Origin of the sequence: Trichocoleus sp. DQ-A3 (assembly GCF_039961975.1) — a bacterium.
Classification (GTDB): Bacteria; Cyanobacteriota; Cyanobacteriia; order Cyanobacteriales; family FACHB-T130; genus FACHB-T130.
In genome coordinates, this window is record NZ_JAMPKC010000030.1 from 1 (window position 1) to 53343 (window position 53343).

At 43.7% G+C, this 53343-nt stretch carries 36 protein-coding genes and 1 tRNA gene; 21 read left to right on the plus strand and 16 right to left on the minus strand.

Features of this window, described 5'->3' with window-relative positions:
* Positions 1 to 826: 826 nt before the first annotated feature.
* From NDI44_RS25000 to NDI44_RS25025, 6 genes are all read left to right on the plus strand, one after another.
* Positions 827 to 1603 carry an EcsC family protein gene (locus tag NDI44_RS25000; protein WP_190413874.1) on the plus strand — a complete coding sequence of 259 codons (777 nt, stop codon included), beginning with the start codon at positions 827 to 829 and terminating at the stop codon, positions 1601 to 1603.
* Positions 1604 to 1608: 5 nt separating this feature from the next.
* Positions 1609 to 2535: a hypothetical protein gene (locus tag NDI44_RS25005; protein WP_190413875.1), complete on the plus strand. Its 927-nt coding sequence runs from the start codon at positions 1609 to 1611 to the stop codon at positions 2533 to 2535.
* 444 nt (positions 2536 to 2979) lie between these two features.
* Positions 2980 to 3354, plus strand: a complete 375-nt coding sequence (locus tag NDI44_RS25010; RefSeq protein ID WP_190413877.1) for a hypothetical protein — start codon at positions 2980 to 2982, stop codon at positions 3352 to 3354.
* 152 nt (positions 3355 to 3506) lie between these two features.
* Positions 3507 to 4085 carry a hypothetical protein gene (locus NDI44_RS25015; protein WP_190413879.1) on the plus strand — a complete coding sequence of 193 codons (579 nt, stop codon included), beginning with the start codon at positions 3507 to 3509 and terminating at the stop codon, positions 4083 to 4085.
* Between the two features lie 145 nt (positions 4086 to 4230).
* The gene (locus tag NDI44_RS25020; RefSeq protein ID WP_190413881.1) at positions 4231 to 6291 is read left to right on the plus strand and encodes an ATP-binding protein; all 2061 of its coding nucleotides are present in this window, start codon (positions 4231 to 4233) and stop codon (positions 6289 to 6291) included.
* A gap of 48 nt (positions 6292 to 6339) precedes the next feature.
* Positions 6340 to 7632 carry a hypothetical protein gene (locus NDI44_RS25025; protein WP_190413883.1) on the plus strand — a complete coding sequence of 431 codons (1293 nt, stop codon included), beginning with the start codon at positions 6340 to 6342 and terminating at the stop codon, positions 7630 to 7632.
* A 727-nt stretch (positions 7633 to 8359) separates the two neighbouring features.
* Here the strand turns inward: NDI44_RS25025 and NDI44_RS25030 are convergent.
* Positions 8360 to 8432, minus strand: a tRNA-Phe gene (locus NDI44_RS25030).
* Positions 8433 to 8654: 222 nt separating this feature from the next.
* Here NDI44_RS25030 and NDI44_RS25035 point away from each other — a divergent pair.
* Positions 8655 to 8819, plus strand: a complete 165-nt coding sequence (locus tag NDI44_RS25035) for a metallothionein (RefSeq protein ID WP_190413885.1) — start codon at positions 8655 to 8657, stop codon at positions 8817 to 8819.
* A 114-nt stretch (positions 8820 to 8933) separates the two neighbouring features.
* Here NDI44_RS25035 and NDI44_RS25040 read toward each other — a convergent pair whose 3' ends face one another.
* Positions 8934 to 9812, minus strand: coding sequence for a metal ABC transporter permease (locus NDI44_RS25040; protein ID WP_190413887.1), 879 nt, complete (start codon positions 9810 to 9812; stop codon positions 8934 to 8936).
* A 61-nt stretch (positions 9813 to 9873) separates the two neighbouring features.
* Here NDI44_RS25040 and NDI44_RS25045 point away from each other — a divergent pair, with 61 nt between their 5' ends.
* A complete protein-coding gene (locus tag NDI44_RS25045) occupies positions 9874 to 10284 on the plus strand; it encodes a metalloregulator ArsR/SmtB family transcription factor (RefSeq protein ID WP_190413889.1) in 411 nt (136 codons plus the stop codon).
* Positions 10285 to 10315: 31 nt separating this feature from the next.
* Here the strand turns inward: NDI44_RS25045 and NDI44_RS25050 are convergent, their stop codons facing one another.
* The gene (locus NDI44_RS25050; RefSeq protein ID WP_190413936.1) at positions 10316 to 11098 is read right to left on the minus strand and encodes an ATP-binding cassette domain-containing protein; all 783 of its coding nucleotides are present in this window, start codon (positions 11096 to 11098) and stop codon (positions 10316 to 10318) included.
* A 23-nt stretch (positions 11099 to 11121) separates the two neighbouring features.
* A complete protein-coding gene (locus NDI44_RS25055; RefSeq protein WP_190413891.1) occupies positions 11122 to 12153 on the minus strand; it encodes a zinc ABC transporter substrate-binding protein in 1032 nt (343 codons plus the stop codon).
* Between the two features lie 335 nt (positions 12154 to 12488).
* Here NDI44_RS25055 and NDI44_RS25060 point away from each other — a divergent pair, with 335 nt between their 5' ends.
* The gene (locus tag NDI44_RS25060; protein ID WP_190413893.1) at positions 12489 to 14513 is read left to right on the plus strand and encodes an iron uptake porin; all 2025 of its coding nucleotides are present in this window, start codon (positions 12489 to 12491) and stop codon (positions 14511 to 14513) included.
* A gap of 373 nt (positions 14514 to 14886) precedes the next feature.
* On the opposite strand, the gene NDI44_RS25065 is transcribed toward NDI44_RS25060, so the two are convergent.
* Together NDI44_RS25065 and NDI44_RS25070 are read right to left on the minus strand one after the other, a co-directional pair.
* On the minus strand, positions 14887 to 16707 hold the full coding sequence (locus NDI44_RS25065; protein ID WP_190413894.1) for an NFACT RNA binding domain-containing protein: 1821 nt from the start codon (positions 16705 to 16707) through the stop codon (positions 14887 to 14889).
* Between the two features lie 151 nt (positions 16708 to 16858).
* A complete protein-coding gene (locus tag NDI44_RS25070; RefSeq protein WP_190413896.1) occupies positions 16859 to 17671 on the minus strand; it encodes a PEP-CTERM sorting domain-containing protein in 813 nt (270 codons plus the stop codon).
* A gap of 724 nt (positions 17672 to 18395) precedes the next feature.
* Between NDI44_RS25070 and NDI44_RS25075 the strand changes: the two genes are divergently transcribed.
* The 3 genes from NDI44_RS25075 (at position 18396) to NDI44_RS25085 (ending at position 20208) form a co-directional block, all read left to right on the plus strand.
* A complete protein-coding gene (locus NDI44_RS25075) occupies positions 18396 to 18662 on the plus strand; it encodes a DUF370 domain-containing protein (RefSeq protein WP_190413898.1) in 267 nt (88 codons plus the stop codon).
* Positions 18663 to 18693: 31 nt separating this feature from the next.
* A complete protein-coding gene (gmk, locus tag NDI44_RS25080; protein ID WP_190413938.1) occupies positions 18694 to 19257 on the plus strand; it encodes a guanylate kinase in 564 nt (187 codons plus the stop codon).
* A 255-nt stretch (positions 19258 to 19512) separates the two neighbouring features.
* Positions 19513 to 20208 (plus strand): SH3 domain-containing protein, encoded by a 696-nt coding sequence (locus tag NDI44_RS25085; protein ID WP_190413900.1) that lies wholly within the window; start codon positions 19513 to 19515, stop codon positions 20206 to 20208.
* A gap of 99 nt (positions 20209 to 20307) precedes the next feature.
* On the opposite strand, the gene NDI44_RS25090 is transcribed toward NDI44_RS25085, so the two are convergent.
* Complete coding sequence (locus NDI44_RS25090; RefSeq protein ID WP_190413901.1) at positions 20308 to 20679, minus strand: hypothetical protein; 372 nt, start codon at positions 20677 to 20679, stop codon at positions 20308 to 20310.
* 243 nt (positions 20680 to 20922) lie between these two features.
* Positions 20923 to 22632 (minus strand): AarF/UbiB family protein, encoded by a 1710-nt coding sequence (locus NDI44_RS25095; RefSeq protein ID WP_190413903.1) that lies wholly within the window; start codon positions 22630 to 22632, stop codon positions 20923 to 20925.
* Between the two features lie 656 nt (positions 22633 to 23288).
* On the opposite strand from NDI44_RS25095, the gene NDI44_RS25100 reads away from it, so the two are divergent.
* On the plus strand, positions 23289 to 24545 hold the full coding sequence (locus NDI44_RS25100) for a Na/Pi symporter (RefSeq protein ID WP_190413905.1): 1257 nt from the start codon (positions 23289 to 23291) through the stop codon (positions 24543 to 24545).
* Positions 24546 to 24660: 115 nt separating this feature from the next.
* Here the strand turns inward: NDI44_RS25100 and NDI44_RS25105 are convergent, their stop codons facing one another.
* Positions 24661 to 27321 carry a M1 family metallopeptidase gene (locus tag NDI44_RS25105; RefSeq protein ID WP_190413907.1) on the minus strand — a complete coding sequence of 887 codons (2661 nt, stop codon included), beginning with the start codon at positions 27319 to 27321 and terminating at the stop codon, positions 24661 to 24663.
* Between the two features lie 477 nt (positions 27322 to 27798).
* On the opposite strand from NDI44_RS25105, the gene NDI44_RS25110 reads away from it, so the two are divergent.
* Both NDI44_RS25110 and NDI44_RS25115 read left to right on the plus strand, forming a co-directional pair.
* Positions 27799 to 29034, plus strand: coding sequence for a glycerophosphodiester phosphodiesterase (locus NDI44_RS25110; protein ID WP_190413940.1), 1236 nt, complete (start codon positions 27799 to 27801; stop codon positions 29032 to 29034).
* A gap of 484 nt (positions 29035 to 29518) precedes the next feature.
* Positions 29519 to 32386: a tetratricopeptide repeat protein gene (locus NDI44_RS25115; protein ID WP_348235331.1), complete on the plus strand. Its 2868-nt coding sequence runs from the start codon at positions 29519 to 29521 to the stop codon at positions 32384 to 32386.
* Positions 32387 to 32510: 124 nt separating this feature from the next.
* Here NDI44_RS25115 and NDI44_RS25120 read toward each other — a convergent pair whose 3' ends face one another.
* Together NDI44_RS25120 and NDI44_RS25125 are read right to left on the minus strand one after the other, a co-directional pair.
* Positions 32511 to 33434, minus strand: a complete 924-nt coding sequence (locus NDI44_RS25120; protein WP_190413911.1) for a class I SAM-dependent methyltransferase — start codon at positions 33432 to 33434, stop codon at positions 32511 to 32513.
* A gap of 188 nt (positions 33435 to 33622) precedes the next feature.
* A complete protein-coding gene (locus NDI44_RS25125; RefSeq protein ID WP_190413913.1) occupies positions 33623 to 35290 on the minus strand; it encodes a DUF3352 domain-containing protein in 1668 nt (555 codons plus the stop codon).
* A 528-nt stretch (positions 35291 to 35818) separates the two neighbouring features.
* Here NDI44_RS25125 and ligA point away from each other — a divergent pair.
* A complete protein-coding gene (ligA, locus tag NDI44_RS25130; protein ID WP_190413915.1) occupies positions 35819 to 37864 on the plus strand; it encodes an NAD-dependent DNA ligase LigA in 2046 nt (681 codons plus the stop codon).
* 89 nt (positions 37865 to 37953) lie between these two features.
* Entirely contained in the window at positions 37954 to 38877 is a 924-nt protein-coding gene (locus NDI44_RS25135; RefSeq protein ID WP_190413917.1) for a DMT family transporter, read from the plus strand.
* A 79-nt stretch (positions 38878 to 38956) separates the two neighbouring features.
* On the opposite strand, the gene NDI44_RS25140 is transcribed toward NDI44_RS25135, so the two are convergent.
* A complete protein-coding gene (locus NDI44_RS25140; protein ID WP_190413919.1) occupies positions 38957 to 39949 on the minus strand; it encodes a calcium-binding protein in 993 nt (330 codons plus the stop codon).
* 280 nt (positions 39950 to 40229) lie between these two features.
* Between NDI44_RS25140 and NDI44_RS25145 the strand changes: the two genes are divergently transcribed.
* Genes NDI44_RS25145 through NDI44_RS25160 form a run of 4 tightly spaced genes read left to right on the plus strand, consistent with a single transcriptional unit; the run spans position 40230 to position 45307 of the window.
* Positions 40230 to 41183, plus strand: coding sequence for a hypothetical protein (locus NDI44_RS25145; RefSeq protein ID WP_348235330.1), 954 nt, complete (start codon positions 40230 to 40232; stop codon positions 41181 to 41183).
* Between the two features lie 34 nt (positions 41184 to 41217).
* Positions 41218 to 42138 (plus strand): DUF1822 family protein, encoded by a 921-nt coding sequence (locus NDI44_RS25150; protein ID WP_190413924.1) that lies wholly within the window; start codon positions 41218 to 41220, stop codon positions 42136 to 42138.
* 51 nt (positions 42139 to 42189) lie between these two features.
* Entirely contained in the window at positions 42190 to 44568 is a 2379-nt protein-coding gene (locus NDI44_RS25155; protein WP_190413926.1) for a CHASE2 domain-containing protein, read from the plus strand.
* Positions 44569 to 44572: 4 nt separating this feature from the next.
* Positions 44573 to 45307 (plus strand): DUF928 domain-containing protein, encoded by a 735-nt coding sequence (locus NDI44_RS25160; RefSeq protein ID WP_190413927.1) that lies wholly within the window; start codon positions 44573 to 44575, stop codon positions 45305 to 45307.
* An 11-nt stretch (positions 45308 to 45318) separates the two neighbouring features.
* Here NDI44_RS25160 and NDI44_RS25165 read toward each other — a convergent pair whose 3' ends face one another.
* The 4 genes from NDI44_RS25165 to NDI44_RS25180 form a co-directional block, all read right to left on the minus strand.
* Positions 45319 to 45825, minus strand: coding sequence for a peptidylprolyl isomerase (locus tag NDI44_RS25165; RefSeq protein ID WP_242037111.1), 507 nt, complete (start codon positions 45823 to 45825; stop codon positions 45319 to 45321).
* Positions 45826 to 46296: 471 nt separating this feature from the next.
* Positions 46297 to 46650: a hypothetical protein gene (locus NDI44_RS25170; protein WP_190413929.1), complete on the minus strand. Its 354-nt coding sequence runs from the start codon at positions 46648 to 46650 to the stop codon at positions 46297 to 46299.
* A gap of 326 nt (positions 46651 to 46976) precedes the next feature.
* A complete protein-coding gene (locus tag NDI44_RS25175) occupies positions 46977 to 49760 on the minus strand; it encodes a CHAT domain-containing protein (protein ID WP_190413931.1) in 2784 nt (927 codons plus the stop codon).
* A gap of 40 nt (positions 49761 to 49800) precedes the next feature.
* Complete coding sequence (locus NDI44_RS25180; protein ID WP_190413934.1) at positions 49801 to 52836, minus strand: filamentous hemagglutinin N-terminal domain-containing protein; 3036 nt, start codon at positions 52834 to 52836, stop codon at positions 49801 to 49803.
* Positions 52837 to 53343: the final 507 nt, after the last annotated feature.

Genomic DNA, 53343 nt, shown 5'->3' on the forward strand with positions numbered 1-53343 from the left:
AGCTCCGTATACGGCATACCAACTCCCCAGTGTCTTGATGCTGATCTACTCCCTTATTGTGCAATCTCGATTATGAACTGGCACACTACTTGACCATTCATGCAGGAGGTCTAATGGAAACTTAAATAAATAAATAAATAAAGTTAGTAAAATATTAGTTACACCAGTTACAGTTACGTCAATGCTTGAAACTCTTACTGGGACTAGATTACTGCCGTTAATAGAGAAAATAATACTTAGTTTCACTTCAGTTACATCGGTTACATCAGTACTTAATAAAGTTTTCAGTTTTATAAACTCAAAACAGAAATTGATGTATTAATCATTCAAAAATTTTCAAATTAATTTTTAAGGATAAATACTTACAACTACTAAGCCTTAAGCATAAATACTCCTTATGTAGCTGGTTAGCTTTATTTGGGTATAGCAGTGATTCAAGTAAGGATGACTAACGAAAAATCAAGGTTTTTAGAGATCGCCCTGATAGGTAGAAAGGCTGAATATTTAATTTATTGAACAACTAAACGACTGAAAACCTCACATGACAATGGTTCCAGGCTATCCTAATAAAAAGCCATAAAACCACATTAAAAAGATTTTAGGTAGTAGATGACATAAAGCCAATTTCATGGCACTTGAAAGAGCTTATAGAAGCTAGGTATTTTTACTTAGGGTCAATGGTTATGCTTTTGAAAACCATGAAAACAGTAAAAATGCTTAAATGATAATTTAAAAGGAGAATATTCCTAGTGGTATAACTGAGTTATTTCTAAATTGTAAAAGTTATCCTTTAGCAACAGCTTAAAGTAATTATGTAAATCAAAACATGGATATTTCAGGTTTGCAAGAAGCGCTTGAATCACTAATTAACATGATGAGTAGTTCTGATCCAGAAGAAATAAATAAATACTTAAATAAAATCCGTTCGGAAAATCCTACTTTAAGTAAAAGGGAAATTGCCGAAAAAATAATTCATGACCAATCTATTAAGAGTGGTGTATTAGGTGCTGTTACTGGACTCGGAGGAATAGTTACTTTACCCGCAACTATTCCTATAGATATAGTTAAATCTTGGAGAATTCAAGCTTTTACAATTCGCTGTATTGCTTATTTGTACGAATATACTCCTGCAAACACTGATATTAAAACAGATATCTTTTTAGTTTTGTCTAATGGATCTATACAAGAGTTAAAGAAATTAGTAATTACAGAAGCATTGAAGTCAGCTCCTAAACACGCATTAAAAGCTTTAGAAAGTGTAAAACAATCAATTATTAAAGTAACTGTAAAGGAAAGTACAAAGTATGCTGCTAAAGTTATTACTAAACATGGTGGTAAAACCATAGTTAAATATACTATGAAAGGAATGCAAAAACATTTAGTAAAAGCTTTATGGAAAGTAGGAGGAAAGAAAGCAGTAGAAAAATCTGTTCAGAAAACACTTGGCAAAGCAGTTCCGGTAGTTGGTGCAATTATTGGCGGTAGTTTAGATTGGGTTTCGACACAAGCTATAGGAAAGTTAGCAATTGAGTATTATGAAAACTCAACTCCTGAATGGATAGATGAAGTTTTCAGCTTGTGTGCAGAAGAAAATAAAGGTTAAAATAGATGCTTGTATTTTTCATTCATGGAGTTGCTACAAGACATGATAAGTACGCTTTTGAATTAATAGAGAAAATCAGAGATGATTTTGATAAAAGAGAACAAGCTAAACCTTATTTTTGTTGCAGTCAATGGGGAGGAGTTTTAGAAAATACACCCCCACTTTGGAAATGGGTTCAGCAAGATTTAAATAATTTTTGCAATAATTCTAAGATCGATTTAGGAGATGTGTTTCAGTATAGTCAATATCGTGAATTCTTTATCGAGCAGTTCTTTGGGGATCTTTTCACTTACCTTAATACAGAGAATGGTCGGGAAATTAGAAACATTATTGCATTGCAATTACTTGAATTTTTAAAAAAACATCCTCAAGAAACAGAACTTCATCTAATAGCACATTCTTTAGGAGGAGTAATTTTATATGATATGTTATTTTCTGATAAATATGGAACAGACGATCCAGCATTTTATATAAGAAATATAATAAAAGGTTTAAGTGGTGCTAACGGTAAATCAAAAGTTTATCTTAGAAGTATTACTACAATGGGTTCGCCCATATTACTTTTTAATTTAATGTTAGGTATCCTGCCTGAAAATCTAAAAAGGTTTGCTAGTAGATATTTAAAATCACCTTTAAGATGGATTAATTTGATTCATGCTTCTGACGTTTTTGCATATCCTATTTCTGCAAGCTTAAATATTGATTCATCATGTAATCTCTTTTTTAGAGATAAGTTTATTGCATCTCATAATCTTATGAAAAAAATTTCACAGCCATTTTCTGGCTTAGCCGGATTATCTATGGCTAAAGGATTAACAAGTTCTCATACGTCTTATTGGAATAGAAGTAGGGTTGCTCGTTTAATCACAGCTAATATTTTAGGAGACTGTGAATTTATAGATTCTGTAAGTCCTTATAGAAAACATTTTTGATTTCTGCTTTCCGCTATAAATAGTTTTTTTGTATTTTTAAAATAATAATTTACTTATTTCAAAGTAAGCATTTTAAGAATATATAATTAATGTTTTACTGATTGTATATTTTTATATGCTTTTATGTGTCCAATTTGTTAATATCAACTTTGCTAAAAACATAGATTAATAGATTTTATGGATAGCTTAAGTAAGACTTTGAAGGGTACTTAAACACTAATTTTTATCTATGCCTGTTCGATTAAATTTAGCTTGAAAGTGTCTTTATATGTTTAACAAGCTCAAGATTCATCAATTTCTGTATAAATTAGGAATTAAAGGTAGTTTACACAAAGTAAATGATATCAATCATTAATATTTGTGATTAATATCACAAGGTTGAATAGTAACTGTAACTTCTAAATAGAGAATACTGTTACAAGAGGTACTACAGAGGTTAAATTAATGAATGCTTTCCAAATAGTTCAGCTTTATAAGGCAAGTAAGACTGCATACAAAGCAGGTAAGGAAGGTAAGAAAATTTATGAAAAACTGCTTCACGGAGGTAAAGATCGTGTAGGTGAAGTTCTAATTAGAGATAGGAGATATCATCTTTGGGAAGTGAAAGTACGCCAAACAGTTAAGCGAGGAAAATATCTCAAGATAACTTCAGAATTAAATGGAGACGAAATTCTCGCATCAGCAAATAACTACAAGATAGGGAAATATCTTGCTATTACATTAGAAGAATGGGAAGTATTCGCTCTATGTACAGAGCATGATGATGATGAGAAAATCAGTAAATGCGCTCAGGATATTCTCACCAGACTTGTGAAATAGAACAAGAAACTGCTAAAACATTAGAGTATTAGGTAGACAACTATACAGTTAATAAGCCTCTTATACACATGAATATACAGCATTCATGGGCTATCATACAGGACAAATAAACCATCTATCTGTCGAACAAATATTAAGATGTTGGAGTTCCTATGAGTGAATGTCCTGTATGTTTGAATGTATCTCAAGATGATGTTAACTTCTGTCCTGTATGTAATTGGGATTTAAGCATCTATCTTCTTTCTCCTGATGGACTTAAACAAGAACAAGAGAGTAGGCTCAACTGGGCTATAGAAGTTTGGCAAGAATTTAAAACTCTAAGAGAAGAAAGAGAGTTGATTTTTTCAGAATATGCCTTAAAAGAACAATGGATAGACACATTGTTCAAGGTGTTTAGAGATTTAGAAGTGGGATTAGAAGATGAAAATCAAAGCCTAAAACATGAAAACAAGAGACTAAATCATGAAGTAAAGGAATTGAAAACCAAGTTAAAATCAGCAGAGGATAAAGAAATTAGAGAATCTCAAATATCGGCTCAATGCAAAAGAATAACAGACAAGGTTTTTGAACGTGAATGGTCAGAGGGAAAATTAGTTTCTGTAGCTTTACCCGAAAGCGTGAAAGACGCTATTAAAAAACGTACTCGTGAGCGTAGCCGTGGTGAAGATGGTTTAGCTCATTGGCTTAGAGTTACTATAACTTACGGAGCAATTAAAGAACGATGGTTATAAGTTACTTCTAACTTTATTTTTACTAATGCATAGCAGTTTTAATTAGCTTTGTTGTGGAAAATCCAGCAATAATAAGCCGTGTTTATATATATTGTAATAAGCCTATCTGCTTAGATCATTTTAAACTTTGATAAAGAGGAGTGTTATGGTTAATCGTATAAAAATTGAACCCGATCAAATCGAAAAGGAACAACAAGATTACACTAATAAACCGAAAAAATTTAAAAACCAAATAGGATATCCTTACTCTAATTTGCCTGACGATCGGGATTTTGAACGTTTATTGTATTTAATATTTAAAGAAGATTTAAAAAGTCAAAATGATTTAATTTATGATGACGTAATATTAATGCAAGGTGTTGGAGAAAAAGGTCGCGATATTTGTTTAACATTGAAGTCCGAAAATATAGGATTAGTTCAATGTAAAAAATACAAAGATTCGTTAAATAGAAAACAGGTGGGAGAAGAAGTTATAAAGTTTGTTTTGTTTCATTTACAGGGTAATAATTTAATTTCAAACACTCAAGAAAAACTTTACTACTATCTCGCTGTAAGCTCTGATATAAATGAAAAAGGAAAAGAATTAATTTCAGAAATTAATGATAGTAGATTAGAAAAAAATGAAAATGAAATTCATGAATGCTTTGAAAGCATCAAGAAAAAATATGTATCATTTAAAAATTTAGATTTTGAAGTATGTAAAAATGATATTTTTGCAACTTTAGAAAAAATTACTATAAAACCACTAATAAATACTGACTTAGACTACAGACTTGATAGATACAGTGATATTGTGAATCTGTTTTTTAAAGTTGATTCAGTTATTAATACTGATGCCTTTAAGGACAGATTAGAACAAAGGGAAAAACAAGCTGTAGAATTAATGGGTTCACTAACTCCATTGGAAAAACATCTTCAAAATAAATCTCCCTATTTGTTTGATATTTTCAACAATACGAAAAGGAAAATACAAGAATTAATAAATCAATACAATATTCATTTTATAGACTACTCTGAACATAATAAATGTCATAACCAGGAGGTAATTAAGTATGTTTGTAGCCTTCTTACACAAGAAAATATGAGTCATCTTAATGAGCATGAGTTATATATATTAGCTAATTCATCTTATTTAACTGATATTGGCGTTTGTCAATCTAAAGAAGCCTTAGTAGAAAAATATCAGGATGAATTTTATGAGCATAAAAAAAATAACTTTTTTCATTCGTTTGAAAACTATATCCGATTGAATCATTACAAAATATCCCATGACTATATAGTTGAAAATGCAGAATTATTAGGAATTCATAAGGATTATGTAGAAGCAATTTCTTTAGTCACTCAAGCTCATTTTAGTATTCAAAAAACTATTGAAGATTCAACTTACTATCACTCTCAACATTCAGTTAATTCTTATTCTACTGAAACAGTATGTTTACCTTATCTAGCATTTTTAATCTTAATTGCAGATAATGTTGATGTTAAAAACATTAACTCAAATAAGTTGTTGAATAAATATATTAAATATCCTAAGTATATTAAGAGTAAGAGATTGTGGGAAGAGAAAGTAGAGAGAGAAAAACCTCGGACAAAGTTCCAAGATGCCGGAAAAAGATTGATTTTTGAGGATAAAATCGACGATCAATTAATTTACTTAGCAACTTCAGAACATTTACACTTACTTGAGCAACTATTAAAAACTTGCCATAAATTTATTAAACAGTTGCCAAAACAAATCAAAATTGAACTAACTTTTGTTGAGAATGATATTTCCTCTCCATTTAAAGACGGAATAGGATTTAGCCTCGATTATAAAAACATTATCCATACTTTTATGGGTAAAAAAATTTACCATGATGAATATGTTGCTATTCGTGAAGTTCTTCAAAATTCATTAGACTCATGTGAACTAAAAATTCAAAACGAACAGAACTATACGCCTGAAATTATTCTTGATTTAATTGGTAATGATCTAGTTATTCAAGATAATGCTTTAGGAATGGATAGGTATATAGTTGAAAATTATTTTGCTAAATTAGGTAGCTCATTCTATTGCGAAAACAACATTGAAAATTCTATCGGTCAATTTGGAGTAGGAGTATTCTCATATTTTATGTTATGTGATTCTTTTACTGTAGAAACAAAAATGAAACACTCTAATGGCTTAAAATTTATAGTTAATCAAGAAGCTCCCTATCAGTTTTAATTTGAAGAAGACCCTAGTATAAGTGAAGGCACTAAAGTTATACTGCATTTGAAAAACGATATTGATTTAAATATTAATAGGCTAACAGATTTTGTTTCGACTAACTTTAAATATGTTGATATACCTTTAATTATAAAAAACGAAAATCAACAGACAAATATTATTGAATTTAAAAAAGATGCTTTCTGTGAGAATGAAGTAATTGACTTAATTAAAGATATTGTACAAAGCCCTCATGTAATAGCACTTTTAGAATACAAGTTTTATCAGGTCACACTAAAAAATGAGGAATTTGAAGGATATTGTGGAATATTTTTTCCTGAAAATCAACATGACTATTCTTTTGAACTTAGAAATATTTATAAGGATAATAGAAGAAATGTTAATATTTTTCAAAAAGGTATTTTTGTAAAACAAGCTGGTATTACACTCATTGGCGATATTAATATAAAAATACCTAAGCAGCTTAATATAACTAGAAATACTTTTGAAAATGATTTATTTTTATATGAAATTTATGAAAAATTTCAAAGCGAGATAATTAAAACTATTTTTTCAAACATTCACGAAAATTTAAGAACTACTGTTACTTTGTCTTATCTTTTGAATTATCGTAGCTCCTGTAGTAAAGAGCATTATGAATTTCTGGAAAATTACTTTTATTTCTCGGTGTATCAGCGTAATTTTCTTCCTGAAGGAGCAAATGTCATTAACTTAGATTTGTCCTTATTTAAGCTAAGTAACTTATTAGAAATAATGCTGTGTACTAATGATGTGAACCTTATGGATTACTATATACGTAAGTATAATATTTCTTATATTCTACCTGGAAATCATCAAAGTTCTAGTTTTATCTTTGACTATTTGAAACATAAAAAGTTTGTATTTTATGTTGTAAACCATCCGCAAGGAACTTTTTTGAAAGCAAGCAAAAACAAGCATGAAATTATAACTTATAATAGTTTTTCACATAACTACGAGTTAGCAAATTTTTATGGAGTCCAATTAACTCTTTGCACGACTAAATTTTGTTCTTATATAGATAACCCTATAAAAACTTATTTTAATATTAATCATCCGATAATAAAGTTTTGGTATGATAACTTCAAGGAACTTAGTCATACTAGACCATTTAGGTTATTTCAGGAATTAATGGAAAAGATACGTCAGCAGTTTGTAATTGTTTTTCACCGTATTAACGGCTCTACAACTCTGATGAAATTATCTCTGAATGAACTTAATTTTTATTTAAATGACATTAATGTCCTTTTAGGTACATCTTTTCATTTATCAAAAAATGATTTTCCTGAATGGATGTATTCAAAAATAGATGATGATTAAAAATGAAAAAATAATTTTTTCATATTTCAGGTTATTTATGTAACAAGCTTAACCAATTAAGTATGCAAACTTAAAACTAACTATGAATTACGTTGCTAATATTATATTTATACTGCTGATTACATAAATTTTTTAAGCATTCATGCTACACTTTTCAATTTATATTAAATAATTGTATACATCGTGTAGTAATTATGTATCAACAAAGTTGATGATTTTATCTATGTTTTCCATATTATTCTGCTAGTAATATGTGTAGAATTTACACGTTTTTTTCAACCTCATACCTCTAAAACATCGAATAATCGATAGATACATCAGTTGTATATGTCTTTCCATAGCGGAAATTGTAAGATTACATCTGCTATGTGTATACAGCAATTATGTGTTTGTAGTTATAGACCTATTGCATTTATATAGGATTAGCACTCAAGAAGTGATAAGCATGAGTATAAATACAGGTATTGACTAGGATAGTTAGCTATGGTATATGTCCACCCTTAAGCCATAGTTCTGTTAGAGTAAGCCATAGTTCTGTTAGAGCTATCTGTACTTCCTTTAGAATCCTCTGTAAGGACACGATAACCCGTCAAAGGTGGAAAGATAGCTGAGGGCAGCTTTTATCGCCCTTAAAGCCTCTTCTACACTTAGTAGAGTTTTAGTAGACTTGCCTAGACTATTAGCGTACTTGATGAGCCTAGAACCTTCTATATACTGTTGTTTTAAATGCCAGGACGGAGATTTGAACTCCGGACACGAGGATTTTCAGTCCTCTGCTCTACCAACTGAGCTATCCCGGCGCACTTTTTTTGGTGCTTTATTAAATTAACAAAGTTAGACAGTGTTGACAAGCCCCTAGTGGCAGATTCGGTAATATTTTTGTTTTTTGTCAGAGATCGCAGTTCCAGCAAGGGCGATCGCTATCTCTGTATCGCTATCTCTATGACGATTCCTGAAAAGGACGGATATCTGAATATCTGTTCAGATGTTATAGTAAGTGAAGAGTTGACTAGGACAAAGTGATGACTACCGTAACTTCGATGAAATGTGCCTGTGAATCTTGCCTGTGCGTTGTTTCCATCAGCGAAGCGGTGGAAAAAGGTGGTAAATACTACTGCGGCGAAGCTTGTGCCAATGGTCACGAATCTGGACAAGGCTGCTCCCATCACGGCTGTAACTGCGGCTAACTGAAGGTTGAAAGCTTACAAGAGTTGAAGGTTGAAGGTTTACAGCAGTGGAAAGTTCTCATAAACTGGCTAACCTTCAACCGGCTAATCCACAACCCGCTAACCTTACTTGTCTCAGCTAGTTTGCAGATTCAGCTTTGCCCAGCCAAGAACGGCTAGAAACAGCAAAAACTGGACGAGAACAATACTAGGGCCAGAAGCAAAGTTAAAAAGACCGGATACAATCATTCCAGCAACGCTACTCATCGCTCCCAAGAAAACGGAGAGCCAGAGAAAGTAGATAAATTGGTGACTCAACAACTTGGCAGTAGAAGCGGGAATCACTAGAAAGGCATTTACGAGTAAGATGCCTACGGCTTTGATAGAAACGGCAACTGCCAGGGACAGCAGTACAACAAATAAGTAGCGATAGAGCTGAACTGGAACACCCTGAACCTTTGCTACATCGGGGTTAAGCGTCAATAAGATTTGCTCTCGCAGCGTTGACAGTAAGAAGATACCGCTGCCCACAAGCAATAGAAAAACCAGCACCAAGTCGGTGTTATTAATTGCGAGAATATCCCCAAATAGAGCGCCTAAGAGGTTGCCTCGGTATCCCTGGATAAAACTGCTGAGGATGACGCCAATTGCCAAGGCACCGGATAGCACAATGCTGAGGATGTTGTCGCTGGCGAGATTGGTTTGATCAATCAAGTAGAGAACCGCTAGACCAAAAATTACCGTAAAGGGTAGTAGCATCCAGGTGGGATTTAGCTGCAATAAGACTCCCATCACCAGCCCGACTAAAGCCGCGTGACCAACGGCGTGGCTGAAAAAAGACAATTGGCGCAAAGTGACAAAACTGCCAAGAAATCCGCCGAGAAGTCCCATCAGGACGCCACCTGCGATCGCTCGTTGCATGAAGGGAAACTGCAACAAGGTGATTAAGTTAGCGCTATCCGCGATCGCTAGCCAGTGAAAATGAAATGAGATCGACCAATCTAGGAGAGTCATGAGCTTTCCATCCACGTCAGCGAATCAGTTACGATAAGAGTATCTACCTATAGCTTGAGAAATGTCAGTGCAACTTTCATCTGATGAAGCTGTAAATAGCGACCTTCAGAAGACAGAAACTTTAAATTGTAATCCGCCACATCCGGTTGACATAGATAACGTTCACCAATTGCAAAGTCAGATTCTCAGCACCGAGAAGTCCCAGCGAATGGCGGAGTTCTTTAGTCTCTTAGGAGACGCCAATCGCCTGCGGATTCTATCAGTTTTGGCACTCAAAGAACTGTGTGTGTGTGACTTGGCAGGAGCGCTGGCAATGAGCGAATCAGCGGTTTCCCATCAGTTGAGAGCCTTACGTGCCCTGCGACTGGTTAGCTACCGCAAGCGTGGGCGCAAGGTCTTCTATAGCCTTCAAGATAATCACGTTTTAGACCTCTATCGCTCTGTTGCAGAACATTTGGATGAAGCCAATTAAATATTAAAAACTCCTAGCATTTTGATTCTTTTTAGTGGTGATGATGATAGCGACTGAAACTTGGGCCATAAGTGGCTAGCAGGTTTTGAGGGGAAAGGGCAATTTCCGGGGTGCCAGTGCAGACTACCGTTTGATTGAGGCAGAGAACGCGATCGCAGTGGTGACTTACCATATCAATATCGTGGGAAACTTGCAACACCGTCCAATTTTGCTCGCGTTTGAGTTCATTCAGCAAAGCATAAAAATCTGCTGCACCTTGCACATCCACACCGGCAAACGCTTCATCCAGGACTAGAAGTTGACGAGGCATGACTAGACAATAAGCCAACAAAACACGCTTGAGTTGCCCACCACTCAGAGTACCGATGGATTGACGGCGCAGGTGATAAGCGTCTACCCGTTTCAAGGCAGAAGCGATCGCTTCTGATTTCTTTTCATCTTTCCGCCAGAATGACAAAAAGTTTTGAGCCTTGAGTTTTCCTGACTCCTGATTTTTCTTCGCCCATCCCAACCCCACCATTTCGGCGACAGAAATTGGAAAACTCCGGTCAAAGATAAAATTTTGCGGCATATAGCCTAACCAGTGACACCAATGCCCCAAACGTTCAACTGGACGGTCAAAAATTTCTACTTTTCCGGCACTTCGCGGAATTAATCCCAGAATTGCTTGCACCAGCGTACTTTTACCCGCACCATTCGGGCCAACTACTGCTGTATCAGTTCCGGGTAGCAATTCAAAAGAGACATCCCGAAGCGCCAGATAGCTGCCTAGATATACAGTTAAGCCGTCAACTTTCAGAATTGGCGATGGGATAGGGGCGTCAGAGTTTCTCACGTCTACTTGCAGGCAGCTTCCAGGGTTTGCAGATTTTGCTTCATCGCGGTGAAATAATGCTCCGGAGTCAGGGGGCCATTTTCCAGAGGATCGATGGTTCTCAGGGTTAATTTCAAGTCGGTAGAGAGACTTTCAAGCAATTTATTGTCAGTTCCTGGTTCGCCAAGTAGGGCTTTAACATTGTACTTTTTCACTGCCCCAACCGCCTTTTGGATGTCAGCAGGCGAAAGGTTATCTTCGGGAATCTGAACTACTGCAACTTGTTGAAGCTGGTAGCGCTGAGCAATGTAAGGATAGGCATCGTGGAAAGTGACATAAGTACAACCGCGATAGGGTTGCAGACGCTGCTGAAATTCTTTGTCTAGCGCCTCCAGTTGCTGAATGTAGGCGGTGGCGTTTGCTTGATAAGTCGCTTTGTTCTCAGGATTGGCTGCAATTAAACCATCCCGAATATTCTCTACTTGCTGTTTTGCTCGGACTGGATCGAGCCAAACGTGAGGATTCCCTTCTGCATGGTCGTGTTCTTCTGCCTTTGCACCGGCTTCTCCCTCGTGGTTGTGGTCTTCGTGGCTAGCTGCTTGACCATTCACCACGGGTGAGGCGTCTTCTAAGGCGTTAATGCTTTTACTACTATCAATTTCTTTAATCTGAGCGTTTCCAGAATTTTTGATAGTTTCTTGAAGAAATTCTTCCAAGCCGAAGCCATTTTTTACCAGCACATCTGCTTGAGCGATCGCTTGTACGTTTGCGGGTGTCGCTTGATACTCATGCACTTCCGATCCTGGTGGCACTAAAATTTCTACCTGCGCTTTGTTACCCGCAACTGCCTTGGTAAACCAATAAATCGGCAAAAACGTTGCCACTACCCGTGGAGACTTCGGATTCTGCGCTGCTACTGGCGACTGCGGTGAAGCACTCTGCTGTGGGGATGGGACAGAAGTATTTGATGAGGTACACCCAGCAGCGAACACTGGCAGCAGTAATAAAGGTAGGGCAAGCTTGCTCGAATAATGTCGGATTCTAAGGCACGTCACGGTTTATCTCCTGATTGACGGTGGAAGTGTCAATCTACTTTTTTTGAGAATGAGTCTTGTTTTAATATTATGAGAATAATTCTCATTTTAGTATGATATTGCTGCCGATAGTTGAGTTTTGACTGGTAAATGCCATCAGGGGGGATTGTAAAAGTTGGAGAAATCTTGTCTCTTAAGTGTTTAAAAGCAAAATTTCTCAGCAGCAACGGATGCTTTTCATTGGAAAAAGGCAATTTATAAGCAAAATTCAGCAAAATTGTCAATAAATTGTCTTTAGCAAACTGTAGAGCAGTCAGTCGCAGCGGAGAATCTTGAAAGGGTGTCAGGAGTGAGAAATGAAATTTAAAAACCTGTGGAATGCGCTGCTGGTAAGCCCAGCAGTGTTCGGTGCAATGTTGTTAACGGATGCGGGGGCATTCGCAACGGAAACCCCGGCGGTGATGGAAGTTAAGGAGAACGCAATCGAGGATGCGATCGCTCCGACTCTCCCAATCAAGGAGGATCAAGAGGAATCTCAAGCGTTACATCAAAAAAATGAAGAATTGGTATCAAACTCGGTAGCCGTGGCAGCTGCCCCAATTACCACTTCTGAGATGAAGCTGGACGAGACATCTGCTGTCAAGGTAGAAACACCCGCATCAGCGGCGATCGCGCCGAATCAGTCAACAGTGGCGGATTTAGCCCAAATCCCAGCTACCACCCCGACATCAGTGACGGCTGATGCCGACGTTTTAGAACAAATCGATGTTTATACCAATCCTGAGGGCGCGGATAGTTCCCTGGATAGTTCTCTGGAACAAGTCACAAATGTTTCCCAACTGCAAGACGTAGAACCGACAGATTGGGCGTATGAAGCGTTGCGATCGCTTGTCGAACGTTACGGTTGTATTGCAGGATATCCCGATGGCACCTTTCGCGGCAACCGGGCACTCAGCCGGTATGAATTTGCCGCCGGTTTGAATGCTTGTCTGCAACAAATCGAGAAATTGATTGCCGCCAGTTCAGCAGATTTCGTCACCAAAGCGGATTTAGCCACACTACAGCGACTGATTGATGAATTTGGCGCGGAATTGGCGACATTGCGGACGCGGGTTGATAATTTAGAAGGTCGCACCGCCTTTCTGGAAAGTCATCAATTTTCTACCACCACCAAGCTACAGGGAGAAGCGATCTTTGCGCTGGCAGGGATTTTCAAGGGAGAAGATGCGACTGGGGATGAGATCGACGATGTAGCGATTTTTGGTCATCGTACCCGTCTGAATTTTGAAACCAGCTTCACCGGGAAAGATGTGTTAAGAACGCGACTGCAATCGGAAGGACTAGGTTCTCTTACCGAACGCACTTTGACACCAGAAGGCAACCTGTTTTTCTCAGGTGCGACTGACAATGATGTTTTCGTGGATGCGTTTCTTTACGCTTTCCCCATCGGTGAGAGAACAGAAGTGGTGGTTGCGGCAAATGCAGGTGCGGCGGATGACTTTACCGATACCGTCAACTTCCTCGACGGTGACGGTACAACTGGGGCACTCTCTACTTTTGGAACGCGCCCCCCAATTTATTACCTAGCAGAAGGTGCTGGAGTTGGGCTAAGGCAGCAGTTGGGCGATCGCTTTGAACTCAGCTTAGGCTATTTAGCAGGGGACGCCGCTAACCCGGAAGAAGATGGTGGTTTGTTCAATGGCCCTTATGGTGCCTTGGCACAGCTACTGATCAAGCCAAGCGATCGCTTGAAGCTGGGCTTGACGTACATTCATTCCTACAACAACAATGACACCGGCACTGGTAGCAATCTCGCTAATTTCCAGGGCGGACTTGCCCGCTTCTTCGATACCGATATTGACGGTAGTTCGGTCGGCGGGGGTTTAACTAACTTAGGGTTCAGCACCAATCTCCCCGTGATCAGCAATTCTTATGGGGTAGAGTTATCTTGGCAACTGAGCGATCGCTTTGTTTTGGGTGGCTGGGTTGGCTATACCAACACGCGCAACCTCTCTACTTTAGGAGGACTTATTGAGCGTGGCAAAGTTGATATCTGGAACTGGGCTGTCACCTTAGCCTTCCCAGATTTGGGTAAACAAGGCAACTTGGCTGGCATTATCGTGGGTATGGAGCCGAAAGTCACTAACTCAACCATCGATGTCAATCCCGGCGCAGTCGCCGCATTAACCGCAGCAGGCATTCCCACCCCGCCCGTGGGAGACAATGACGATACTTCACTGCACATTGAAGCGTTCTATCAGTATCAATTGACAGACAATATCGCCATTACACCTGGGGTTATCTGGCTTACTGCTCCCGACCACAATAATCGTAACGATGATATTGTGATCGGCACTATCCGCACTACGTTTACATTTTAGTGAAGCGCCATTAGTCATTAGTCATTCGTGATTGGCAGAACGCCACGCTTTGCTTGTGGGGTAGCGTTCCTCTGAACTGGGGATACTCAACCAGATTCAGTCCTAAAGGATTCCTAAAGGCGAGATGCCCGACTTCTCTAAGTTGGGCATCTGAAGGGAAGGCCTTGCGATATGACTAATGACTACTCACCACTGAAAAAAAACCAGCTGATGTGACAGCTGGTTGAACAAAATCTTGATTTTTGTTGTCGTTAATCCGAGGAAATCCAAAGCTGCGCGTTCCCAACCGCCAGCCGTAAGATTTCTTTAATATTTACTGTAACAGGAAATACACATTTTTTGAAAGAAATATATACATTTTTTGGTGAATTTCTTACCTTAGGTAGTTGATTGCGGCTGGAGGACTGCCCCAGATAATGCGCTCCTGCTTATAAATAGCGATCCCCGGTTTAGCACCCTTGGGTTTGTAGACGTGCTTGGGTTCCGTGTAGACAACTGGCACGCGATCGCTTTGTCTGGCACGACTGTAGTAGGAAATTAAATCGGCGGCAAATTGCAAATCGGCTTCTTCCGGGACAGAACCCGGAGCGACACGCAGCAATCCATGACTTCCTGGAATTTCCTGCGTGTGAAACCAGAGGTCATAGTCTCCAGCCATCCGAAAGGTTAGCTGGTCGTTCTGGCGGTTATTGCGCCCAATCAATAACTCAAAGCCGCTGGGTGTTTGGTAACGATAAGGGTGGCTTCCCTCCTCGTCCCTACGGATGCGGTTGTCCGGATCTTGTAGATACTGCTGCTGTATCAGCTCATCGCGGATTTCTAAAAGCGTTTGTAAATCTTCTGGGTCATCGTAAGAATCCAGCTGAGTTAGGCTAGCTTCCACTTGCTCCAAGTAGTCTATTTCCGTTTGCACCTCTTTGAGTAAAGGTTCAACGGCTGAACGAGCGCGTTTCAGCTTTTGATTTCGCTTGTAGAGGGATTGGGCATTTTGGACGGCATTTTTTTCAGGGTCGAGGGGAATGGTGACGGGTTTGCCGGTATCAAAATCATTGAGGTCAATTGACTTCATCCCTGGTTCCCAGTTCTGAAGGTAAGCCATCAGCAAATCTGCCTGTTGCCGATGTTGGTCTGCTTGGTCGGATTGCTGCAAGCGTTCCGTAAAAGTAGACGCCTTCAGTCGTAATTTTTCCAGAACATTGTTGAGTTTCTGGCTCAACTGATGATGAATCTGGTTAAATTCTTGTTGATTGAGTCGATCGGTGTAGTAGCGGTTGAGTAATTCTTGGACTGATTCAGCAGGTTTAACGATGCCCCAGCCCAAGACGTTGTATCCTTCGGGTGTCCAGCCGGGATGAAAAACTGCCCCAGTCTCTCCCTGCGTCACGAGTGCCGTGGGCGAGGGAGTAGAAGACTGGGAGGATTGGCTTTTCAGAATTGCTTGCAGCCATTCTTGCCATCGGAGAAATAAAGCGTCCCAGTCAGATTGTGTGAGGGTATCGGTGGATTGCTCTGAATCTAGACCAGCGGCTTGTACCATTGAGACAACTAGCGCTGGACTCAAACCCCGGTAATTTTTCAGCATCTGACGCCGCAGTGCTGCGGGAATTAAACTCAGCCGTTCTTGCCAGCGTTCTTGGGATTCGCTTAAAGTCGGGATGGTTGCAGTGAGGGCGGGTGGAGATTCGTATGGCTGTCCGGTCAGGATGGGACGGACGCTAGATTGCTGAGCGTTGACTTGATGGGCAGCGGTAACAATCAGGTTGTCTGCACCTGTAAGGATGACGTTGCTGTATTTGCCCATAATTTCAACGTACAAGTGCCAGATAGCTGGATCTCCTGGACGTTTGGCAAATTGTAAATCGATTACTCGTTCCCAAGGCGCGATCGCTGAAGGTGTATTCGCGTCAGCGCTACTCGCTTCTATCGCCACCAAAGCAAAGCCCCCCAACTGATGCCGCAACTGGTCGCTGAAGGTAAATGTATCTGGCGTGCGCGGGGGTGGATCGCCTATGCAAACACGCGCTGCTTGCGGATGCCAAGAAACGGTTAGCCAACTCCGCCGCTTCAGGGTTCGCAGGGCGATGGAAATTGTAAAGCGATCGCGCTGATAAACTTGTTCCAGCCGCGCCGGTATCCACTCAGCACGCAGCTCAGAACAAGTGGCAGTTAAGGTAGTAAAATCAACGAGTTGCACGCGCGATCGGTATTTTTTGTAAAGATTTCGAGGAGCGGTCTCTTTCTATCCTCTCAGTTTCAGGCTACTTCCGACAAAAAAAGCACAAAGCTATTTTAAAGGAGCCTTGTGCGTTAATGAGTATCACCCGTTTCTGTTGAGACACATTGGCTTAGACAGATTGGCGACGGCGACGAGTTTTTAAACCGAGTGCGATCGCGCCCAAGGTCAATCCTAGCGTCGCGCTGGGTTCTGGAACGCTCTGTTGGTTTTTCCAGTCATCGGTCGTCCCAACTTTGATTTGGTAGGCGAGATTGGATTGGGTAGGGATTTTTCCCGTCCAACTCATAATTGAATTCCCTGTAAGGCTGAAACTCCCCGATACATCGCCGATCCGAAGATATTGCACTCCCCCCTTCACATCCTCAAAAATATTGCCATTGGCATCCTTGGACCAGGTTGTGCAATTAGGACTCAAGGTACATGAAACGCTAGAAGTTTCGGCGATGGACTTCATACCCGACGCATCTTTCAGCAATAAGTCTTTGACCGTCATGCTGCTATTCGTGTTATTTGCTCTAGTGCGGACAAAGATATCTGTGACGCCTTGGGTAAATTTCGATGTGTAGTCGTAAGCTAAAGTTTGGTTTCCAACTTTATAAGTAACTATCTTTGTGAGTGCGTCGTAAGCCAGAGTGAAAGCATCCACTCTTCCGCTTTGCCAGAAATTTGAACCAGTCAGTTCCTGTTGTTTTTGTACCGCAAAATTAGTGCTTCCCGTATCATCGTGAAGATCGAGTTCGTAAGTGCTGTTATTGCTACTGCCAATCCGACCCTCCGCAACAAACAATAAATCTACATTTAAATTTTTAAAGGCTTGGTCGGTTTCTAAATAACTTAAAGAAATTGCTTTTGCGTCAGCAGGAGCCGATAATATTCCTAAAGTGGCAACGAATAATCCAATAAGTGTTTTACGAATAGCCATTTTTTTTATTCCCTGGTTTGGGTAAGTGCAGCACGGTATATCAGGATTGATCTTTACGTCCCCGATTGCCGCGCTTGGGTTGGCGCTACTTTTTTAGCATAAATGACTCATGCCAATAACCGCTACTAAAAACAGCCTATTTTACGGAAACTTTATCGCTATAGTTTATATTTTGAAGTTATGGAAAAACCTAGATAAAAGTATTTTGTTTTCGATAGCTTGGGATGGCAAAAAACCTTTGTTTCAATAAAAACACGGTACTTGTTTTTCTAAAAATGGTGAAAAAGCGGATTAATTGTAATTCTACGGATAAGCGCTCTATGTAAAATCTCGTAAATAGTTGCAACCATCCATCCTCTGGTAGAATTTGATTTTTATGGGCATACAAAGAAATACTTCCCACCCTGTGAACGAAGAGCGATTCCACGGACAATCGTGAAGCGATCGCGTCCCTCAAGCTGTTCCAGTCATGCTGGATATCTATTTCACAACCAGCGCCAAGAGAAATGAATTAAGTTGAATTTGTGCAGTTGAATGTTAACGCAACTGTCAAACCTGCCTCTGCCTTTCGGAATAGATAACAGAGGTAAAAGGGAAAAAAAAGCAGCGATCCCTTAAAAACGCGAGTTTTTGTGGATTTTAGGCTTGTAAGTCAAAAATTTTGTAGATAACATGGGAACTAGACTTAAATAAGCTTTTTAGGCGGTTATGCCGCTAGTTTTTTATGGACATTCAGTTAATCAATATCGGTTTTGGTAACATCGTGTCTGCAAACCGAGTGGTTGCCATTGTCAGTCCAGAATCTGCGCCCATTAAACGGATTATCACCGACGCCAGAGATAGAGGGCAGTTGATTGATGCAACCTATGGGCGTCGCACTCGCGCGGTAATTATTACCGATTCCAGCCACATCATTCTCTCCGCCATTCAGCCTGAAACCGTTGCTCATCGCTTTGTGATTGGCAAAGACGTGAATGCCAGCAACAATTAAGGCAATAGGCATTTTCACGGGTGACAGGAGCATGAAAACTGGCAGGCTGATTGTTTTGACTGGGCCGAGTGGCGTAGGCAAAGGTACTTTGCTGCGATCGCTCTTGCAGCGTCATCCGGAGCTGTATTATTCTGTATCCGCGACGACTCGCGCCCCCCGTCCCGGCGAAATTGAGGGAAAACACTATTATTTTGTTAGCCGCAACCAGTTTGAGCAAATGCTGGAAGCCGGTGAATTACTGGAGTGGGCTGAGTTTGCTGGTAACTGTTATGGCACCCTAAGACGACAAGTGGAGGAGCAAATCCAGCAGGGTCAGTGGGTGATACTAGAAATTGAACTAGAAGGGGCGCGGCAGATCAGACAAAATTTCCCAAGCGCCCTACAGATTTTTATCCTACCGCCTTCCGTCAGCGAACTAGAAAATCGAATCCGAGGACGCGGGCAAGATTCAGAGGTAGCGATCGCGCGACGGCTTAACCGTGCCGAAGCCGAAATTGCTGCGGCGAGTGAATTCGATATTCAAATCATGAACGACGATCTGGAAAAAGCCCTGAATCGTATCGAAGCCGCTATCTTCACACCGGCAAGCTGTTGAATTTTTTCCCGCTTTAAATCACAAAGGCGATCGCTTTCAGTTGTAAAAGCGATCGCCTTTTTCTAGAGCTGGAAAATTGGAATAAAGATAAAAATTAGGCTCAAAAAGTTCCCTACTGACTCTTAAATATATCTTGAGATAGATATGGAATTTTTGATTGTAGGCAAGTCCGAAAAATCAGTTTGCATCATTGTGTTTAATAACATGCGGAAGGAAAACGACCTTCACAGACTGATTTAAAGGAAAAGAACTACTATGCGCCTTGGATCTCTTAAAGTAATTGGTGGATGTGCCACAACGGTTACGCTACTAGCCCTTGCAGTAGGTTTGTCCGTCCCCAAAAATTTAGCTGAACCTTCTCAAGATGGTAACAAATTTGCTCCCAGAACTGTCGCACCAGAACAAGCGGGCGGTGTTACGGAAGCTCAGACAGCCCGCGAAGCGATAAAAGCTAGGGTTGGTACGGCAAATGCTCTCGGTGCAGGTATCGCTGGCACGGCGACGGATGATGGTCGGGTTTATAACGTCCTGAGTACCGTGAACATTCGCTCTTGTCCCAGTACCAGCTGCCGTATCCTGCGGGTGGCTAGACCCGGAGCTGATGTTCTCAACGATCCTAGCGGAGGTACTCAGCAAGGCAATGGTTATACTTGGATTCGCGTAACTTACGGATTTAATTCTACCAATGCTTGTGATAGCAATCGCGCTCAAGGATGGATGATCGTTAATCCTCTCGCTCCTGGAAAGGTTCGCGTAACAAAAGGGCCGTTAAATGTTCGGTCATCGCCATGTTCGGGTCGCATTATTAAAACTTTACCCACTGGCACAACTCTAGACTTCCATCCAGACCAAAACCAATGGAGCAACAAGTGGTATAAAGTTGTTGTTCCTGGGGCGACGCCAGGGCCTTTGGGCTATGTTGATGGTTGGGACTTCGCGGATGTCTACTAATATCGGTTCCAAATAATCATTGCTATTTAATCTAAAAGAAAGAGGGTAAGCAGTTGCTTACCCTCTCTCTTTTAAATAGCAAAGCGAATCGCTAATCGCTTATTCCCAAGCATCTAAATCAAGTGCGCGAGAGCCACCGCGTTCTAGCTGACCTAAAAGGCTTTTGAGTTGCGACCAAACTAACATGCCAATAAATAGAGTGAGTGGCATCGAAGTCCCAAAAGACAGCCATCCAGGAAAGCCAAAAATCTCTAATCCAGCTACTAGAAACAGACAGATTCCGCCACAAATTCCCAAGAATGGCAACTGTAATTGTATCCCTTGCATCTGAGCCAAAGTCCGGGTAGAGCGGTTCTTTGACCATTCCCGTACTTGCTGTTTGAGGGTGGCTTCAAAAGCAAGACCACAGGTTATTCCAGCAAACAAACCGAAAACAAGTAAAAAATACGGCGGATCTGGGAAATAGTACACTAAAAACTCCTAATAGGTAACGGGTAAATGGGCAACGGGGAATCGGTAATGGAAGATTTACCAATTACCGCTATGTGCAACTTTTTCTCAGCCTCTAATTTATCAGGGGTTGGGGCGATCGAAATGTCAAGCAAATTTTGTCAGCTCCCCCAATCCCCCCATGAGATGGAGGGAGAAATACAGAAAGTTGCACACCGCGCCAATTATCAATTACTCATTACCGATTCCCTAAGACCCAACACTTTATTCTCTCTCCTGCAAGGCAGCAAGTGTGGCAAAAGAAGGTAATAGTGCGGCGACTCCTTCAGTGGAGAGTTCCGTCAAGGCTCCGAGGGCTACATTAAACAACCGTGACGGCTTCAGGTCATCTTTCACTAGATTCCATAGACGTCGCACTTCTTCGGTATGAAGTCGGTCATCTTCTGTCAAAGCGATTAGCACTTGGCGTCGCAGAAATTGTCCTTCTTCAGAGAGGAGAAACTGTAATCCTAGTTGAGCCGTAGGCAATAGATCGAAGTTATCATCTGAGCGAGCGATCGCAATCATGTTCTCTAACCGCTGCCATTGGAATTTGCCGTCTTTGAACAAGACTTCAATTAAACGTCGCCGCATTTCTGGAGATTCGCCAGTCAGCAAACGCCGCGCTACGTAGGGATAGGCAACTTCGACAATTTTGAAATTGGGATTTAAGCTGAGAGCCAATCCCTCTTGTGTCACCAAGGAACGAATAATTAAGGCAAATTTCGCCGGAATTCGGAACGGATAGTCGTACATCAGTTCCGAGAACTTGTCTGTAATTGTCTTAAAGTTAAAGTCTTGTACACTTTCGCCGATGACATCTCCCAGTACGCTTTCTAGCGCTGGAATGATCGGAACAATATCCGTTTCTGGCGTCAAAAAGCCTAGCTTAACAAAGTCTTTGGCTAACTCAATATAGTCTTTGTTAATTAGGTGAACGACGGCACTGACGAGGGTTTCTTTGGTATCCTCCTCCATCTGATCCATCATGCCAAAGTCTATATAAGCCATACGACCATCTGGCAGGGCAAACAGGTTACCTGGATGGGGATCAGCATGGAAAAAGCCGTATTCCAATAGCTGTCGTAGACCAGCGGTGACGCCAATCTCGATCAAAGTATCAGTTTCCAAATCGGCTGCTTTAATGCGCTCGGTATCGTTCAGTTTGAAGCCGTCAATCCACTCTAGAGTCAGGACGCGAGTGTTGGTGTAGCGCCAGTAGATGGCTGGGACTTTAACGCTGGGGTCATCGCGGAAATTAGTGGCAAACTTTTCGGCGTTTCGTCCTTCGTTGAGGTAGTCAATTTCTTCAAATAACTTGTAACCGAATTCATCGACGATCAGAGTCAGGTTATGCCCTAAATTTAGGGGAAGCCAAGGACTCAACCAAGCCGCCATCCATCGCATCAAGTAAAGGTCGAGGGTGATGGTTGGTAGCAAGTTGGGGCGTTGCACCTTGACGGCGACTTCTTCGCCGGTGTGGAGACGCGCTCGATAAACTTGACCCAGACTGGCGGCAGCAAGTGGTTCTGGGGATATTTCTCTATATATCTCTTCTACTGAGCGTTCTAGCTCGGTTTCAATGATATTGAATGCGATCGCATTATCAAATGGCGGCAGTTGGTCTTGTAATTTGATGAGTTCTTCTAAAAAGTCTTTCCGCACTAAGTCGGGTCTTGTGGAGAGAGCTTGACCGACTTTAATAAAGGTTGGACCCAGGCGAGTGAGGATTTCCCGCAGTTGAGTGGCGCGTTTCTCTCGATTCTTCCAGTCCTGGTTCAGCCAATCGTCCCACTTTAAGCCAAGAACAAACCCTGCAAATAACCAGATAATTTTGATGGCTCGCCAGAGAACTCGCCAGGGACGATAGCGGAAGTACTGGGCGATCGCTTCGGGATCGTAGCGCCGAGACTGGATGAGGGAGTACCGATTCACGCTTGTGCTTGCCTCTTTTAACCTAACTTAATTCGCCATTAGCGGCTTCTGGGAGTATTCAAGCCACTATTTAACCTAATCAATCGAATAACATTAATTTCCAGGGATTTCGACCGCATTCTTTCGTAACTTTACTCATTGATTTTTACCAGGTTTTTAACGTTTTATTAACTATAGTATACAAAACTACAGACACTTGCGGGGATCGCCCATCTGCTTTAAGAGAGCAAACAGTTCCCTCACTTGCTATTTTTTCTCTGTCAAGGTTCCATGACAAAATTGCTAAAGTCTCCTACCAGCAAAACCAGCAGTGACTAATTATTCTTAAGGAAGAAATTAAAATAATCTTAAGTATATTTTAAATTACGAATAAATAGTGTAGCAGAGCCGTGAATCTCCCTCTGAAGAGGTAAGCACCGTAGGGGAGAGACATCGAAAATCTTTAGTGTCTACCCAGCAGCTCGAAAATGCTGTTTCGAGTCTAGACGCTGGGCAAGGTAGTCAAAGCGCAGCGCCAGTCCGATAGAGAGTTTTATCAGTATCAATTTGGTTTAGGTCAGCATGACGAGTGCTATGGCTTTGCTTTGCCATGAGCGTTTACTTCGCCCGTAGCTGGGATTAAGAACCTATATTGCCGTTATTTTGCGGGGTCATTCATGTTGTTTTCAAAAAATTCAAAGAAAAAAATACTCAAGTTGTTGGGTTTGAGCCTTGTAGTTACAGCTTTGATTGTTAGTCCTTCCCTATCAGGAAATAATTTCCACTTATTTAACGCACCGGCGTTAGAAGTCAGTGTCAACGCTCAGCCTCCGGCTGGAACTGATGCGGCACAGCAGAATCCTGCTTCCGCTGAAGGCGAAGAAAAGGGAAAAAGTGACAAGGCTGAGAGTGCTTCGTCTGAAGGAGAAAAAAAAGGAAAGATTGATATTTTCAAAATTGTCATGGGTGTGCTGGCGGGTCTGGTGCTGTTTTTATATGGTGTGACCCGGCTTGCTGAGGGACTCGAAGCGATCGCAGGCGATCGCGCAAAAAATCTCATCGACAAGTTCACCAGCAATCGCTTTGCCGCAGTGGCAACTGGCACGGTGGCAACAACCATATTAGATTCATCGTCGGTCACGATCATCATGACGATCGCGATGGTGAGTGCTGGGTTGTTGACGTTCGTCCAGTCTCTCGGCGTGGTTCTGGGTTCCAACATCGGGACGACCATCGGCGCTGAACTGATCGCTTTTAAGATTAACGAATATGCACCGATAGCCCTGTTCCTTGGCCTCTTGTTGCATTTTTTGGGCAAGACAGACCGCTGGAAGAACATCGGTTTAATTTTGTTGGGGGTAGGCTTGCTGTTCTTCGGTCTAGACACGATTGACGAGGCGATGAAACCGTTCCGGGACTACCAACCCTTTATTGATTGGATGAAAACCTTAGGGGAAAATCCGCTGCTGGGTGCCTTAGTTGGGGCGCTGTTTACCGTTTTGATTCAATCCTCTTCCGCCACAGTAGCCATTGTCATTACGCTGGCAGCTTCTGGCTTGATCTCATTGCCCGCAGGCATCGCCTTGATGCTGGGTGCGGAAGTAGGCACCTGTGCTGACACGCTGGTAGCAACGATTGGGCGATCGCGCGAAGCTGTGCGGACGGGTGTCTTTCATGTGATTTTCAATGTGATAACCGCAGTCGTGGGGATCTTATTTGCGGCTCAATTAGCAAGCCTTGCCCAGTGGATTTCTGGGGGGGCTGATGTTGCCCGCCAAATTGCCAATGCTCAGGTGATATTCAACGTATTGGGCGTAGTGTTGGTTATCGGGTTTCTACCGTTAATCGCCCGTGGATTGGAAATGCTAATTCCCGGCGGTAAATCGAACCGGCAACTCGCAGGGGAGCCTCAAAGGGAACAAACTAAAGTGTAGAGAGGCAATACTTATCGGTTCTCTCCCCCAACTCCACTGTGACAGGGAAAGGAGATCCTTGTTTTCCGGTTAGGGGAGATTGGGGGAGAGGTCGGGTTGATGCGATCGCAATTGCTTAGGTACCTGAGGTGCTGGACTTCGCTTCTAGGTTTTCCAAGCGGCTTTTGAGTTCCTGGTTTTGCTTCTTGATCAGGTCGAGTTCGTCTCGCAGTTGCTTGATCGCTTGATCCGATCCAACATTTTTTTGCACCCGCTCAACCGCTTCCTCAGCGATGCGACGGACTCGTCCATCGGGGGTTTGGTCGGCAAGACTTCGCAAAATCCCAATCGCTTTGGGAGTCTCCATTTGCCCTAGTGCGATCGCGACTGATACTTGGGTTAAGAAAAATGTCTCTTTGGAGAGTGCGGCAAGTTGTTCGAGAATTCGTTCCAAGTTGACATTATTCTGACCCGTTGAAATGGTTCCCAAAGCGCGAATCGCTGCTAGACGCAACGCTTGCGGGACGCCTTGGGCAGTGTATTCCAGAATCAGATCCAGCGCTTGGGGTGAAGTTTTCAGTTGAGACAAACCAGCGATCGCGCCAGTTCTGACAACCTCATTCCAACCCGCCTTTTCTTTGAGTACTGTTTGCAGCAGCTTCAGCACTTTCTCTTCTTTGGGCTTTTCGTCCAGATTTGCCGCCCCAATTCCGCCAATCGCATTAACCGCTGCGGACTCCACATAGTAGCTAGGGTCACCGTCTTCTACTAATGGTTTCAGTGCTTTGTAGCTGTCATGGGTTTTGATCGTTCCCAATGCTTGCACCACTGCACGACGCACTAAGGCTTCTTTATCTTTTAGACCCGCAACTAGACCGTCAAACGCTTGATCGAGTTTAACTTCTGCCAACTGTTTAGCAACTTCCGCCCGAACGCCCCAGAAAGAATCGTTCTTGAGGGCAAAAGAAAGCGCTTTTACGACCTCCAATCCGCCTTTTTTCGCCAACGCCTCAGCCGCGTAGATGCGAGAGACGGGATCGGGATCGGATTGCAGTTGGGCTTTGAGTTCCTGAACTGGATACTCTAAGGACACCGTTTTTAGGAAATTATTCCCGATGTCAAAGCTAATAAAATCTGGTTTCTCTTCAAGGGGGAAGTAAAAGCTTTGTTCCCGTTCGTGAACCCTGACTGCGAAAGTCTTGAAATTGACGGTGGAGGATTGTTCAGACGAGGAATCTCGCGTCTCTACATTATTCTCGCTGGGGGAATTTCCTGGGACATAGCCAAAGGCGATGGGAATTTTTAGGTCAAATAAATCGCTACGGCTGCCATTTGTATCGCTGGTGGCTTGAGTTTGAGTAACGGTAACTTTAGCCAACTTGCTATCAGTATCCCAGGAATAAGCAACTTTGAAATCTGGATGACCGCCGCGATAAACGTACTGATCAAATAAAAATAGGAGGTTGCGACCCGTCGCTTTTTCAATTGCCCGTAGCAGGTCAACAGTTTCAACTGTTTTATGGGCGTTGTCCTGAACAAAGGTGTGGATGGCTTTAAAAAATAGCTCGTCTCCCAACTCCGCCCGAATCATGTGATAGACACAAGCACCTTTTTCATAGAGGTGGCGGTCATACAGTTCAATCGCCTCGCGGTAGACGTGAGTGACAATCGGGCGACGGTAACGGCTGCTGTCTTCTACAAGGTAGCTACGAGCTTCATTGAGCAGGTAATAGGCTGCGTCTTGCGAACCGTACTCTTGTTGCGTCCATAGCACTTCTGAGTAAGAAGCCATCCCTTCTTTAATCCAAGCATGAGACCAGTGCTTGATGACGACTAAATCTCCAAACCACTGGTGGGCGAGTTCGTGAGCGACTAAGCTTTCTGTGGTGCGATTATCTAAAGATGCCCGTTTATCCAGCAAGCAGCGGTCGGTTAGCAGCGTGGTGGAGGTGTTCTCCATTCCACCGAAGATGAAGTCATCGACGCACACTTGGGCGTATTTGGGATAGGGGTAGGGATAACCAAATTTTTCACTGAAAAATTCAATCATTTCCGGCGTTTTGCCCATACTACGGCGGGCATCTTCTTCTCTGCCCTTCTCCACATAGTAGGTGACAGGCTTGTCGTTCCATTCATCTTGAATTTCGGCAAAGTCACCCACTGCGAGCGTCATCAGGTAGGTGGGATGAACTTGCTCTTGCAACCAGTGATAAGTTTTGTAGTGGTTATCTTCCTCGGTTTTGATGAGCAATCCGTTGGAGATGGCGACTAGGAGTTTGGGAACTTTGACCCGAATTTCTGAAGTGGCTAACTGTCCGGGATAGTCAAAGCAGGGGAACCAGAAGCGGGAATCCTCATCTTCTCCCTGCGTCCAAACTTGAACGGGTTTATCGGGATAGTGTTTGTTGGGGGAAATAAAGTAGATACCGCGCTGGGGTTTCTCCACCGAGTAGGCGATCGCTATCTCGATCGTTTTTCCCACCTGAGTGGGTGTCTGCATCTGGATGTGCAGTTGTTCGCCATCATAGTCAAAGCTTTGCGGTATTTCGTCAACCTGCACTGACTGAATATTTAGGTTGACGGCATCTAAGGTTAAACGGTCAATCCCACTCCGCACCGGCAGTAAGGTAATGGCGCAAGTACCTCCGACGGTTTGATTAGGAATATCCAGGGCTAAATCCAGGAAAATATGCTCGACTTGTCCGGGTCGATCTGGGTTGTAGTGGGGACGGGCACCGGGCAGTTCAAAGGATTTGTGACCGTTATTTTCTGAATCGAAATAAGTCTGCAACTTCATGGTGAGATTGACCTGTAAGACTCCGAAGTATAGCCGAGAATCAGGGCTAAGGAGGTTATTTCTTTAGGTTAACGCCTTCAGACTGCGTGGACTTCTCTTCTAAGCACGGCGACGCGCGGGGTATCCAAATTTGTAGCGAACACCCAGATGCTTTGTTACTTCAGCCGCGATGATTTTCAAGCTTCACTTAGCGTTGTGTCTACTTGCGCTCTCAAAAAAGTGCTGGCTTGAAGGGCGTGTTTATGCCCATTGGTGTCAACTTGAGAAAAAGCAGAGCGAGAAAGGGTGGGATCGCAGATTCTATCCAAGCGCAAATGCTATATCTCTGCTCTTTTAATCAATCTTTAAATGGTATTTATACTTAGCTTTACCCAGCCTAATGCTCAAGCTTAATCTCGGCACCGTACATTTACTTAAGTACATTTACTGATGAATTTCATATCAACCAAGCTTGAGCCGATTGGTGAGGAAAGCAATATGTGGCGCGTTTTTAAGCTAGCTTTATTAACAACAGCAGCTTTGGCAGTTTTTCCAGTGGGTGAAGCAGCAGCAGCAACTTTGACGGGTGCCCCTCCAATTGTGATTGGACATCGGGGCGCTAGCGGCTACCGTCCCGAACATACGTTAGCAGCCTATGAGCTGGCAATTGAGATGGGCGCTGATTTTATCGAACCTGACTTAGTTTCGACAAAAGACGGCGTTCTAATTGCTCGCCATGAAAATGAAATTTCTGGAACGACAGACGTTGCAAATCGCCCAGAATTTGCTAACCGCAAGACAACCAAAACAATTGATGGAAAACCAGTCACCGGCTGGTTTACCGAAGATTTTACCTTGGCTGAAATCAAGACTCTCCGGGCGAAAGAGCGTATCCCTGAATTGCGCCCCGGATCGGTCAAATTTGATGGTTTGTATGAAATTCCGACTTTGCAAGAAGTTATCGACCTAGCCAAGAAAAAGAGTGCCGAAAAAGGTCGCACGATTGGTATTTATCCGGAAACGAAGCATCCCACCTACTTTGATTCCATCGGATTATCGTTAGAGGAACCTTTGGTAAAAATCCTCAGCGAGAACGGTTACACCGATGCGGATGATGCGGTTTTCATTCAATCCTTTGAAGTTGCAAACCTGAAATTTCTCAAAACACTGACGAATTTGCCGCTAGTTCAGTTGTTTGATGCAAGTACCGCCAAGCCGTATGATTTTGTTGTCAGCGGTGATTCTCGCACCTATGGCGATCTCATAACTTCTTCAGGATTGAATGCGATCGCGCAATATGCAAGCGGAATTGGCCCTTGGAAACGCCTGATTATTCCAGCTGAGACGGTCGATAAAAATGGCGATGGTCAACCTGACGATCTCAATGGAGATGGGGTCATTAGCGATGCTGACAAGCCATTGTTAGAACCCACATCCCTAATTAGTGACGCCCATGCGGCGGGTTTGCTGGTTCATGCCTACACTTTCCGCAGTGAAGACTTCTTCCTCGCTCCAGACTACAACGGCAACCCAGAGCTGGAGTACGAACAATTCTTTAAATTAGGGATTGATGGCGTCTTTAGCGACTTTCCAGATACCGCTGTTGCAGTTCGCAACCGGATTGCTGGCGATCCCAGCAAAGACGTTCCCGAACCCACAACCTTACTGGCGTTTGGTATTCTCCCAATCGCAGAAATTTTGCGCCGTCGCCAAAATAAATTCAAAAAGGCTTGATTGAGTAGCCGCCTTACACTCGCGCTACTCAGATAACTTTCCTCTATTAGCTTTCCTCTGTAGATGCTGGGCTAAACATCGCCGAACGCATTTATCCGAACACATCTATCCGAACGCACCGATAAAGTCCGCTTCAGCGGGCTTTTTTTATGGCTATTGAGTAATTAAACGGTAAGCCCTAGTCACAAGGATCGCGAGATACCTTTGAGTTTCACCAGCACCATTTAGCGATCGCGCAATTACTCAAGACGCAAGCCATTATCGGACAATTTACTGGATAATCTTAACGGGAATGTGTACCGAGAGCGATCTGCGTTTTCTTTCCCCTGCGCCACTGGACACTCCCTATCAGTCTGGGCTAAGACTGTAAGCTGCACTCAATCAACATCTTCCTTCAGCTATGCGCCCTCAACTCGGAATCTTCGCGCTTATCGCCTTCCTAGCTACCATTTCAGCGCCTTTGAACGCGCCTTCCATAACACAGGTGTTGGCGCAAACTTCAGAATCCCGCAAAGCAGAAGCTGAACGCCTTTTAGAACAAGGTATTCAGCAGATTGATAACCGTCAACTTGACAAAGCCTTACAGTCGATACAACAGGCATTGACGATTTATCGAGAACTCAAAGATCGTCAGGGAGAGGGAACCGCTCTAGCAAACCTGGCAAGTATTTACTATTGGGTGCAACAGTACTCTCAATCAATTGATTTCCAACAGCAAAGTTTAGCGATCGCGCGAGAAATTGCCGATCGTCCCTTAGAAGCGAAGAATCTTAGACAATTGGGAAGTTCGTACTCGGCGCTGGGACAACATCCCCAAGCAATCGAGTATCTGCAACAAAGTTTAACTCTTGCACGGGAAATTAAAAATAATAAAAGTGAAGCAGCCGCTCTTGGTATGCTGGCTCTTGCTTATCAACGAATAGGAGACTATCAGAAAGCGATTGATTCTTGGCAACAAGCACTCCCTATTTTTCAGCAACTCAAAGAACGTAGGGCTGAAGGAGCTGCTCTCACATCTATTGGAAGTTACTATCAGTTGCTGGACAAGTACCCTGAAGCTCGAAAGTTCTTCCAACAAGGTTTAGTTATTGCCCAAGAACTGAAAGATCGCTCTAGCCAACAGGTAATTCTTGCACTTCTGGGTCATGTTCATGAATCCCTCGCTGAATACTCCCAATCTATTGATAAATATCAACAAAGTTTAGTTATGGCGCGGGAAATGGGGGAATCGGCAATTGAAGTAGAAATTTTGAATAATTTGGGCGGGATTTATGCCAATCTATCAAGATATCAGGAAGCAATTGAATATTATCAGCAAAGCTTAACCATTGCCAAAAAAATTAACGCTCGTCAATCAGAAGCGGGTATTCTGTCTAATTTAGGCACTGTATATAAAAATTTGAACGATTCTCCCCAAGCAATTCGCTATTATCAGCAGAGCTTAGCAATTACCGATGAACCCAATAATCAACAAAGTGCCTTAGAAGTTCGAGAAGAACGGAAATTATATGCCCAAACAATCCTAAACTTAGGAAACATTTATCAAGAAAGTGGCACAACAGATAAAGCAAAAGAATTTTATCAGCAGAGCTTGAAAATCGCCCAAGAAATCAACGATCGGGATTTGCAAGCAGATATCTTAAATTTTTGGGGAATTCTCTCCTATCAAAATCTGGGAGACTACCGGCAAGCCAGTGAATATTATCAACAAAGCTTAGCCTTAGCCAAACAAAATAATAATAAACGCGGGGAAGCAAAAGCGATAGGCAATTTGGGACTCGTTTATAATTCTATGGGCGAGTACGATAAAGCGATTAATTACTTTCAGCAGGATCTTGCAATTTCTCGCGAAATTAAAAATAAACGAGGGGAAGCCATCGCCTTAAACAATTTAGGGCTAACTTTTATGCGTGCGGGTAAGCTATCGGAAGCCGAAACATATTTAAAAAATGGAATCGAAGTATTAGAATCTGTCCGAACCGGATTAGGTAGAAATGATGCTAATAAGGTATCACTTTTTGAAGATCAAGTCAGCACTTATCGCAATTTGCAACAAGTTTTACTTGCTCAAAATAAAATAGAAGCTGCATTGGAAATTGCTGAACGGGGGAGAGCAAGAGCCTTTGTTGAGCTATTAGCTTCGCGGTTATCTGAAGCATCCGTTCAAGCTACGCTTACCTCACCGAATATCAACAAAATCAAAGAGATTGCCAAGCTTCAGAACGCTACCTTGGTTGAATATTCTATTGTCTACGAAGACATAGATGCCATAGGAAAAAGATCGCAATCCCAAACATCTGAAATTTATATTTGGGTAGTTAAACCAACCGGCGAAATTGCCTTTCGTAAAGTCAACCTTAAGTCTTTGCGACAGCAAAAAAAGAGTTCTTTGGAAGAGCTTGTTGTCAGCAGCCGCGAATCGATTGGTGTTAGAGGTCGTGGTTTAGGTGTAGAGGCTAAAGTTCCTGGAAGTCCAGCAAAACAAGGCTTTAAGGAACTTCACCAACTACTTATTAAACCTATTGCCGACCTACTCCCAAAAGACCCAAATGCTCGTGTTATCTTTATTCCACAAAGCGAACTGTTTCTAGTTCCTTTCCCAGCATTGCAAGATGCTTCTGGCAAATACTTAATCGAACAACATACTATCCTCACGGCACCTTCAATTCAGGTACTGGATTTAACGAATCAGCAACAACAGCTTGTAGGAACGCGAAGTTCTACTTCTGTACAAAATCAAGATGTGCTGATAGTTGGGAATCCCACAATGCCAAGTGTTCCTGAAAAAATTGGCGATCCGCCGACTCAGTTACCAAGCTTACCGGGTGCAGAACGAGAAGCTTTAGCGATCGCGCCTCTGTTTAAGACTAAAGCTTTCACCGGCTCTGAGGCAACGAAAGCAGCGATTCTGCAACAAATACCCACAGCACGAATCATTCATCTTGCGACTCATGGTTTACTAGATGATATTCGAGGATTGGGAAGTGCGATCGCGTTGGCTCCATCTGGCAATGATAACGGCTTACTCACCGCTGAAGAAATTCTAGACTTGAGATTCAATGCCGAATTAGTAGTCCTGAGTGCTTGCGACACAGGTAGAGGCAGAATCACTGGCGATGGAGTGATCGGTTTATCTCGCAGCTTAATGAGTGCGGGTGTACCCAGTGTAATTGTGTCCCTCTGGCAAGTGCCAGACGCTCCTACAGCCTCATTGATGACAGAATTTTATCAAAATCTTCAAAAAACGCCCGATAAAGCCGCCGCTCTGCGAAGCGCTATGCTAAGCACTATGAAGCAACATCCAAATCCTAAAGACTGGGGGGCATTCACTTTAATTGGAGAAGCAGAATAATTAAAAATTGAAGAATTTCCAGACGTTGCACATTGGACGGATGATAGTGTCGCGCAAAGACGCTAAGAAAAACTTTGCATCTTTGCGCGAAACGAAAAAGAAAATCTTTCTTAATGTTGAATTTTTAATTCTGCTTCACCTTGGCAATTACCGTGCGGTGACGATGAGTATTGCGGCTGATTGTCGGCGTAGTGAAACCGGAATCTACTAGCGCTTGTTCAATATTTAACGCAAAATACTCATCTAAATAAGGCTCGGTACTCTTGAGCAATGTCAAGATGTAGGGCGGCATTTTGGTATAAATCTCAGATTGAGGATTCATATCCATAATTGCCAAATAGCCACCGGGACGCAGTACGCGCCGCACTTCTCGGAAAATCTGCATAGTTGCTGACTGAGGCAACTCGTGGCACATCAAAAAGATAGAAACCAAATCGAACGAGGCATCTGGCAAACCTGTAGATTCAGCAGCAGCATGAACCCAGGAAATCGATTTTTGGTGCTGTTGGGATTGGTACTGGGCAACTGCTAGAAAATAAGGCGACAGATCCAAACCCGTCAGCTTTGCTTGGGGATAAACATCTTGGAGGGCAAACGTACTCATTCCCACACTGCACCCCAAATCTAAAATATCTTGTGGTTGAGTAGCGATTTCGTTTTTGAGAATATCAAGATAACTCTGGCGCAGTCGGGCATCTCCTTGCGCCCCCGCATCAGGCCAAATTCCGGCGTGAACGGCATAAGCCGCAACTTCTACTTCCCAAGCGGCTTCCCAGCTTAAGTTACCACTTTCGTAAGCATGGAACGAGCGCAGGTAATATTCTGGATAAGTCAGTTGGGGGTTTTGTACTTGAGCCAGATGACTTTCCCAGTCGTATTGTGAAAACGTCTGTACTTGCTTTCTCCAAGGCACTCCAATCTTCTCGGCGCGTTTGATCATCATTGAACGCGCTTGCTGCTTGGCTAGATTGGCTAATGGCTTAATCGCTAGCAATCCGTTTACCAAGCGTGAAGATAATCCGAGTTCAGTATTTACTGTGGCAGTCATAAAGTAATAAGTAATGGGTAATGGGTAATAGGTAATGGGTAATAGTAAGTAACAAATGACCTTATGACCAATTACCAATCCTGAATAAAGATGTCTCAGTAGGATGAGCTTTTATCCCACCAAAACTTGAAGGGTGGGCAATGCCCACCCTTCAAGAATATTACCAATTACTCATTCCCCGCGACTTCCTATTTGCCCGTTTTAGGCTTGAGTGCAAGTAACACCTCAACTTGACCCGTTGATGCGTCTGGTTGAGTCACGGTCAAACCAATACCATGCATGGAATTCAGAATTGCAGTGGTTTCAGGCGTGATGGAACTCTTTTGGGCTGGAGGTAGCTGGCGATTCACCAAAGACATGGTTTTGTCCATGTCGAGGTAAAAATAGCCTGCGTTTGGCTTCTGCAAAGACCCCGTGACCGTTTTAAAAGATGTGCTATTGTCCAAAGGCTGGCTGGGCTTGTTTGCCATGACATCGGCGATGGGGCCACCAATCGCCACATACATCGTGTTTTCATCTATCCAACCATGCCCTAAGAAAGCGCCTTGTTGCGGGATTTGCCATTCTGTGACGGTTTTACCCTGAATTTTTCTAGGCGCTACGGCGATTGAATTTCCCTTAGCGATCGCATCCAGTTTGTTGAAGGTGGCTTCAGCTGTTTTGCGATCGCTGGTTTGAAATACTAAAGCTCCACCAAATCCAACGGGTGCTAAAATTCCCTTGGTCGATGGAATCGCCGCGAGAGCAAATTCTCCATCCATCCATCCGAAGATATCTTTATCTAGGTCAAGATTGACGAGTCTGAGTTGCTGTCTTGCCATGTCAAACCCCTGCTGGGCTTGGGGATCGGCTTTGGATTGTTCGACAACCGTTGCCCAAGTTTGGCTGATTCCATTTCCAGCGATGAGGGCAATTGTCTCAGCCGGAAGTTGAGACGCGACTTTGCCAGGAGAAGCCTTGTACTGAACTTTCATTACCGAGGGATCTACCTTTGCGATCGCCTTCATCCTCACACCAGCATTATCAATCCCAACACCCATCACCACCGACTGCACAGCCTTTAACTGCTTTAGGGTTTCTGGAGGAAGCGGGGGCGTATTCGGATTATTTGCCAGTGCTTGCTGCACCGTCCCCGCATAATCGGGGATATAGAATTGAGCGATGGAGTTTTGTACGTCTACACCCTTAGTCAGAAGGCTGGCTGCACCTGCTTTGCTAGCAAATGAAGGTTGTCCTTTAAAGGTATCAATGGCGAGTTGCACTGCTTCTTTTTCATCGGACATCACTAAATGACTGTCTAACAAAGCCGTGTAGGTTTTGCCACTTTTATCTGTGGTTTCCTCTATTTTGATGCCTTTGTAATCTATTTGTTTGGTTCCAGCTTTCTTGGCTTTCAGCTTATTTGCAAAACTTAAAGCACTTACTTTGTCTTTGACGCCAACCACCATCAACATCCGGACTTCCGGTGACGATTTTGGGGGTGTCGCTTGTGCCGGTTTTACAGTCGGTGATGGCAGAACAGCAAACATCACGCTACCCAGCCAAGGCTTAACATCTTTTTCATAATTGATGTTGGATTCAGTCAACATCTCTTTGTTGAAATCCTTCAGCCCTTTATCAACCAATTTTTGGGCTTCCGGAGTCCCAAACTGTTGCAATTGCGCCCAGTTTTTCGGATCGGTGGAGACAAAACCCGCCATTAATGCTTCATCCGGCACCACTTTGGCACTTGCAAGAGGGCTGGTCGCATCGCTAAAAGAACCCTTCAAGTAAAGATAAGTACCGATGCCTCCGGCTACTACAACGGCAGTGCCAACAATAATAGGAACTATACGATTTGGTCTTCTTTCAGACATTTAAATTTTTCCTTAGATTATTACTGCTTGTGATTGTTATCGATACATCCACAAATGGCATTGTGGATTTTGCGGATTTAGCGGGAATCGCTGTAAGGAAAATTCGTAATTTTGCTTAGTCACGATTCCTACTAAAAGGATTGTTATTGGAATACTTCAACCTGATTTGGATAAACTCCGCAAACCAGAAATATGAAGTTTAAATACAAAAATCGCCTGCTAGTACGAGGGGAGAGGTTTCGCGTCAGATAAGGCTAAGCGATCGCGCTTTAAAATTCTTTCAACAATAAATTGCCCAGGAAAATCAAGATTCTCTCCTCTTTCACTTAGTAGGGGCGTGTTTATGCCCCTACTAAATGTCGCAATACCTCGATATTTTCTTTGACTGTATGAAACTACCTTGGCTCTCGAAAAGCGGAGAGGGAGCTGGGGGCGAGGTTCCGGTTGTGTTGAAATCCATTGAGAGCCGTTCTATATCTGGTGATGGCAGTTAGACTAAAAGCGGAAACGATAGAGTTTTAAGTAGGGATGGATGCCGTGGAAGTGACACAGGCAGTCAAGCAGCGGGTACAGGAACTGCGACAGTTGTTGGACAAAGCCAGTTATGCCTACTATGTCCAGGATGCTCCCATCATGGAGGATGCCATCTATGATCGGCTGTATCGGGAACTGCAAGACTTAGAAGCCCAGTATCCAGAACTGGTAACACCGGACAGCATCACTCAGCGCGTGGGTGAGAAACCGGCAACTCAGTTTTTCTCGGTGCGGCACAATATCCCTCTCTATAGTTTGGAAAATGCCTTTAATATTCAGGAATTTGCCAAATGGCAGGAACGCTGGCGGCGACAAGTTCCCGAACTCAATACTTTTGAATATGTCGCGGAGTTGAAAATTGACGGTTCTGCGATCGCTCTCACCTATGAAAATGGCATCTTGGTGAGAGGGACGACGCGGGGGGATGGCATCGCGGGGGAAGATATTACTCAGAATGTGCGGACAATTCGCGCGATTCCCTTGCGATTGAATTTAGAAAGCCCTCCCACTCACGTAGAAGTTCGCGGCGAGGCGTTTTTAGGCTTAGATGTGTTTAAGCAAATTAATCAGGAACGGCAGCAAGCTGGCGATCAGTTATTTGCCAATCCTCGCAATGCAGCGGCGGGAACCTTGCGGCAATTAGACTCTCGGATTGTGGCAAAGCGGCGGCTAGATTTCTTTGCCTATACGTTGCAAATTCCTGGGAAGCATGATGCCGAGGTTGCCCGAACTCAGTGGGAATCGTTGGAATTGCTGCAACAAATGGGATTTAAGGTGAATCCCAATCGCAAGCTTTGCCAGTCTTTAGAAGATGTTCGGGATTATTATGACGAGTGGAATACGGGGCGATTAAATCTACCCTATATGACCGATGGGGTCGTCGTGAAGCTCAATTCGATTCCGCTTCAGGAACAGTTGGGATTTACGCAAAAGTTTCCCCGTTGGGCAGTGGCGCTGAAATACGCGGCGGAAGAGGCACCAACGCGAGTGGAAAATATTTCTATCAATGTGGGGCGAACGGGGGCGCTGACGCCGTTGGCAGAGTTGCAGCCAGTGCAATTAGCTGGGACAACCGTACAAAGAGCCACATTGCACAATATTGATTATGTGCGATCGCTCGATATTCGGATTGGCGATACGGTGATTATCCACAAAGCCGGGGAAATCATTCCCGAAGTGGTGCGCGTGTTGCCAGAACTCCGCCCAGAGGGAACTCAAGCCTTCCAAATGCCCACCTGTTGCCCGGTGTGCAATCAGCCGGTGGTAAAGCCCGTTGATGAGGCGGTGACGCGCTGCGTGAATGCTTCTTGCCCCGCTATCCTCAAAGGGGCGCTGGTTCACTGGGCAAGCCGTAATGCACTGGATATCAACGGCATGGGCGAAAAATTAATGCACCAGCTAGTAGATAAAGGCGTAGTGAATTCGGTTGCAGATTTATACGATTTAACCGCTGATAGGTTGGGAACTTTGGAACGGATGGGGAAGAAGTTAGCCCAAAAGTTGGTGGATGCGATCGCGCACTCAAAAACTCAGCCTTGGTCGCGAGTATTATACGGTTTGGGGATTCGTCACGTCGGCAGTGTCAATGCCCAAACTTTAACTCAAAAATTTACCACCGTTGAGCAACTAGCTTGGGCATTCCCATCGGATATTAAAGCAGTGTACGGCATTGGCCCAGAAATTGCCCACGCTGTTTATGATTGGTTCCAAGTCCCGGCGAATCAAACGTTAATTGATAGACTCAAGGCAGCCGGTTTGCAACTCACCGCCCAGGTAGAAACCCCATCCGCAGAAAGTAGAAGTGTTCCCTCGCCCCTACAAGGCAAAACCTTTGTAATTACTGGCACGCTGCCTACTCTGAAGCGCGACGAGGCGAAAGCGTTGATTGAAAAAGCCGGTGGTAAAGTTACGGGTTCCATCAGCGCCAAAACCGACTACTTACTGGTGGGGGAAGATGCCGGTTCCAAGTTAGAAAAGGCTGAAGCGTTGGGAATCACCCAACTGAGTGAAGCCGAACTGCTGGAAATAGTCGAAGATTAGATGTCAACAGCAAACACACTAAGGAAAGATTGTAGGAGCGTGCGGCACAAAACGTATCGCTCCTTTTCCCTTTTCATCAGAATATACCAATGCCACTTCACTCTAGTTCCGGTAGATGGCGATTAGGGCTAGCCTTATCGCTTGTGACTGTATTTTTGTGGGGAATTCTGCCCATTGCCCTGACGGTGACTCTACAGGTACTCGACGTTTACACCGTTACTTGGTTTCGCTTTTTGGTATCGTTTGGGCTGCTAGCCGTTTATTTAGCCGCACGACGGCAACTACCACCTGTCGAAAAACTGCGTTCAACGCCACTTGGATTGTTAGCGATCGCTATCTTATTTTTAGCAGCTAATTACATTCTTTTCCTACAAGGTTTACACCAAACTTCACCCGCTAACGCCCAAGTTCTCATTCAACTCGCTCCGGTTTTAATGGGTTTAGGGGGATTGGTTGTTTTCAAAGAACGTTATACATTGCGTCAATGGATAGGTTTAAGTGTACTCACGGTTGGCTTTGCACTATTCTTTCACGAACAATTAACTAATTTAATTACAGCACAAGGTAAATATTTAATCGGCTGCGGATTAATCTTTTTTGCAGCAGTAACCTGGGCAATTTATGCTTTAGCACAAAAGCAGCTTCTACAAAGATTACCGTCTTCAAATATCATGCTGCTAATCTATGGCGGCTGTGCTGTTTTATTTAGCCCTTTTGCGGCACCTCAACCCATTCTGACACTGAATCCTTTACATTTAGGAATGCTGCTTTTCTGTGCTTTGAATACCATCATCGCTTACGGTGCTTTTGCCGAATCTTTAGAACACTGGGAAGCATCGCGGGTGAGTGCAGTATTAGCGACAACGCCCATTGTCACCTTAATCTCTGTGTCAGCAGTGTCAATCTTTCTACCAACCCTCATTGCACCGGAACGCTTGACTGTTTTAGGAGTGGTAGGGGCGATTTTTGTAATATCTGGTTCGATAGCGATCGCTTTAGGAAAAGCTCGATAACTTTTTCTTGCATATAACTAGGGATTAAAAATACATTAATCCCCAGTTTTATTAGTGCAGGCAAATCCTACAGCAGTTTTTAAACAAAAACAAAGTCTTCAGAAATGATGACATCAGAGGTATTTTTTACAAGGCCAATCTGTTCCCCCATATAAAAGATACCAAGCCCATACATGAAGCTTCCCGAGTCGCTATTAAACTCAAGGCTATAGTCACTCGCACTGCCGTAAACTTGGATTTTATCACCTTGATTCCAGCCAAAATCCGTGATTGTCGCGTAGCTTTGAGCATCTTGGTAGTTTTGAACATCATGGTAGAAGGCACCTGAGGTATTGCCGAGTACGAAGATATCTGCACCAGCTCCGCCTTCGAGCGTGTCACACTCAATATAGTTATCGCTGCTAAAGCCATTGAGGATATCGTTGCCCGCACCACCGTAGAGGTGGTCATCATCAGCTTCACCATAGAGCGAGTCATTCCCATCGCCGCCATACAGATGGTCTTGTCCACTGTAGCCAAACAGTGTGTCATCACCAGATTCACCATAGAGGCTGTCATCGCCATCCCAGCCGTCCACGTAGTCATTACCTGCTCCCGCACGAACAGTATCGTCCCCTTCTCCGGCATATATAGAGTTGTTCTTGCTGTTACCTGTAATCGTGTTATTGAGGCTGTTTCCTGTGCCGTTAATAGCATTGCTACCTGTCAAGGTTAGATTTTCCAGGTTAGCGCCCAGAGTGAAGCTGACAGAAGATTTAACAGTATCGGTTCCTTCACCAAAGTTCTCAGTGACGGTATCGCTAGTGCTGTCAACAATGTAGGTATCGTTGCCTGTGCCACCTTTAAGGATGTCGTTACCTATACCACCATCAAGGGTGTCATTGCCTGCTTCACCGACGAGGCTGTCACTACCCGTCCCACCATACAGTTTGTCGTTACCAGCCTTGCCATACAGTTTGTCATTGCCGGATGTACTATTGGCACTACCACCTTGCGCCCAGCCATAGATAGTATCATCTCCCGAAGTTCCATTTTTTGTGTCAGAGCCTGTGGAACCATAGATAGTTGCCATTTTAGTTTCTCCTAATTTTCCTAATTGATGGTTATGGTTGGTATTTGAACTGAGGGTTAAGCTTCCTTGCCCTCCTTCTGTCTGTAACTCAAGTCAAAAAGCCAGGGTTTTATGCAAAATTGCAAATATTAATTTGTGTAACAAAATATATAATTGCTGGCTGTTTTGGCTGAGTAACAATCGGAAGCTTCTGATTAAAAGTGCGACGCCCTTGGTTCATCAGACACAACCCGATCGTCAAATTGGTGCTTCACCTGGTTAAAAGGAGAGACTTTCAACAATGGTGAACGTTCTATTAACGAGTTGCGATTCTAGTGGTACTTTCAAGACTATGGATGAGCGACTTGAGAAGCTAGTAACAGAAGCGCAACGGCACGCCCCTCAGTCTGAGGAGCGACAGTTGGCTTTAACTCAGTTGGTTGATGAAATGCTGCGATCGCGCAAAATTTGCCGTTCGCTTGCAAGTAAACCCCTATTTGGCATTTATCAGGAAATTTACCAGCAAGTCCGACAGCAGCTATTGCACGACGTAAGCGGACAACTCAACCAATACAATTCAAAACAGACAACCGTGAGGGAATGGGCGAATACCTTGCGGGCTCTAGCGTTTAGAACAATCTTGGTTGATGCTCAACTTAAACAGTTAGCGATGGTTGCTCAAGGGTACCCGCCCGCTACAGAGTTACGACAGTATGCTTTAGGGGAACTCGTTGAAGCAATTCGGCTATCGGGTAAGCTTTGCCGTCCACATCGCGCCAGCTTTTCGGCTCAGTTTTATAACCTGATTTATGATGAAGCCGTTAATAAAACATTAACTTATGTCTGTCGGCACATTAACAATTACGACCCAGAGAGAGGAGACAAAAAATTTATGAACTGGGTTAACTTTCGGCTAGATAGGGTATTTATAGAATGTTGCCGTGAATTTAGAGAGCCGAATACTAAGGAACTACCTTCACTGAACGAATTGGAGTATATAGTACAGTCAGACGAACCAGATTCTTTGTTTGAAAAAGTGCGTGAATGTCTAGAAGAAGATCGGGAAAAAGTTTTTAAACAGACACATATTAGAAATAGACCGGATGCTAATTTCTCAGCAATAGCTTTAGCAAGACTTTCAGGTAAAAGCTGGGAAGAAATTTCAGCAGAATTTAAAATCCCGCTGCCAACGCTGAGTTCCTTTTTTCAGCGTTGTTGTGAAAAATTTCGCCCTAAGTTCAAGCAATACGCCTAGAACCAATTGTTTTTCTTAACGAGGTGCGATACTAATGAGCGTAAATCAATTGATTATGAATTCCGAAATAGATGCTTGGACTTTTACGGTTCCGCTAGCTTTGTCAGCTCATGCACGAGCAGAACAATTTCGACGCTATCAATCCAAACCCGATAAAGCCAAACAGGTTTATCTCAATACCTTGGCAGTGTATGCCGTGAATGTTTACCTAGAATGCCGGGGCTTTGAAACGGATTTAGAACAGAGTGCAAGTTCAGATCCGGTGATGCAGATGCTAATGGATGTTGCTGATTTAGTAGTAAAAAATCGCGGCAAGTTAGAGTGCAGACCCGTGTTTTCAGATGCAGGATTTGTCCGCATTCCGGCAGAAGTTAGAGACGAACGGATTGGTTATGTTGCGGTGCATCTTTCCGAATCGTTGAGGGAAGCAACACTACTGGGATTTGTGGAAGTGGCTGCTTCCAAGATACCTTTGAGCCAGTTGCGATCGCTATCCGAATTACCCGGATACTTGAATGAAATCAAACCCTTAGTAAACCTGAGCCACTGGTTTGAAAATCTCTTTGAAGCCGGTTGGCAAGCTGTGGAAGCGCTTTTAAACCCGCAACCAACAGAACTAGCTTTTAGCTTTAGAAATGCTCTTGAAGTTAGGCGGTGTAAGCTGATTGAATTGGGAACGCCGGCTCAAGCTGTAGTTGCGATTGTCTCGCTTACAGAACAATCCGAGCAGGAAATAAATATTAGCGTAGAGGTGCAGCCCCCAAAAGGTCAAATGTATCTGCCTTCAAATTTGCAACTGATGGTAATGGATGAGGATGGAGAAGCAGTCATCGACGCCCGTGCCAGAAGCGACAATAAGAGTATTCAATTAGAATTTGCTGGGGAGCCGGGAGACCATTTTGGAGTTAAGGTGGCTGTGGGTGATGTCAGCGTAACAGAGAATTTTGTCATCTGAGGGTAACAAGGAGAAATTCAGTCTTGACCCTTGGCTAAGGACTAATGACTAATGAGCAAGTTAATTGTCCTCAAACTAGATGGCGATTTCAACTCCGGCTTTCGGGTAACGCTGGAGATTGGAACAGAAAGCGATCGCCCAGAAACGGAAATTACTGGTAAGTTACCCAGCGCCCCCGAACTTGCCGTACAGTATAGCGGCTGGCAATCAACCTATCGTAGTTTGGGGAAGGCTACCCGCATTATTAAAGCCAAAACAGTCAGGATTGATGGTTCCCTCAAAAAAGAGAAGGAAGAGTGCCGCAACCAAGCTTTAGAGTTCCGCGATCGCTTGAATACTTGGCTCAAAGCCGAATCATTTTCCTCAATCCGCGAGAAGTGGCTAGAAAAAGTCAGTACCTCTGACGAAGTGCGGGTGCTAATTCGTGCCGAAAACCAGCAGATATGGCAGATTCCCTGGCATCAGTGGGATTTGTTGGAACGCTACAGCTTTGCTGAAATTGGACTCAGTACCCTACAGTACGAACGACCCCCAAAAATTCAAACGCCCAGCCATAAAGACCAATTTAGAATCCTAGCGATTTTAGGTAATAGTGAAGGCATTCAAGTTGAGGAAGATCGAAAACAGCTAGAGAATTTACCTGGTGCAGCAACAACCTTTCTGGTGGAACCGCAACGCCAAGAGTTAAACGATCGGCTTTGGGAACAATCCTGGGATATTCTATTTTTCGCAGGTCACAGTCAGACTGAGGGTGAAAAAGGACGGATTTATCTCAACCAGACGGATAGCTTAACCCTTGACGAACTCCGATATGGCTTAAAAAAAGCGGTTGCAAACGGGTTGCAATTGGCTATTTTCAATTCCTGCGATGGTTTGGGATTAGCGCGGGAGCTAGAATCACTGCACATCCCGAAACTAATTGTCATGCGAGAACCAGTGCCAGACCTGGTGGCACAAGCATTTTTGAAGTATTTTCTTGACAGCTTTGCCAGTGGCAGACCTCTCTACCAGGCGGTGCGGGAAGCGCGACAGCGACTGCAAGGTTTCGAGAATGACTATCCCTGTGCCAGTTGGTTGCCAGTAATCTGCCAAAATCCGGCAGCTATGCCTCTGTTTTGGCCAGAGTTGCCCGAACCTGCACAAGAAGTTAGTCGTCCAACCTTCCCTCTGTGGCGCGGTTTGCGAACCGTCTTCGCAACGAGTTTGGTTGTCACTGGTTTGGTGATGGGGATGCGATCGCTCGGAGTAATGCAAAGATGGGAGTTAGAGAGCTATGACCAGCTACTACGCCAACGTCCTTCCGAACCGGCAGATTCTCGGATTCTGCTTGTGGGAGCGGATGAAGCAGATATTCGTCAATACCAGTATCCGTTACCCGACGCTATCCTAGCTCAGCTCATTGAAAAACTAGATCGTTATCAACCGATAGCAATTGGTCTTGATATCTTTCGCGACCAACCCGTACCGCCGGGTCACGAGTCACTAGCTACACAGCTACAGCAAAATCAACGTCTCGTTACCGTCTGCACGCTTGGCACCAGCCAAGAAGATGCCGTCGCACCCCCACCCACAAGTCCAGCAGAACAAGTTGGCTTTAATGACTTAGAAAATGACCCCCAAGACAACACCGTTCGTCGCTATCTCCAATCCCGAACCCCAAACCCAATATCTTCTTTTTCACCCTGCGACACACCCTATTCCTTCAGTCTGCAACTTGCCTACCGATATCTGGAAGCTAAGGGGATTTCAGCAACAACGACTCCAGATAAAAATTGGCAATTTGGTAGCGTTGTCTTTAAACGTTTAGAACCTCGTAGCGGCGGGTATCAAAACTTGGATGCGCGAGGAAATCAAGTGTTGATTAATTACCGCGCCACTCCCCGAATTGCCCAGCGAGTAACAGTTAAGGATGTATTAACTGGGAAGTTAGAATCAGAGTGGGTGAGGAACCGGGTGGTTCTGATCGGTGTTACTGCTGCCAGTATTCAAGACTATCACGACACTCCTTATGGCAGAATGCGAGGGCTGGAAGTTCATGCCCATCTGGTGAGTCAAATTTTAAGCGCAGTTCTGGATAAACGCCCTCTAATCTGGTGGTTGCCTCAATGGGGCGATGTTCTCTGGGTCTGGGTTTGGTCGCTGACAGGTGGAATAGTTGTTTGGATGGTGCGATCGCGAAGCGAGAGCAAAGCGCGATCGCCACTACTCCTGGTTCTGGCGATTTGCATCTCTGTCACTGTCTTGTATGGACTGTGCTGGGTTTTCTTACTACAAGGTGGTTGGTTGTCTTTTGTCCCGGCGGCATTAGCTTTGATGCTCACAGGCGGCGCTGCGAGCCTCCTACCAAGGAGCTTTTCTAACACCTGCCCTTTAATTCCAACCCAGCACCAGAAGGCACTCCTAAATACTCATCGTTCCATTGTGGAGTAAAGCGATGAACAACCTTGCGAAAATGAAACTTGCGTTTATTACTGTTTTAGCGATCGCTAGCTTTACCAGCAATCTTGCACTGTTATGGACACAATACAGTTCGCAAGCGATCGCTGGCTTGATAGAAGCACCAAATACTGGCACACCTGATAATAGGAGAGCGACACCAGGAGGAAGCCGTGGTGGAGCCTGCAAACACAAGCAGACCGAGCAACACCTTACTGCCTTGATACCTGAAAAAAGCACTCAGAGTTTAACAACTTCCGAGCATCCAGTTTTTTGGTTTTATATTCCTGATACTCCCAAAGACGTACATTCCATCGAGTTTTCACTACATGACCGTAACGATACAACTACTCTCTACCGAACTACCCTCCAAACCACTAAAACACCAGGAATAATTGGTATCGCATTACCACCCGGCCCAAAATCCTCTCTAAAACTTAATGAAAGCTACTATTGGCGGTTTATTGTTCGTTGTGTTCAAGAAACACCTGAAAGTGACCCGGCGACCGATCCAGTAGTCGAGGGTTGGGTGACACGAGTTCAGCAAAGCCCTAATCTTGAAAACCAAGTAATTTGGCACGATGAGCTAACCAATTTAGCTCATCGCTATCTGTCTGAGCCACAAAATACTGAAGTGAGAAATGCGTGGGCAAAACTTTTGAAATCTGTAAGCTTGGAAGGACTTGCTCAAGCACCTCTGGTTAGTTCGGTCAGTAATTTTAAAAATCACTGAATTTACCTTACTCAATCCAGCGATATCAATCCACTACTAGTCAGTTCAACGAGGCGTTCTTGGACCCAGCGTTCAAAGAGTTCATTGAGCAGTTGCTGGCGCATAGCTTCGTCCAAAACAGCCGGAATAAGTTGTTCGAGGCGCACGATCGCTATGCATTCCCCTAAGCGAGTGGGAGGCCAAAGTTGACCAGTTTGGCTGATATAGAGCATCTGAGCCAGCTTAGAGGAGATTTTGCCTAGCTCGATAGGGCCAACCAATCCACCGATTTGCGCCTCCGACCCTTGAGAGAATTCTCGGGCTAGTTCACTAAAAGACTGCTCCCCTTCCTGAATGCGGAAATAGAGTTCCTTGGCGACACCCACATCTTTCGTCCGAATTAAAGAATAAATGACCTTGTCTAGCAACGACTTGCGACTGAGGAAGTAAGATTCCAGTTTATTGGCCCAGGTGGCTCGTTTAAATTTCTCAATCCTCAGCCCTCGTGTGGCTAAGGCTTCTAGTTGCTCCAAGGTCATTTCATAAAGCTCTAGCCATTCCTGACGTTCTGATTCGGAAGTGAGCTGATATTTTTCATAGAACTGCTGGCAAGCACTGGCTTTCTCTTCGGGCGCGCAGTTGATCGAGGCAATAGCCTAATCGGTAATGACCTCACGCAAAAATTGCGGCAGCATCTGGTAGTTCGCCAGTAAAGTAACGACTTTTTCTGTAGTAATGTTTTGGTTCCAAATTTGTAAAACTTTGGTCATATTTTATAAACTCAATGTATTCATAGTGCTTCACTCGATCGCAGAGAAATGGAAGGGCAATGGGCAAAGGTTTCAAGACTGTTATTACTCAATCAAAGTCCATTATCGTGGTTTGCATGAAGCCTCCCTTAAAAATTCAATTTTTTGAAAAGGGAGGCTATCCTGGTTAAGCTTGCCACTATCAATCTAACTGAGTGAATGTGTACACTCACTCAGCCTATCAGAGAACTATTCGCTCCCTTAAGCTGTGACTTCGTAGGTCAGTTCATAATATGCCCCATCTAAATTGAAGGGCTTTGTCTGGTCGCCTAACCCAATATCTTGATTGGTGACCTGAATACTGCCCAGAAAATCGTCATCGTCAAACCATCCAGCGTCCGCGTCAAAAAGCTTGATGGTAGCCTGACCGCTGAAATCAAATGCCAAAAAATCGTTTGGGTCAGCAGTCTTCTCGTTAAATAAAGAAGCGTCTTTTTGGTCGTTCAAAGTTCCCTGCCAGACTGTCTGACCATTAACACGCAAGTAAGGTTCGTCAGATCCAGTCCAGTCCTCAGTCTCTTGGCAATATAGAGTTTTGAGTGTCAAGGTAGCCATGATGTTTCTTCTCCAAAAATAGAATGCAATTATCAGCTTATTGTTTGAACTGAGGGTTAGGCTTCCTTGCCCTCCCTCTGCCTATTACTCAACTCAAAAAGCCAGGGTTTTATGCAAAATTTAAAAAATATATTTTTGTGACAAAACGCATCACTGCTTGCTGTTGAGGCTGAGTAAAAATCAGAGATTCCTTATGCTCAGCATGGTGAATAGACACTCAGCGCCATGCCCCTTGCTTCACCAGATATTGGAGTTGCTCTCTAAAACTATATGTCGCTTGTTGAGGGTTAAATAGACATTTCTAAAAACCCTCAATATGGCAAAGACTAAAGCCAATTCCCAACTAGAACGTAAGGTGCCCAGTAGTAGGGAGCTTTGTATTGCTTAAATAGAGCTTGCTGAGCTTGATGAAGTGCCTCAGATTTTGTCAATTCAGGCTTAGTTAACTCCTTGTAGAACTGCTCCATCAGTTCAGATGTCGAGCGATCGCTAACTTGCCATAGCGTTGCTAGCGTACTGCGTGCCCCTGCCCGCACGGCTATTCCAGCCAATCCCAAAGTTGCTCGGTTATCTCCCTTAGCTGTCTCGCAAGCACTGAGGACAAGTAATTCGATGATATTTGATGAGCTTTGATTGTTAACCCGGAGCAAGTTATTTAAATTATTGCTATCGAGCAGGCGATCGTAAGTCAGAATAAACGTTTCTTCGGGATTAGAACTGAACTTGCCATGAGTGGCAATATGAACTATGGAAAAAGCTCCTGAATTAATTTGCTGTTCGAGATTTCCTTCAGTAAATTTTGGATTCAGCAGCGATTCTGAAGGGGCTATATTCTTAATTTGCTGCAATTCTTGTACTACGTTAGGAAGCTTTTCAAACTTTCGTCCTCCAAATTGCCGTTGTTCGCTTACTCCCGCTGTTAAAACTTTTAAGCGTTCTCGCTGCAAAGGTCGGAGGTCGAAAAGCTGCAAACCTGGAACTACGGCGAGGGCATACGGCTTCTGCATCAGATACTCTTGTCGTTTGCCATCATAGAGAACTGACATGGGAATATTTCGCAGAACTCCATCTAGGACAAATACTACAGTTTTGACTTCGCTGCTATTATTTTCCAAATCTTTTTCTAGAGGTTCTATCAACCAGTTGTATACCCGTGTAGCCTTTTCTATAACGTCTTCTGGCCGGTTGCGTTTAAGGATGTTAGAGCGCAGTTCGCTCGCCGTTTCTTCTACCTCAATTTGTTTGACTAGAGTGACAGAATGCTTTAGAGGTTGCCCTGGCAATTGGGAAATAACCGCTAATCGGTCTTCCAAAATAATTGGATAAATATAGGCTGCTTTCCGGTCTATCTTGTCAATATCCTGCGTCAGCCGTACTGTCGGCGAAAGGTTACAGTTGATAAAATTTTCAAGTTCGGCTAAGCGGAGGGAGTCAATTGCCTCAATCGCTTGCTTGAGATTTTCTTGGCTTGGTTCTGAGTTTCCTTTAGCACTCAATAGCAAATCGACTAATTTGCGGTGAACGGGTTCGACATTATCCCGAAAGGAAAATTGTTCGTCGGAATTGATAGTAAGCAAATCGCTGCGAACGGATTTAAGAGTTTTAACCGCTTCTTGATAGGTAGCGATCGCTCTATTTATATCCCCCTGTTTTTCCCATAAACGCCCCATCTGCCATTCCCAGCGGTAGCGAATATCAGGAGCTTGAATTTCCTCAGCTAGCAGGAGAGCTTGCTGAGTATAGTCTTGAGCAGCGCTCGATTGCGCGGTCAGCTCGTACAATCCACCCAATTGACCAAGAGCATAGGATTCCGCTCTGCGGTCTTTTAAGCTACGAGCTTGTTGGATAGCTGTTGTTAATATCTGCGTAATCTCTGGCAACGAGGGAGGGGTTGTGGCAGCGCTTGGCTCAGAAAAGCCTTCTCTAAGCTTCAACGAGCGCTCGGAATTGATGCAGGAAAGCGAGTTTTTGCCAACAAAACCAGGCTGGAGACAAGTCAGGTTCTGGGCAAAGTTAAGTCGGGCGTAGATATTTGTTTGACTCGGAGGCAAGCTAGCAATCGCAGTTTGGATTGTCGAGCCGAGTTGCGCTGCCTCTGACAATTTCCCAGTTTCTACTAAGAGACTTAGCCGATTCAACTCAGCTTGGAGTCGGAGGTTGGGTAAATTGGCTGCCTGTTGATAATATGCGATCGCATCCCGAATATGCTCTTGAGCATCTTTCACGTTGCCGATTGCGATCGCTCTATTACCTAAAGCGCGTTCGGTATTAGCCAATTCGAGCAAAGTAGAACCCCGAACTTTAGAAAGTTGAAATTCTCTCTCCACGATTGCCCAACTTTGCTGCAAAACCTCACGAGACTTTTTCAACTCGCCAACTCGTCTGAAAGCTTCACCGAGACTCTGCAATCCAGTTGCCTTGAGGTTCGGATCTGATTGCTTTAGGAGGATTTGTTCGACCTGTGTTAATGCCGCTTCCGCCTGACTGCTTAATCCTAATGCTTGCAGCGCTTGAGCTTGGTTGATCGCGCTACCAATGACACCCGTTTCATTGCCAGCTTTTTTATAAGTAGCTGCTGCTTTCTTCCACGTTTCTAGAGCCTCCGACCACTGCCCTTTTGTCGCTTGCAAGCGACCTTGAGTGTTCAAAGCTTTAGCAAAAACGTCTAAGTAATCTTGGGTATTAGTCGTATTTTGCCGCTCGTTTAGCAGTTTGAAGCTGTTAGCGATCGCTTTTTCTGCTTCCTGCAACTCTCCTAGATGCTGATAAGCCAACGAAAGATAGCGCAGCACCAGCCCTTGGTTCAAACTATCTCCTTGGTTTGCAAATGCAGAAGCCGCCTGACCGAAGAATCCTATTGCCTCTGAATACTGTTCGGCATCATAAAGTTCTAGACCCTGTTGCAGTAACAACTGGGCATTTGAGGTTTGAAAATTAACTTGAGAACTTCCTTCAACTCGTTGAGCTAAAACAGCCGGGATATATAAAGTTGTAATGAGTGCCAACGGTGCTAGAAGAATTAGTCCTAGTATCCGCTGGTACGCCTTGAGTGATGCAAACTTCACTAAGCGTTGGATGCAATCCCAAAATATAAGTAATTTTCTGCTCATCTGCTTGTTCTCAACTGTGAAATCAAACAGTCACAGGTAGCTAATGTAGGCGACAGCCACGTTGGGACTGAGTGGCGGGCATTTGGGCAACGAGGACAATCTTTCCGTTATCGTTAACGCTCCACCCTTGGGCTTCTACAATTTGGTCAGGTGGAAGTGGTGGCGAGGCAGAAGCGCTAGCATCTGTCGAGTTCTCAACCCTCCGCACTGGTGGTAGCACATCTTCCCAAATCTTATTGCTGCTAATCGGTTCGTAAGGATTAGGTGCTAAGCCTCCTCTACCCGTACTGAAAAACCCTATAGCCGCCTGTTTTCCACCTGCTTGGCACCCCTGTGCAACTTCCACATTCGCTGGCTCAACTGGCAACTCGGCTAACCCCTGGCTGGGATCGACATCCGGTGTGTTGATTTCTACGGTTCCTGAAAGCCCAAACTCGGAACTGGCAGTGATGTCACTACTCTGTGCTGTCGGTTGTTCTCGAAATTGGATGCCAAAGATGCCTTGAGCAGTGATTTTGACTTTGCCGCCAGTACCTGTGTATGCGTTTGCGGTAATATCGCTATTTTCTGAAGGAACGGCGACGATGAATGGGGCGTTGATGGTGATGTTACCACCGTTTCCACCAGCCTTGGCAGTGCCTGCATTAGTTGATATTTGACTGTTGTGGCGCAATAGCAATAAGTCCTGCACCTGTAGCGTAATATTGCCGCCATTACCCGATGCAGTTTCTGCTGTTAGTTTTCCTTGGTTCTCAAGTAGGATAAAGTCAGCCTGAATATCTAGGTTTCCTACATTACCCTGTCCAAAGCTGCTGACATTCAGCTCTCCATTATTAGTCACAGACAGTGTTTTGGTAGTGATGTCGATACCACCTGAGTTGCCGACGCCGTTTTTTACCACCCTACTGTTGATGAAACTCCTATCCAAGGAGATGGTATCGCTGGCTCGAATAATTATCTCACCGGAATTTCCTGTGCCCTCGGTAGAGGCAGTGAGTCCCGATTCATTCACTAGAGACAGGATGCCTGTGGTCATATCGATGCCGCCCGAGCTGCCTGCGGCGTTCTTTTCTACTTTGCTGGTGATGATACTTCCATTTACTAAAGAAATAGTATCGCTGGCACGAACGATCACCTGACCTGCATTTCCCTGTCCCCGAGTGTTGGCGCTCAATGAGGCTCCATTGTTCAGAGAAAGCGAGCCAGTGGTAATTTTGATATTGCCTGCATTACCCTTTCCCAGGGTGTTGGCATTCATTGAGGCGTCATTGTTCAGAGAAAGTGAGCCTGTGGTGATGTTGATGCCCCCTGAGTTGCCGATGCTGTCTTTTACCACCCTACTATTGATGAAACTCCCATCCAAGGAGATGGTATCGCTGGCTCGAATAATTATCTCACCGGAATTTCCTGTGCCCTCGGTAGAGGCAGTGAGTCCCGATTCATTCACTAGAGACAGGATGCCTGTGGTCATATCGATGCCGCCCGAGCTGCCTGCGGCGTTCTTTTCTACTTTGCTGGTGATGATACTTCCATTTACTAAAGAAATAGTATCGCTGGCACGAACGATCACCTGACCTGCATTTCCCTGTCCCCGAGTGTTGGCGCTCAATGAGGCTCCATTGTTCAGAGAAAGCGAGCCAGTGGTAATTTTGATATTGCCTGCATTACCCTTTCCCAGGGTGTTGGCATTCATTGAGGCGTCATTGTTCAGAGAAAGTGAGCCTGTGGTGATGTTGATGCCCCCTGAGTTGCCTACGCCGTTCTTGACCACCCTGCTGTTGATAAAGCTTCCATCCTGCAAGGAGATGGCATCGCTGGCACGAATGATTATCTCACCGGAATTTCCTGTACCCTCGGTGGAAGCAGTTAGTCCAGCTTTATTCACCATAGACAGGGTTCCTGTAGTAATGTCGATGCCCCCTGAGCTGCCCACGGCGTTCTCTTCCACTCTGCTGGTGATGAAACCTTCATCCCACAAAGAAATGGTATCGCTGGCACGAACGATTACCTGACCTGCATTTCCCTGTCCCAGAGTGTTTGCCTTCAGTGAGGCTTGATTAGTAAGCGAAAGTGAGCCAGTGGTAATTTTGATATTGCCTGCATTACCCTTGGCGTTCTTATCTACCTGAGTTTCTACTTTACTCCCATCCAAAGAGACTGCATCAGAAGCATTAATTTCCACATCTCCCGCCTGAGCCTCCGGTGTTCCTAAATTTTTTTCTATTCCAGCTGTAAGCTTACTTCCTTCCGAGGCTTTAAAGTTACGAGCATGAATTCCAATAAAGCCTCCACCTCCAGCACCCACATCAACAGAACTATAATTAGTAAGAGACACATCTGCTCGCGCTACATTATTAGGAAAGTTCAAACTGCCATTTTCCTTGAGTTCAACTTCCCCGGCTACAGATAATCCTCCTAGCTCAAGTCGTCCTCCCGGTGCTGTTAGTTTCGTTTTCTGTAAGCGAATCTCACCGCCTACCAGAACTAAATTTTGATTTGGTTCGACTTTTAGATTAGACCCCTCCACCTCTACACTGGCAGGATTGTCCCTCAATTGCAAACCAATAGGCGTGTTTACTGTCAGGAGGGGTTTTGGTTGAGTATTTGTAGCGCTAAATTCTATACCATTGTTAAACAGCAAAGTATCGGCGGTACTTGCTAGAAACGAACCTCCTATATCTAGTTTGGCTTTGGAACCAAAGATAATTCCTGCTGGATTGATCAGGAATAAGCTAGCACCGCCATTAGCTTTAATCAAACCATTAATGTTAGAGACGGATGAACCTGTCACACGGGTCAATATGCTCTCAATAGCCCAACCATTGTTGAAGTATGCCGTACTCCCATTAATTACAGAAAACTCTTTAAAGCTGTGGAACAGGTTGTTTCCTGCTACTGTTCCCCCAGTAATAGTGCTAACTTTCCCCTTGGTTGTAACCGTGGAATTGTTAGGTAAAGTGGCATCGGGGACAATTTGAGCCACGCTGGGGGTTGCCGTCACTAGACAGCAGAGGGCAATCCCATTAGTAATCCAAAACGAGTAAATATTCTTTCTGCTAGAGAAATTGCCCACCATACATTTATACAAGGGCAGAACTTGCCTTTTTGGGTAATCCTACTTAAACATTACTCAGAGTTTACCTAAGGCCCCTATAAATTTACATTTTGAAATTTAACAAATTAGATGAATTGATAGTTTCGCTAATTTCTGGAGTCTATGTATAAAATGTTTCATAAACTAGAAGGTGTATCCTTAATAAGGAGTCAGTAATAATTAGTAATTTATAAATTACCTGCAAATAGGACTAAGTAAGTAAAGAATTATAGAAAATAGCTCAACACTGTTCTAAATTTAACTTACCCAGAAGTTACCATCAATATTTAGTAATAGTTTTTGCTTGGTACGAATTGTAAGATTTTTCATTAATAGGAGAAGTTTTGGTATTCCACTTTATAGTATTTCTTATCGGGACTTAAACAGATTTCAAGCCCAAATAAAACCCAAAGCAGCTTTATAGGCTGAGAATACATCTCGATTAGCGTTCACCCACTCCATAAAACGGAAAGACATCGCTGTCCGAAA

Bases quoted from the DNA above. Each gene is read 5' to 3' on its own strand.
- NDI44_RS25000 (WP_190413874.1), top strand. From the start codon at position 827: ATGGATATTTCAGGTTTGCAAGAAGCGCTTGAATCACTAATTAACATG.
- NDI44_RS25005 (WP_190413875.1), top strand. From the start codon at position 1,609: ATGCTTGTATTTTTCATTCATGGAGTTGCTACAAGACATGATAAGTAC.
- NDI44_RS25010 (WP_190413877.1), top strand. From the start codon at position 2,980: ATGAATGCTTTCCAAATAGTTCAGCTTTATAAGGCAAGTAAGACTGCA.
- NDI44_RS25015 (WP_190413879.1), top strand. From the start codon at position 3,507: ATGAGTGAATGTCCTGTATGTTTGAATGTATCTCAAGATGATGTTAAC.
- NDI44_RS25020 (WP_190413881.1), top strand. From the start codon at position 4,231: ATGGTTAATCGTATAAAAATTGAACCCGATCAAATCGAAAAGGAACAA.
- NDI44_RS25035 (WP_190413885.1), top strand. From the start codon at position 8,655: ATGACTACCGTAACTTCGATGAAATGTGCCTGTGAATCTTGCCTGTGC.
- NDI44_RS25040 (WP_190413887.1), bottom strand. From the start codon at position 9,812: ATGACTCTCCTAGATTGGTCGATCTCATTTCATTTTCACTGGCTAGCG.
- NDI44_RS25045 (WP_190413889.1), top strand. From the start codon at position 9,874: ATGTCAGTGCAACTTTCATCTGATGAAGCTGTAAATAGCGACCTTCAG.
- NDI44_RS25060 (WP_190413893.1), top strand. From the start codon at position 12,489: ATGAAATTTAAAAACCTGTGGAATGCGCTGCTGGTAAGCCCAGCAGTG.
- NDI44_RS25070 (WP_190413896.1), bottom strand. From the start codon at position 17,671: ATGGCTATTCGTAAAACACTTATTGGATTATTCGTTGCCACTTTAGGA.
- NDI44_RS25075 (WP_190413898.1), top strand. From the start codon at position 18,396: ATGGACATTCAGTTAATCAATATCGGTTTTGGTAACATCGTGTCTGCA.
- gmk (WP_190413938.1), top strand. From the start codon at position 18,694: ATGAAAACTGGCAGGCTGATTGTTTTGACTGGGCCGAGTGGCGTAGGC.
- NDI44_RS25085 (WP_190413900.1), top strand. From the start codon at position 19,513: ATGCGCCTTGGATCTCTTAAAGTAATTGGTGGATGTGCCACAACGGTT.
- NDI44_RS25100 (WP_190413905.1), top strand. From the start codon at position 23,289: ATGTTGTTTTCAAAAAATTCAAAGAAAAAAATACTCAAGTTGTTGGGT.
- NDI44_RS25105 (WP_190413907.1), bottom strand. From the start codon at position 27,321: ATGAAGTTGCAGACTTATTTCGATTCAGAAAATAACGGTCACAAATCC.
- NDI44_RS25110 (WP_190413940.1), top strand. From the start codon at position 27,799: ATGTGGCGCGTTTTTAAGCTAGCTTTATTAACAACAGCAGCTTTGGCA.
- NDI44_RS25120 (WP_190413911.1), bottom strand. From the start codon at position 33,434: ATGACTGCCACAGTAAATACTGAACTCGGATTATCTTCACGCTTGGTA.
- NDI44_RS25125 (WP_190413913.1), bottom strand. From the start codon at position 35,290: ATGTCTGAAAGAAGACCAAATCGTATAGTTCCTATTATTGTTGGCACT.
- ligA (WP_190413915.1), top strand. From the start codon at position 35,819: ATGGATGCCGTGGAAGTGACACAGGCAGTCAAGCAGCGGGTACAGGAA.
- NDI44_RS25135 (WP_190413917.1), top strand. From the start codon at position 37,954: ATGCCACTTCACTCTAGTTCCGGTAGATGGCGATTAGGGCTAGCCTTA.
- NDI44_RS25140 (WP_190413919.1), bottom strand. From the start codon at position 39,949: ATGGCAACTATCTATGGTTCCACAGGCTCTGACACAAAAAATGGAACT.
- NDI44_RS25145 (WP_348235330.1), top strand. From the start codon at position 40,230: ATGGTGAACGTTCTATTAACGAGTTGCGATTCTAGTGGTACTTTCAAG.
- NDI44_RS25150 (WP_190413924.1), top strand. From the start codon at position 41,218: ATGAGCGTAAATCAATTGATTATGAATTCCGAAATAGATGCTTGGACT.
- NDI44_RS25155 (WP_190413926.1), top strand. From the start codon at position 42,190: ATGAGCAAGTTAATTGTCCTCAAACTAGATGGCGATTTCAACTCCGGC.
- NDI44_RS25160 (WP_190413927.1), top strand. From the start codon at position 44,573: ATGAACAACCTTGCGAAAATGAAACTTGCGTTTATTACTGTTTTAGCG.
- NDI44_RS25165 (WP_242037111.1), bottom strand. From the start codon at position 45,825: ATGACCTTGGAGCAACTAGAAGCCTTAGCCACACGAGGGCTGAGGATT.
- NDI44_RS25170 (WP_190413929.1), bottom strand. From the start codon at position 46,650: ATGGCTACCTTGACACTCAAAACTCTATATTGCCAAGAGACTGAGGAC.
- NDI44_RS25175 (WP_190413931.1), bottom strand. From the start codon at position 49,760: ATGAGCAGAAAATTACTTATATTTTGGGATTGCATCCAACGCTTAGTG.
- NDI44_RS25180 (WP_190413934.1), bottom strand. From the start codon at position 52,836: ATGGTGGGCAATTTCTCTAGCAGAAAGAATATTTACTCGTTTTGGATT.